Below are 53,900 nucleotides of genomic sequence, written 5' to 3'. Positions count from 1 at the left end.
ATCTATTCTATTTATTCTTTTGTATATTAAAGTATAGTAATAATAATAGTTCTATCAATAACTTGTTACTAACTTAAAATTCAGTAAAAATTGGCGTTGTTCAACTTGTGGATAAATATGTGAGTAACTTTCGTATATTATTGATTTTCTGTTATGATTTATGTGTATAAGTAAGGTGTTTAGAGTGTTAGTAATTTTCTTTTATGGAAAATACTTTACCATCATGCATTGTTACACAACTATGTATATGTTGTTGAAAAAGTTGTTGATCAATTGTTGGTATTTTATATCAACAAATAATTCACAAATTAATTTGACATTATTCACATGCTTATTAAACATTTAATAACAGTTTTCTTGATAAATCTAATCTGAAAACGTTTTTGCCATTACAGGGAATAAATTGAGTAAAAAAAGAACCTTAGTAGAAAAAATAGCATATAGAATTTTTCTCTTCCTTTTCAAAAAAGCTTCTGTGTTGAAAAAGTGTGCGACTGAGGCATTAATGAAAGATCTGCCAGACCTTAATATATTTAATGGTCTATTAAAATTCCGCGATTGTGGTATAATGGATATAATGACTCCACGTACAGAGATATGCGCAGTAGACATTGAGTCAAGCGAGCGTGAAATAATAAAGAAGATAAAAAACACTTGCCACACTAAAATACCAATTTATAAAAATAACTTTGATAACGTAATAGGCTTTTTTTATGTAAAAGATGTTATTTTTAATAGGGATAAAAATTTTAATCTGAAACATATTATACAAAGCGTAATATTTGTTCCACCCTCGATGAAGACAACTAATCTTTTTGTTAGGATGAACTCTTCTAAATCATGCTTAGCTATCGTATTGGATGAATATGGTGGAACTGATGGTTTAATTTCAATGACTGATCTTATAGAGGAACTAGTACCAAACATTGATAGTGAAAACGAAATAAATTCAGAATATACCATTACTGAATTGTCTCAAAATAAGTTTGAAGTATCAGCAAGGGCTCTTATAAAAGATATAGAAGAGGATCTAAAAATAGAATTACGTGACCCTGAAGAAGACTATGTTACACTTGGTGGTTTGATTCTTTCGATTGCTGGTAAAGTACCTTCTGTAGATGAAGTCATTAAATATAAAAATGGTATGAAGTTTATCATCAAAGATGCAAATGAGCGCTACATTAATAAAATAGTACTAGACTTAAGTGATTACAAAAATTAGATTTGGTACCCCTTGTCGGGGAATGCCTTGACACGAAGAAAAAGTTGTAATAACCAAATATGCAACTCAAGTTATAGTTAAACCTATTTCCAGCAAATTATTTTCGCAAGTATAATGCATTTCAGTGTTATAGTACTCTAATAATAAAGAGGTCATATAGATATTAATATCTTTTGTATTTAAATTAGTGTCATTTTTTTTGATTAATTTGTCTACTAATGATTTGCTTATTGGTTTGTGTTCATTTAGAATTTTTATAGTTAATAGCATTTTATCTTCTGTTTGACTCAGTAAAACAGATACTAGTTCAACTTCCGCCACTGCACTGGCTATAGTTAGCACCATATTAGAAATTATCTTATTTATCTTTTCAATTAAACCTTCCTTATTTTTTGCAGAGTATGCGTCTATTTTCCACGTAAGCTTTACTTTTTTTTTAATAAATAATTTTCGATATTAGATTTGGTCTTATCAAAGCTATAATTATCCATTGAAGAAGAATATGCCTGCTTCATAACTTTATGTTTATATATTAAATCATCGGAGCTTTCTTTAAGAAACAACAACGCTTCCTTCTGCGCATCAGCATCATTCTTATCTATTACTTCAAGCTCTTCTACGCCAAACGTTATTCCATTCATAGAGTTAGCAAAGTCATGAAGCAGCCGTCCTGATAGCAGTTCCGTTATTAACAGTATGTTTTTGGTATTTTCGTTCATTGGATAATTATAAATGATTTAAGTTACCCTATATTGGTAAGTATATAATAGTCAATTAAGAGAAAGTTTCGTTGCACTTTTTATATCAAGGCATTAATATAGTATTAACAATTTTAAAATTTATAAAAGGATTATGAATACTTATACCAGATCAGGAATAGATATTGAACTATATAATAAGTTAATAAAAGAAGTCAAGCCTATTGCTCAAGAAACTACTAGAGAAGAAGTAATCAGCGAAATAGGTTCATTTTCTGCGTTATTTGATTTTGCTGCACTAAGTAAGAAGTATGACCATCCAGTACTCGTTTCCTCAACTGATGGAGTAGGTACGAAACTGTTGATAGCTCAAGAAGTGAATAAACATGATACTATAGGTATAGATTTAGTTGCAATGTGTGTAAATGACTTACTTGCACAAGGAGCAACGCCTTTGTTTTTCCTTGATTACTTTGCAACAGGCGTTTTGACCAAAGATGTTTTATTATCTGTGGTTAAGGGCATTGCAGAGGGGTGCAAGCAAGCTAAAATAGCATTGGTTGGTGGGGAAACTGCAGAAATGCCTGGAATGTATGGTAATAATCACTATGACCTTGCAGGGTTTGTGGTTGGTGTAGTTGATCGAAAGCAAATTCTTCCAAACTGTAGTATGATGAAAGCAGGTGATTATATAGTTGGCTTAGAGTCAAGTGGAATTCACTCAAATGGGTTTTCTTTAGTGCGCCATGTTTTCAAAAGCTTAGGTATAAATTATAACGATACATCTCTATGGAATAATAAATCTTGGAGTGAAATACTACTTGAACCAACAAAAATATATGTTGATTCTTTGCTGCCTATCATGTCACAAGTAAAAGGTATTGCGCACATCACGGGTGGTGGTTTGGTAGACAATATTCCGCGAATTCTTCCAAAAAACTTATTTGCAAACATAGACATTAATTCCTGGAAATGGCCAGATATATTTTTATGGCTAACAAAGGAGGGTAAAATAGAGAAGAAAGAAATGCTAAAAACATTTAATTGTGGTATTGGTATGGTATTGATCGTAAGTTCTGAGAATATGCAAAACGTGAAAAATCATTTCCAAAAACGTGGAGAAAAAATTGAAATTATTGGAAAACTTGATGAGGCATGTAACCCTCCACTTGATAGAGTAGTATTTAGTTAACCTAACTTTACTGACAGTCTTTTTGCAACTTCTAGGTATGCTTCCTTTAAATCTCCTAAATTCAAACGAAAGACATCTTTGTCTAGCTTTTTATAAGTATTTTTATCCCATAATCTGCAGTTATCAGGGCTAATTTCATCAGCTAAAACGATTTTAGTACTGTCATTTATTAATCTGCCAAATTCTAACTTGAGATCAACTAAATATATACTTGCATTTGAAAATAGGTGAACTAATATTTCGTTGATTTTTAAAGTTGTAGTTTTAACTTCATCCATTTCTTTGCTAGATAGCCAATCAAAATACAGTATGTGATTTTCACTTACCATTGGGTCGGCTAGGTCATCATTTTTGTAAAAAAAATCGATTATAGGAGATGCAAGCCTCTCACCTTCTTTGATATTAAAACGTTTGCAAAAGCTGCCAGCTGCGACATTTCTAACTACTACCTCAAGAGGTATTATCTTGAGTTTTTTGACTAGCTGTTCTCTTTCGTTTAGAGTTTTTATAAAGTGTGTGCTAATTTCTGCTTTCTCAAGCTTTTCCATGATAAAAGCACTAATATGATTATTAATTATTCCTTTACCATCGATTATTTCATATTTTTCCTTATTGAATGCTGTAATATCATCTTTAAAGTGCTGTATGACAATTGATAAGTCTTCAGTTTCAATAATGGCTTTCGCTTTACCTTCGTATATCGTTTTATTCAGTGACATGTTTAATTTAACTATATATTATATCAATTTACTATTCTTAGAGTATAGCCCCAAATAACTTAAAATAAACCTTAATGGCATTCAATGTTACAATATTAACCATATTCCCAGAAATGTTCCCGGGGTTTTTGAACTATTCTCTTGCCGGAAAAGCGTTAGAAAAAAAAATATGGAACCTTGAAGTAATAAATATTCGTTCTTTTGCGAAAGATAAACATTCAACTGTGGATGATGTTCCATATGGAGGTGGAGCGGGAATGGTTATGCGTTCTGATGTAGTTGGTGATGCAGTAGATAGTATGCTCTCTGTTCATAAAAACACTAAGTTTATTTACATGACTCCATCTGGAACTAAGTTTAATCAGAATATTGCCAGAGAATTATTAGAGTTTCCTCATATAACAATATTGTGTGGTCGATTTGAAGGTATTGACCAAAGGATAATTGATGCGTATACTCCTTATGAGTTAAGTATTGGAGATTATATACTTTCAGGAGGTGAGCCAGCTGCAATGGTGGTTCTTGATGCATGCATTAGACTTCTTCCAGGTGTAGTAAATAATACCGATAGTATTACTGAAGAAAGTTTTAATTATGGTGGTGGTGTACTTGAATATCCTCAATATACTAGACCTGAGCAGTGGAAGGGATATAAAGTACCTGAGGTTTTGTTATCTGGCAATCACAAAAAAATAAGTGATTGGAGGCAGAAGCAGTCTCATGTTATAACAAAAAAGCGTAGGCCTGAATTATTGAGTGGAGAGATAAATGACAAATTTACTTAAAAAATTTAACGAACAGCAAATGCAAGTGTTAGCTAAAGAAATACCAGAATTTCGTCCTGGCGATGATTTGAAGGTCACTTTTAAAGTAGTTGACGGTACAAGTGAACGTATACAGATATTTGAAGGTGTATGTATATCAAAAAGGAACCGCGGGTTACATTCTTCTTTTGCAGTCAGAAAAGTGAGCCATGGAGAAAGTATAGTGTCTCAGTTTTTTGTTTATTCTCCTGCACTGGTTTCAGTGCAAGTGACAAGAAAAGGAAAGGTTCGTAGAGCAAAACTGTATTATCTGTGCAAACTATTTGGAAAAGCTGCAAGGATCAAAGAGCGTACTACTTATGTTAAAAAGAAATCTAAGTAGATACAATAGGGAGTGATGTCAATTGTGTCATCTCAGAACTCTCTCTTGTCATCCCAGTGCGTGACACACAACTGTACGAACATTGTGTTTGCCTCCCGCTGTGGTGTCATCCCAGTGCTCCGACACTGGGATCCAGCATTCATTATTCTCCTTTTGGTTTGTGCTTTCATGGAAAATGTAAAAATTATTTGCAGGCAAAGCCTGCTGGATCCCAGTGTCAGCTACTTGCATGACAAAAAAGGGGAAAGTTTTTTCAAATCCTCGTGTAAAGAAAAGTAAATGAGTATAAAGAAAAAATTCCTTAAATTACTTCAGTCAAGGCGTGTACATGCTTGTATAAAAAGGAAAAATAAAAAGAACAGAGCGCTACGCTTTTGTTCTTTCACGGCATTAGTTATCTCACTTGGCTGTCCTGTGTGTATATTGTTGAGTATATTAGTTAACTCTTACAGTGCCTTAACAGTAACGAAAATTTTATTGCCAGTTAAAATAAATGCTGATCTTACTTTGGCGAGTAATCCTAGTGATTTGCGATATAAGTCCATTGGCTTACTCAACGATTCTTTACGTAAGGTGTTTAAAGGAACTGATTTTAAAGACAGTGACGAAATTTTAAGTCGTAATTCTTACAAAGAACTAGAAAAATTTTTTCGTAAGAAAGTGAAAGGTAGTGGTGAATATGAGATCTGGTTTACCGCGTCAAGTATAATTAATTCAATAAATAAAGATAAACATTTGAATGATCATTATGCTAAATTACTTGATTGGCTAAAAGAAAAAGGGAGAGTGAAAAAATTTTTTAATAAGTCTTTATTCCTTAAATCTGACTCTCGTGAACCTGAGAATGCAGGGATTTTAGGTGCATTTATCGGCTCATTGATGACAATTATAGTGTGCCTAGCATTAGCATTACCAATAGGAATTATGTCGGGCATCTGTCTTTACGAATTTATGCCTAAAAATAGGCTCATGACCAATATTGTAGAAATTAGCATAAATAATCTTGCTGCAGTGCCTTCAATAATATTTGGTGTAGTAGCCTTAACTCTCTATCTTGGCATATTTGGGCTACCACGCTCTTCACCACTTGTTGGTGGAATGACTCTTTCATTTATGATGTTACCTAATATTATAATTGCAACAAAAAATGCCTTTGCGAATGTTCCTATTACGATAAAAGATGCAGCGTTTGCGCTCGGTGCACCTCACATCAAGGTGATATTAGATCACTCTTTGCCGATTGCATTACCAAGAATAATACATGGTACTGTGCTTGCAATTGCAAGGATTTTAGGTGAATCTTCCCCTTTACTTATGATAGGTATGGTAGCATTTATTGCTGATACACCTATGTCCTTCTTCGATCCGGCAACTGTTCTACCTGTGCAAATATACATATGGTCAAGCAGTCCTGAAATTGCATTTGTTGAACTTGCTGCTATCGCAATTATAGCTTTATTATTGGTGTTATTTGCGTTAAATTTAGTAGCAAATTTTGTAAAAAGGAAATTCGAATTTTTTAATTTTTAGCAATTCATGAAAATCACAGTCCTATCTGGTTATGGCTTAAATTGCGAAAAAGAAACTGCATTTGCATTTATGGAATGCAGCAGAAAACTTGGTATTGGTAATATTGAAGTAAAAATCGTTCACATTAACGATATCATAGATAATCCAGGTGAACTGAAATTAAGCAATATACTTGCAATTCCAGGGGGTTTTTCCTATGGTGATGACACTGGTGCTGGTAATGCGTTTGCTTTACGTATTAAAAACAACTTGTTGGATGAGTTTCAAGAGTTTTTATCTCAGGACAAGCTGATTATAGGAATATGTAATGGTTGTCAGATATTAGTAAAATTAATTCCAGAGTTCTCTAATCTAGCTTTAATCCATAATGATATAGGCAATTACCAATGCCGCTGGATTAGAGTGAGAGTTAATCCGCAGAGTAATTCTGTTTGGCTACGGGGTCTGAGTGAACTATATCTCCCTATTGCTCATGGGGAAGGCAAATTTTTTATGGATCAAGATATTTTGAACCAATTGATTGAGAGCAATTCCACCGCATTACGTTACATTGATAAAAATGGCAACTATGCTAACCTACAATTTCCTTACAATCCGAATGGATCTACATACGACCTAGCAGCTTTATCAGATAAAAGTGGAAGAGTGCTAGCTTTAATGCCCCATCCAGAAAGGGGAATATTTTTTACTCAGCAAGATAATTGGCCCCTTGAAAAAGAAAAGAGCAAGCGTTTAGGTGTTGCTGTGCCAAAATATGGCGATGGAATGCTTATATTTGAAAATGCACTGAAGTATTTTTGTTAAAATTTATTGATAGGGATTTATGGTCGAAATTATCCCCTGATATTGCAAAAAACTTGCTTGACAAGCCTTGCCAGTCCCCTTATCATGAAACTGAAGCTATTTATTTATCTTCTCTGTACAGATTAAATGACAAAAAAACTCACGTATCTGGCGTCCCATGTTTAATTTTTTGCACTATGTGCATCTTATGTCTTTATAAAATTCTAGGTTTTTACCTAATATAAGCTGAAATGCGCTTATAAAGCATTTAAAATATCAAAAAACGCCAACTTAAAAAATGGATAGTGAATAATTAGCTACCCTAGGGTTTCTTTTGCCTTTTTTTTATTTGGTAAATTTCTTAATATTTATAGCTAAACGACAAACGTCATCCCGCTGCTTGTTAGCGGGATCTAGAGATACCGCAACGTCTCACCTATAGCCTTCAGTGCTCCTTTTTTTGTCATCCCAGCGTCACGCGTTGGTTTCAACATTATATCATGAACTTTCTAAAATTCATTGAACTGTGTTTTCAAACGGTAGTGCCGGGGTGTGAGTATAATGATTATCAGTATATAAAAGTCATAGCAGACAGACTTGAAGCGGCAAATGTTGGCAAAATGAGGCAAATAATATTCAATATGCCTCCGCGTTCAATGAAGTCCCTGTGCGCTAGTGTTGCGTGGCCCGCATGGATACTGGGAAATCAGCCAACTGCAAGAATAATAGTTGCAAGCTACTCTCGGCTGCTTAGCGAAAAGCACTCGCTCGATACAAGATGCATAATGCAGTCTAGTTGGTATAGAGAGCTGTTTCCAGAGGTAGAACTATCCAAAGATCAGAATACCAAATACAAATTTCAAACAGTGCAGAGAGGATACAGAATCGCAACGTCAGTTGGAGGGACGTTAACAGGTGAAGGTGGTGATTTCATCATCGTGGATGATCCACTGAGTCCCGCCCAAGCTTTGAGTGAAACGTTTAGAAAGCGTGCTACAAATTGGTTTGACCAGACTTTAGTAGCCAGGCTCAACAATAGAAAAAAAGGAGTAATTGTTCTTGTGATGCATAGGCTACATCAAGAAGATTTAACCGGGCACCTTCTCTCCAAACCGAAAAACATATGGAACCATACTTGTTTACCGATGATATCTGAAAATAAGGAGATTATCTATTCAATCAAAAAGCCAGCGCCTCCTTTTCTTGTTCCTGTCACCCGAGTAACTACAAATGAGTACAAAAGCTGGATTACAGCATCAAGTGCTAGAATGACACCACCCGTAATATTATACTCAAGAGAAGAAGGTCAGTTGCTATATCCCCTCGATGGAGGAAAAGAAGAAGTTGAGATGATAAAGGTTGAACTTGGAAGTTACGCTTTTGCTGCACAATATCAACAAAACCCTCTGCCACTTTCAAGTGGTATAATTAAACGAGAGTGGCTGAAGCGCTATAGAAATTTTTCTGATAGTCTCTCATATGTCACTCAGAGCTGGGACACTGCAGTTTCAACAAGCAGCATGAGCAACTTTAGCGTCTGCACCACCTGGACAAAAGTGGGCAATAAATTCTATTTACTCGATGTATATCGCGCAAAGCTTGAGTATCCAAAGCTTAAAGAGCAAGTTCTGTCACTAGCTGCAAGATGGACACCGCACGCAATTTTAATCGAAGCAAAAACAAGTGGTCAGCAATTGGTGCAAGAGCTAAAGACAAACAGTGATTTACCAATTATCGAAATAGTACCACATGATGACAAACTCACTCGATTTTATCAAATTGTTCCGATTATAGAGTCTGGCAAGGTTTTTCTGCCGCACCAAGCAGTATGGCTGAACGATTTTGAGTATGAGATTTTAATGTTTCCTGAAACTCGACACGATGATCAAGTGGATAGTACCGTGCAATATTTGCAGTGGGTGAGAGATAGTAGCTCTAGGGTCGCAGCTTTACGGGCATTGTGATTTAAGCCTACCAGATCCAAGTAGTCAGCTACTTGCATGACACCCTGACAACCGTCATCCCGCTACGTGTTAGCGGGATCTAGAGATACCGCGAATGAATCGCGGTATGACGGTTCGTGGTGGTATGACAGTTCGTGGCGGTATGACGGTTCGCGGTGGCATGACGATAACTTCGTCATTCCGCTATGTGTTAGCGGCTAAGAGATACCGCGGCGGTATGACGGTCTGCGGCGGAATGACGGTTAAGCAATTCGTCATCCCGCTACATGTTAGCGGGATCTCTTGTTAGCGGATGAGATACCGCGAATGAATCGCGGTATGACGGTTAAGTACGTGTTAGCGGCTAAGAGATACTGCGGCGGTATGACGTAGAGCTCGCGTTAGCTATAAGATTAGCTAAATTCTGCACGTCCATAAAAAACAAACCTTCTTTTTCGTCTTGAACGCTAATAATAGCGTGAGTGTTAAAAGGTAAAGGATCATTTGTATGTCCATGGCCTACCCCTTTCATAGTAAATACAGGAAAGTTAACACTTTTTGCAAACCTTTCTTTTACAACTTCAACAAGGTTATCGTTATAGCAGTTAACGAAATCCCCAAAGATTACTGCATGTACTCCATCAAAGATGTGAGCTTGTTTTAGGTGATCTAAACTGCGCTCTATTGCGTATGGGTAGATTCTTATGTCCTCTAAAAATAGAATTTTACCTTTCGCATTTATTTGCCAAACAGTTCCTATACTGTTTTCAACTAAAGTCATATTACCACCGATGATTTTAGACTCTAATCTGCCATCTTTTAGTCTAATGCCATTATTTATCGTCTTTAGGTTATCAAATCTGATAGAATCCCGCTTGTTAAGAATTAACTCTTTCAATTTTTCAACAGAGCTTTCAGAAACGGAGTTATTTACTATCATTTCCAACATGGTGCCGTGAAGAGTTTGCCAATCATATTTAGCTTGTAGATGGATGTGCAAGGCAGTTATATCGCTATAGCCTATGAGGATCTTTTTGTTTTGAGCAATCCTTTCTTTTTTATCATTGGGTAACTTTTCTAGATAGGGAATTAACCGAGAAGCCCCTTCTCCTCCTCTGATACACCAGATTATTTTACTATCACCGGTTAGTGCACTAATCAAATCATTTGCTCTGAATTCATCAGAGTTGGAATAAAATGGATTATCATTACTATATATTTTCTCCGAAATATGGGGATTAAAATCCAAAGCTTCTACATATTCTTTTATAGTAGTCAGATCTAATTCTTTTCCCTTCGAAGAAGGAGCAATAATATCAACTTGGTCGATTGCATGAATACCTGTGTTAGCACATAAAGTGAGAATGAAATATAAAAGGTAAACAATCATTAAAATATCTTATAAAACTCTTTTTTTAGTATATCATCCAATTCAGAGAGTGGAACTTTCACTCCTAGTTCTTCCATTGACGTGACGCCATAACCTTGCAATCCACAAGGAATAATACCCTTATAGTGAGAGAGGTCTGGAAAGACGTTAAGCGCTATGCCATGATAAGTTACCCATTTTCTTAAACGGATACCAAAAGCTGCAATTTTTTTTTCTACTCCGTTATGGTTTACCCAAATGCCTATTCTATCTTCTCTAAACTCTCCAAGTATATTAAATTGCTTTAAAACATTTATGATCCACTTACTTAGATCTCTAATATATAGCTTTATATCGCATTTGTTTCTTTTTTTAAGGTTTAACATTAAATATATAATGCGCTGTCCTGGACCATGATATGTGTGTTTACCACCCCTTCCTGTTTTATATATGGGAAATAGTTTTTCAACAATATCATCAGCTGTTGCACTGATTCCTGCAGTGTAAAGTGGAGGGTGCTGGAGTAGCCATACTAATTCGTCTGCTGAATTATTGTGAATTTGTTGAATTTTCTCTTCCATAGATTTTACGGCACAGTTATAATCAATAAGCTGATTAGATATTAGCCATTCTGTCATGTTCAATTTCTTTTTTTTTAGTATAGCAGTTCGTTTTTTCCTGTTATTCCAGTGTGTGACACTGAGCGCAGCCTTTCTTATTCCTAATATACTTAATACTAACTTCTGTGCTATTTCTCCTTAACAAACATAGTACATGACAAATGTTTAATTATTTGTCAACACAGGTCCTCTTTACGTATAGGCAACTTTTTTTATTGAAAAATTCAGAAAAATGTTGTATAATTATTAGTAGATTTTAGGTAAAATATATGGCAAACTCAAAATTTAGCATAACTTTCAACAACGAAATTTCAGAGTGTCTTGCTGGACTGGCTAAAATAAGAAATAAGTCCATTAAAGAACTAACAGAGAAGCTAATACAAGAAGCAATTGAAAATGAGGAAGATAAAATACTAATTGAGCGTGCTGCTAAACGTAATGTTTCAGGTGTAAAGAAAATTAGAAGTGAGGATGTAGACTGGAATACAATATTATCTTCATAGAAAGCGTTCTTGAGAAAGACCTTCCAGCTCTTCCAAAAACAATAAGATTAAGGATCATAAATGCGATAAATAAGCGCCTTACAGTTGATCCCATTAACCTTGGTGAGCCATTATATTACAGATTTAAAGGACAAAGAAGATTAAGGGTAGGTGATTATCGCGTTATCTATTCCGTAAATATTATAAAATATGAAGTGGTTATCACAGAGATAGGACACAGAAAAGATATTTATAAGTAAGTACATCATATAAATATTAAATATATTTTTACTCCTTCCTGATTCATTTTCTACCTTAGGTGGCTTCGCTCAGCTCAAAAAAAAAGCTCATTCTTTTTGCTACCCCTTATTGTGCCTGCCATTTAACTACTGTGTAGAGATTGCTCTCAAACATAATGTTCGTACGTTAGTATATCCTTCCTGTGACACCAATTGATATAATTCTACCACAAATTCAATTTTTTAGGAGGCATATATGAATCTCAATATTTTTCAAAGAAAAAAAAGCGCAGTATTTACTAAATATTCTGCTTTGCAGCTAATGATGGAGCCAAGTTGGAGTAAGCGTGATTATGTAAGTTTTGCTGAGGAAGGTTACATAAAAAATGTTATTGCCTTTCGAGCAATTAATATGATTGCAAGTGCTGCATCTTCGGTACCTTTTACTCTCTGCCAGCTTACTGAACAGGGAAAATCGCAATTAAAAGCCCATCCATTACTGAAATTACTTTATTCTCCTAATCCAATGACATCAAAATCGGAATTTATTGAGGGGATTGTAACTTATCGGTTAGTTAACGGCAATTCTTATATATTGATGATTGAGTCACAGAATAGTAGAAAACCACCAACAGAGCTTTATCTTCTGCGCCCAGATAGGGTTGAAATTGTTCCAGGGAGAAATAACGTTCCTTATATCTATCGTTATACCATAAATAACAACAGTTATGACTTTAAAGTTGATAAACTAACTGGATGTTCAGCAGTGTTGGACTTAAAGACCTTTAATCCTTTGAATGATTGGTATGGGTTATCACCAATTGAGGCAGCTGCATATAGCATAGATCAACATAATCAGGCGAGTGCTTGGAATCAAGCGATGTTGCAAAATGGGGCAAGACCAAGTGGTGCAATAGTTGTAAAATCAGCAAAAGATGGAAGTGGTGGAAGTTTAAGTCAAGAGCAGTACCAACGCTTAAAGGTGCAGATAAATGATCATTATTCAGGTTCTATAAACGCTGGGAGACCGATATTGCTTGAAGGAGGCTTGGAGTGGAAGGAGATGAGTCTTTCGCCGAGGGATATGGATTTCATTGAGTCCAAACACAGTTCAGCTCGTGATATTGCCCTGGCTTTTGGCGTTCCGCCGCAGTTGCTTGGCATACCAGGTGATAACACTTATAGTAATTTAGTCGAAGCACGCTTATCCCTCTGGGAGCAGACGGTTTTACCAACCATACGCGTCAAGTTAAGAGATTGTGAGCAAATTTAGAGAGGTTAAAGTGGATACTCTAGCCCTTCTACGTTTGTCTTTTAATGAAAATCGCGACCAAGTTATAGTGAGTTTTTTAAGAAATGCTTTTAAACTATTAATTTTGGTTAATACTAAAAATAACTCTCTAACCCGCCTTTTTAGCTCAATAAATGCCTTTGTTAAGCTAAGTTCTGTATTCTTTTTCACTTCTGTGCAACCAACTATGCCGTGAAATATAAGAATTGCGCACAATTTAGCATATAGTTCACATAATACTCTGCATGGCTTTCCTTTTAGCTTATCAAGCCTGATATGGCTTTTATACAATTTAAATAATAACTCAATTTGCCACCTTACTCTGTAAATCGTTAATACTTGCTCAGCACTAATTTTATTTTCTGGAACATTAGTTATAAATATTGACCAGTTCAACAATTTTTGATTTCTTTTAGAGGATCTGCGATCTTGCTAATCTATTAGCTTTCCTTCTTCTGCCCATAGACTGTTCTTCAGTTAGTTTCTGACATATAATTCTTACTCTAATTTTTGCTTCTTTTCCTAACAATACCTCGTTTTCTAAAAATAACTTATCCTCTCAACATTCTAATAACTCCATTTTTTGATTTGTTTCTACATCATATATGTTGGTATCGACGACTTATGAAATAAGCTCCTATTTCATTGATTTGTTTAAAAGAACTTGGCACAAAATAACCGAGATCAGATATTAGCAAATCATTGCTTAATATATTACTTAAATGTTTCCTATATCCCTGGTCTGATCTTACCCCCTCCGTTAAATTAAGTTGGTCTATTATCTGATTCATGTAGTCGAAAACTAATTGTAACTTTATTCCAGACTTAGTATTGCTTTCATAGCCACTGTAGCTAGTACCATAACCTTTATACATCTCTTCCATACTGTTAGGTAGAGTAATATAGCTACTGTCCAATAATTTAACACTATTAAATTGCTGTAAGATTTTGCAATCAACTTGCAAGATATTTTTAAAGAGAATCACAGATTCATTATACATCCTTTTCATAAATTCCACTGCTTCTTCAGTAAATCTAAAATCCAAACCTTGTTTTGTTATATCTATCGAGTCCTCGTTTAGTAATTGACACATTGTTTCTACGCTACAATTATCAACTCCTATATTACCCAAGACCATGGCTTTTACGAATGATGAACCTTTTAGCTTTCTCTTTCTTTTTATAAACCTTGTTGTAATTGAGATTTTCTCTGCTTTTTCATTAAAAAATTCTTTGAGCTTTTTTGATAAGCAAGTTATTTTATTCATTGGTTCTCTCACTAAAAGTATATCTGGGAGAACTTATACCTTATTATTCTATCTCTTTCATACTTTTATTTCCTTAACTTGACGCGTATGCTTGCTAATACAGGCTTTAAAGCATAAATTCTCTCCTTGAGTCGTTGAAGAAAACTTAAACTTTCATTTTCTTCATCATTTTGCTTTTCTTTCACTTTGATGCGTGTAGTTATACCCTACACAAAGTATAATGTTTTAAAAATAAAAACCTGCACCATAAAATATTGAGATTTAGAATATTAACTTATAAAGTCTTTTCGGCAGTTTTAGCGAGGGTTTATTAGCAAGGATGTTGGAGGTTAGCAATGACTATATCTGAAGGTGTAATACAGCGTATAAGGCATAATGATAAGAACGCGATAGGGGGATGATTTTTTGGTCAAGGTGGCTGTGCACCATCCAGCTAAGTTTGATAGCTTAGAAGTAACAAAATTTTTAGTAAATAATAAAGGTGTAAGTTTTAACGCTAAAACTAATGACGAAAACAAGCCTATTCATATTGCAGCTGATTTTTGAAATATCGATATTGTAAAATTTTCTCTTAATAAGGGAGTAGAAGTTGGTACAAAAGGTAAAAACAATTGGACTCCTTTGCATTATGCTACCAATAAAGGATATCTAGGAATTGTAAAGCTTCTAATAGAAAAGCAACAACAAGAATCATTTATTAATAATTCTAATATTAATAATTCTAAAACTACAGATCAGTCTACTATGCTGCCAAGGAAGGCCATTTACCATCTGTAGAATTTCTCATAGAATATAATGCACCCCATAAACTAGACCAAAAAAAATGGTTGATCCGAGTAGGAAAGTAAAGGGGTAAAAGTATGGCAACAAAAAAATATGAACCAGAGTTAAAAGCAAAGATAGCTTTGGAAGCAATAAAAAATCAAAGAAGCACAGCTGAGATATGTAGTGAATATAAAATACCATCAACAAATCTATATGATTGGCGTGATAGAGTATTGGCAAGGTTAAAAGACCTATTTGTTGAAGAAAGTGAAAGTGCGAGAAAACAAAGAATCTTAGCGCAAGAAATAGAAAGTTTACATAAAGTAATAGGAGAATTGACAGTGGAAAATAGTTATTTGAAAAAAAAATTACTGAAATAAGCAAAAAAGATAGAGTAAGATTTATAGAAAAAGATTCTGATCTGTCAATTAGGAAACAGGCTGATTTACTGGGGATTTGCAGATCTAGCCTATATTATAGGCCTATAATTAATAACGAAAGTGAAATTTGATTCAAGAAGTATATTTGGCTTCTGATTGCCGTTATGGATATCGTAAAATTACTGCTGAGATCATAGCGAGTGGAGTAGTAGTCAATCACAAAAAAATCTTAAGAATTATGAAAAAAATGAAGATTAGTGGGCTGTATTGTAGAAAAAGATGTAATACAAGTATTAAAGAAAAAAAGCATAAAATATATCCTTATTTACTCAAAGATTTGATTATTTGTAGAGTTAATCAGGTATGGGCTACTGATATAACATATATTATGGTAGAAGGTAAGTTTGTCTATTTTGTGGCAATAATGGACTTGTATAGTCGCTATATTATTGCTCATTCATTATCACCATTCCTCGATGCTGGATTTTGCCTTTATACTCTCAAAGAAGCTCTAAAACAAGGTAAACCTGAGATTTTTAATAGTGATCAAGGGGTGCAGTTTACTAGCTACAACTTTATTATGGAATTAGAGCGTGCTAATATTAAAATCAGTATGGACCATAAAGGACGTTGCTTCGACAATATATTTGTTGAGCGCTTATGGAGAACTTTAAAGCAAGAAGCTATATATTATTATAGACCAAATAGTATCAGAGATTTGAATCTTATAATAAACGATTTTGTTGCTTGGTATAACTATAGAAGGCGACATCAGACTCTACATTATAAAGTTCCTGCTGATCTCTATTATCATAAACAGTAAATGAATATATTCATAAATACTTTAAATATGTGTCGACGTATTTATCAACATATTCATTTTAAAAATCGGATCACTTTGAAAAAAATGGTCTAGACAAATGGGTGCATTATAATGTATAACAATGTTACAAAAAATAATATCATAGAATTCAGTAGGATAATTCCTAGAAAACCCCTACATACTAAAAAAAGCAAAATGCTGTTAAAATGAGCTTAAGAATAAATAGCAAACATCTAACATAACAATTCTATTTGTAAATCAGGTGAGGCTTATCCTATAGAAAGCTTTCGAACTACGCAAGCGTATCTTTTGCCTTTAGTATTTCTTTATTGTTTAAGATAACTGTCTGAGCTCCTCTGCCTTAGCATTATATCTCCACTTTCTGCAAGTTATTCCATTAAGTAGTAAAAATATTAGACTTGCCGCAAAACTAAGAAAAAAAGACCAAAGATAGAGCAGATTGAACTTACAGTAAAAATAGAACAAAAAAACTCCAACAATAAATTATACAAACTTCATCAGGTTAACTTTAACTTAAGAAAACATAAATCAAATTTTCTTGCTCAAAGACCTTGCTTTTTCTCCAACCTTACTCAAACGTACTCTAGCTTAATGCATAATTTTACCCATAAACAACCTTATCTTTGGTACTTTTATTAGTTACAAGTCATCTAGAAAACCCAGATGCTCTACGAAGCCCACCAATCAATATCAGATCCTGCTCTTGTCCTACAGCATTTAATATAGCGTATAACAAAACCATCGCATCTCCCCCAGTAATACGCTTGCATCCTCCACAAAATTCGTATTCACTTAACTGTCGATTTGCCTCCACCCTTTTTCGTTCAACTTGTTCTGCGGTGTTAGCATACTTCAACTCTATTCCAATTGGATGAGTATCATCATTTTCCGCAGATTTTGATAATACTAGGTCTATTTTCCTTCCTCTCTGTAGCTGGAACTCAATAATTACCTTGGCAGGATTATCGCAACTTTGAAATATCCCACGCAACAAAGCCTGAAATTTAGCTTCATTGTTCACGAGTAGACGGGTTCCACTTAATAACGGAGACAACAGACGAGAAATCTCATTAAATAAAACTTCATACCTAGCCCTGTACTCACCATTAACATTACCATCATTACCAAAATTAGGCTCAGCACTCATCAACTGATCTGCAAGTTGATGTAAGTTCCTAACATTACCCATTTGTTCTGAAAACCTTCCCTCGAAATAACCTTCACTATGAGAACGTGAGTAAGCACGTAGTGATTCGAATTTCTTTGCAGAAGCCACTTCCAGATGACCCTGGACATCTACTTCACAAAGTACTTGACGCACCTTAGCATCATCTTTGGCTTGAGGCAGTAACGACAGGTTCAATGCCTTATCTGGTAAAGTCTGCCACTTTAAACGACGAAAAATGTGAAGCACAACAAAACCAATATTTGATAAAAATAGAGCTAAAGTTAACGCATGGCTTACAATATCTGCTGCATCTCCCCTACCACCTGTACGTTTCATTTTCTTTCCCTGAGAGTGGTTAAATAGATACTTGGTAACCCTTACCTCCCGCCCATCATTTGTTTCTAAGTCCCTCCTTGTAGATAAAACATTTCCAAAAACAAACGATGAAGTACAGGAAAAAGTGTTACAATGAGGCGATTGAGTGAACTCTGATGCTATGGGTTGTAAAAAACGTTTTACATTTCCCCTAACTCCATTTCCATGAGGATGTAGTAAACCCGGTATTAAGGAAAGACCACCTTCTGAAAAGGCCTGCACAGAAGTTCGGAGACCAGCATCTCCACGTAATTGAAAATTTAACGCTACACAAACAGCACTTGGTGATGAGGTATGAATAGGCAAAGACGAAACAGAACAACTTTTAGCATAATCTTTAGCTTGCTCTAATCCTTCCTCATCACCAACCTTCAACTCAATTATAATTGGAACCGAATCATTTGCCTGATCAACACCACGAACAAGCAAAACAACATCTGCATAACCTTTTCCTATAAGTAGCTCTGGGTAGAAATCAGCCACAGCTCGGTATCTAAAATTTACTAAAAACCCACACAGAAAACCGTGGTAATCAGACTCTGCACGAAACACTAAGCTATCTTCATGTTCATCATGGATATCAATAACATATTCCAAAATTCTTTTAACATTAGTACGCACTTCTCCTGTATCATCATTTGCCAACTCACTCATCAGGTCTAACAATTCACCTTGTTCTCTGATTGGGTTAATTTCATGAAAAATTGGAGCTCCAGGTTCATCACGTTGAGGAAATCTATCTATTTCATGAATAAACCTACATTCTTCTCCAAACCGAAATATTTTATACTCTTCCCAATCCAGATCCTCATCTTCCTGTAATTCTTGTGGAAGATTCTCTTCTACCTGCTGCTTCTCTTCTGCACTAAACCTTGACCCAGGGCTGTTCTCATTATCAGCAACAGTATAACACCTGACTATTCTTCTATTGTCTTTATTAGTGAGAACAGCAACTTTTAGATTTCCATAATTGTCAAAACGAAAATAGACTCTTTCATCTTCAACTAATATACCTGCATCATGTGCAGTAGAAAACATACCAAAAAAGAATGTAGGAAAAAAGCCAGGCTTATTAGCCGAATGCAAAAAAGATGGACAGTTGTTTAAAAAACCTACAAATTGTCTACTAAACTCATCACAACCTCCATTTAATAAAGCCCTAACTAATTCACGATCTTCATTATTACCATGCATAAATACTCCTATTTGTTAACAACTGCAGCAGGCGAAATACTAACACTAGTACCCACTAACATAGATTGAGGACCTTCAGAACTAGCAGAGGATAAACTCAAGCTTTTCGCCGATTTGCACAACTCTTCTATTAAATTAGAGGAGCTAGTTGCACCTATTATCTTAGAATCCCTTGTTTTGTCTAAACTATTTGCTATCCTCTCTTTTAATGATTTAAAGCTTTTGTCTGAACAACAATCTTTAGCAAACTTTAAAATACTCAAGACCAAATCAACTTTTTCACCATCGCCAGCACTTTGAGTATCCTTGCTGTTCTCCTGATCTACAATCAAATTTGAAATTGCATTTTCCATTGCAACAAAAGCAATCCTATCTTTAAAAGGATCGACAACATTTATTTTATTTTGGTTAAATACACTAGATTCCCAAAGACTGCTAATAGCTGACCTTGCTTCATTCCTGTTATCCAAGTCATAATCTTTAGAAACTACAACAAATGAAAGCGATGAGAGAAGATGTGCATATCCTCTAGGTGAAAGCATTTTCTCTACTTCAGATCTTGAACATCCCTCGCTCAAGTACTGGATAACATACTTAGTTGTGCAAAGAAAACCGTGCTCTACTAAGTAACTAAGAGGACGGTAGATCACACCCCTATCTTTCTTATTCGGTAGCCCAAGTAGTGACTTATGATCTACTTTTGCGCTTATGACTTTACCTAGAAGGGAACTTAAGGTAGAAGCAAGTTTATAGCTAGATTGCAATGGAGATAATTTTGCAATAGCAGAAACTAGCAATTTTTCTCTCTCTTCTTTCACTAATTTTTCTTCAGAACACAGACGATTATAGAAGTGTTCCACTCCCTTACTCCACTTGAAATCTACAGCCTTATTAAATCCATCTTCTGCTTCTATATTTTCTCTAAGGTTACCTGATTCTTGATCAATCCAGAAATTGAAAACAGGATCACGTCTTCCCATGGAACTTAACAATTCAACTCTTGCAAGCTTATCACTGCAAGCTAAATTCCTATCTTCCTCACATGCACCTTTATGAGATAAGTCAGATCTAAAAGACTCTAACGCCTTGTCAAATAATTGCTTAATTTCACTCTCTACACACTCAATACATGCTATTTTATATATAGCAAATGGATTCAACACACCTGATTTAGCTAATTCTCCTACCAATTTAGCAACATCTAGTGTCGCACCTGACCAACAAGATTCATCACGAAACGCATTACATAAGAGGTCCGATTGCTCAACGGTTAGACCCTCTACTGTTACAGGGTGAGCCTTGACCCATTCCTCAATAGCTGAAGTTCTATCACCTTTAACAACATCCTTCAGCTTACTTATTACTTTGCTAGAGATAATCTCTTTATTTTTTTTAGGATCAGAACTGAGACGAGATCTTTTGCTTGGGCCTGCATTACCCTTCAAATCTTCCGTTCCACGTTTAGTTTTACTTTTTGGCATCTAATTACCTCAAAATCAAATATTCAATGAAGGTATTATACAAGCATTAGAATAATATATAAATCGAAAAATTAGTGTGCACCTAAATTTAAGCAGTAATTATAGACCTGCTGCAAAAGAGGAGATATTAAAGAGAGATGTAGCAAGAGGGAATGAGCTTAAATTATCAAATCAACGTTATTCTACTTTACCTCACTAGCATTTTCCTTACCTTGAGCCTTACTATTACTCACAAATATAAACGTTCGTTACATAGCTCTTAATATGTCTAAAGAGACGAAATTTCCCGAATTATTTATAATGAACCCTTACGATCACATTCTGGGGACGTACATCAGAAAACTTTTATATTATTAGTTTTGTAGTAAAATTATATGAGTACATCGTATCTATTAAATCAGAAGCTTTATGGATTACAGATTGAGAGCTTATTTGTTTGGGGTTATCTGGTTTATACTTAGCTTACTTAGTAGTGTAGCTAATGATACTATATCAAAATATCTAAGTTTACATCTTCAGAGTTTTGAAATAATTTTTTTCCGCTTTCTGTTTACCACTATTACCCTTGTACCTTTTATGTTTTACTATGGAATAGAAACTTTTAAAACAAGTCAAATATCTACTCAAATAACCAGGGGTGGGTTGTTGTTTTGTGGAATGACCTTATGGACTTACGGGTTGACTGTTTTCCCCATAGTAACTGCAACGATTATAAGTTTTTCTATACCATTATTTGTTATACTTCTTGCAATTCCTTTTCTGGAAGAAAATATAATTTGGCAAAGATGGGTAGTAGCTGTCATTGGTTTTATTGGTATTGCTATTACTACTAAAGCTTATAGTGAGGATTTTAATCCTAAAATTCTTATTTTTATTGTATCTGCATTGATCTTTGCTATATTGGATATACTTAATAAGAAACTTGTAATAAAAGAGTCAGTAATAAGTATGTTATTTTATTCAGCTCTAACGACAACTATTTTTTCTACTCCACCTTTGTTATTTTATTGGCATATGCCTTCCTTGTTGGAGTTAGTATTACTGCTGATTTTAGGAATAAGTTCAAACCTAATTCTGTTCTTCATGTTAAAAGCTTTTGCTCTTACTGATGCTACTGCACTTGCACCGTATAGATACATAGAGCTAATAATTTCTGCAATAGTAACATACGTTATATTTAATGAATTACCTGATAAAAGTGCTTTATATGGTACTTTGATATTAATACCATCAACCTTATTTATAGCTTATTCGGAAGGTAAGGCAATTAAGAAAAATAATGTAACAACAAAAGTTTATAATTGTTAATGGTATTTATTTTAGATGCTAAGCTATATTTTTAAGGTGATAATAAAATGCACATAACTATTATAGGAGTAGGGTATGTAGGATTAGTATCTGGTACAATGTTATCTGAGCAGGGCCATAAAGTTGATTGCATTGACATAAATACTGAGAAGATTGAACTTTTGAAATCAGGGAAAATTCCTCTATATGAACCTGAATTAGCAGATTATTTAGAGAATAATATAAAGTCACAAAGGATAAGATTTTTTGATTCGTATTCTCAAATAAATCCCAATACAGAAGTAGTATTTGTAACTGTAGATACTCCATCAGACTCTCTAGGAAATGCAAATTTACAGAATGTATATAATGCAGTAAGTGAAGTTTCTGAGAGAGTTAATCAAGATTGCTTAATAGTGATAAAGTCAACTGTTTCTCCTGGTACTGCAGAAAATATACATAATTATTTATCTAATAAGGGCTATAACTTTGATTTGGGAGTTAATCCAGAGTTTCTCAAGCAAGGCTCTGCAGTATCAGATTTTTTATACCCAGATAGGATAATAATAGGAGTAAAAACTAAGCTAGCTAGGGCAAAACTAGAAGTTATATATAGATCATTTATAGATAAGAATATTCCGTTAATAGTCACTGATACAGTTACTGCTGAAATGATTAAATATGCTTCTAATGCTTTTCTAGCAACAAAGGTTGCTTTTATCAATGAGATGGCAGGTTTATGTGAGCTATTAGGAGCAGACATTGACCTTTTAGCTAACAGTATGGGAATGGACCATAGAATAGGTAAGGAATTTCTCAAAGCTGGTCCAGGATTTGGAGGATCATGTTTTCCTAAAGATTTGTCAGCTTTAATAAGGCTTGCTGAAGATCACAATGTCAAGCTACAAATTTTAAATTCAGTTAAGGAATCTAACTATAATCATATAACAAACATTGCTAAAAAGGTAGAATATGTATTAAATGGAGTCCAAAATAAAAAAATAGCAATATGGGGGCTAACTTTTAAGTCTGGTACTGATGATGTAAGAAATAGCCCAGCTATAGATATTGCACAATTGTTAGTAAATAACAAGGCTAAAATTACTGCATATGACCCAATGGGGATGGATAATGCTAGGCAAGTTCTAAAGGATATAGAATACGCGGACAATGCTATAGGGGCTGCAAGGGACGCGGAAGCCTTGTTATTGTTAACGGAGTGGAAAGAATTTAAAAATCAAGATTTTGCAAGTTTAAAGAGTATTATGGCTGCACCTAATGTTTTTGATTTCCGTAATTTATTAGATAGCGAGCTATTACTAAGATATGGTTACCATGTTTATTCCTTGGGTAAAAAATCTATCTACAAAGTTTAACTGTTGAGAAATGTTTTCTACACCGCTTTACTTAGTTTTTTAAGATCTTTGCTTGATAGTATGGAAAAGCAAACGAGTGCAACAACAGAGCAAATGGAAAAAAATGAAAACATAATACTGTTACCAAAGTGCTTAACAAGTACTCCTAAGAGCACGCATGAAAATATTGAACTTGCAATATACCCAAATAATCCTGTTAAGCTTACAATTGCACATACATTATTTTGTGGAGCAATTTCTACAGCTATAACACCTGTCAGTACTTGTACTCCAAATATAAAAAATCCTGATAAGATTGCACCAAGATTCATGAGAATTATATTTTGACCAAAGTTCATTGCAATAAAAGTGAGTGCTATACCCAACATGTAAAGTAATGCCAGCAAGCTTCTATTTTGAAAGAAGTACATATCACTAATTCTTCCTGTGATTAAAGTTCCAAGGATTCCACCTAAATCATATACACCTGTTATTAGTGAGGATTGTACAAGAGAAATTTGTAATTTATCCCTTAAAATTATAGGAAACCAAAAGAAGATTCCCATTTTTATAATATAAGCACAAAAAGTAGCACAACATAGAAACCATATGGAACTTGTTACCTTGATACCTATTTGAGATTTCTGCACCTTATAATAGGTAGTAAAGTTGGCACTTTCTTTGTAATATGCCTTTAATATTATATAAATTCCAAAAAGTAAGCATAAGAAACCAGAGTACAAAAATGCACTTTTTGCATCATATATTTTAATTATACTTGGTAATACAATTAAAGTAATACAAGAACCAAGTTGCTGAGATGCGCTCATAACTCCCCATGATGATGCAATTGAAGAGATGCTAGAGTTTGTAACCATAAACTTGGTAATAGCTGGCCAACCTAACCCTTGTGTCCAAGCTAATAATATTAATGTTAACAGTAATAAAGTTAGATTATTATATGATAAAGTTATACCAATGGTTAATAATCCAGTTGCAATATTGCATAGCCCAAACATAAATAATGGATTATTTTTGGAGTCCATTATTATTCCATTAACAAATTTTGATACTCCATAAAAAAAAGAAAAGCAGGCAAAAAAATAGCTTAATTTTACATGGTCAGTATCTATTAACAGTGGTAGAGCAATTGGTATACTTTGTTTTGATAAATAAAGCAGCATATATCCACAGAAGAATAGTAAATATTGAAAGAAGACAAAGTTCACACCTATTCCCAAATAGCTCTATGCAGATGCTAGCATAATACTATATTGGTATAATATTGTTTGACAAGAAGTTTGCAAACAATTAGTGCAAAAAATTACTTACTTAGTATCTTTCTTATAGCAGATACAGTAGTATTAATATCTTCATAGCTTATATCTCTATGTGTTATAGCTCTGATTTTACCTCTTATGTTAGCCATTCTAATTCCATAATTTGTCATTAGTACGTTTATTAATTCTTGAGTAGATATACAATTAGTACGTAATGAAAAATACGCTATATTAGTTTTGTATAGGTCGATATCAATTATAACTTGATCTATGGAGTCTAGGCCTTCTATAAGGTGCTGCATCTTTTTATGATCTTCCTCTAAACAATTTACATTATTACGTAGAGCATATAAACATGCAGCTGAAATAATGCCAGCTTGGTGCATACCTCCGCCAATTTGAAACTTATAGTACCAAGCTTTTTCAATAAACTCTTCACTTCCAAGCAATATTGCGCCCATTGGAGCACCTAATCCTTTACTAAAATCAATGAATACCGAATCAAAATAACTTGCATACTCCTTTGGAGATATTTTAGTATGAGCACAAGCGTTGAACAGTCTTGCTCCATCTAAATGAGTGAATACGTCATTCTCTTTGCAGAGACTTGAGATCTCTTGAATATATTCTAAAGGCCACACAGCTCCACCACCAAAATTTGTCGTTTGTTCGATAGAAACAAGCCCAACTCTCGGAATATTTCTTAAACTAGGACGAGTAATAAACTCAACAATTTGTTCTCCAGTAAATATTCCTCTCGTACCTTTGATGGGCAAAGGAGTGGCATGTGCCTGGGCTGCGATCAAGCCAGATTGTACTATGAGCGGATGTGAAGTTTCATCAAGCAGCAAGTAATCACCAGGTCTTTGAATGTGTACTTTATAAGCAATTACATTGGACATCGTTCCTGAAATCAAAAAGATTCCTGCAGGTTTACCTAATATTTTACATGCGGTTGCCACTAATTCGTTCACAGTTGGATCTTCACATGCAGCTTCGTTTCCAACTTTTGCTTTAGCCATCGCTTCCCTCATTTTAGCTGAAGGGTCAGTGTTTGAATCGCTAAAGAAATCTATTTTTATTCTCATATTAAATTTAACACAACCTCCTTTATAATTTCAGCAGCTTTCATGATATCTGTTTCCTTTATGCCAAGGTGAGTAACTGCTCTTATATGAGACTCGAGCCAAGGAAAAAGCAATAAACCATAGGCTTGGCATTTACTCAAAAAAAACTCATTAGTCACATTTAGTTCTTTTATACTAAAGCTTACTATGTTAGTTTCTGGATAAGGTAGTACCAGTTTTATGTGTGGAATTTCTTTAATCTTATCTGCAAGTAATTTAGCGAGCTTATTATCTTCTTTAAGCCTAGAGATATTATTCTGTAGTACGTATTTTGCTGCATTAGCACAATACCCTATCTGATGATAACCACTACCTAGCCAAACCTGTAGCTTTTTAGCCCTTTCAATTATCTCTCTTTTACCCATAAGCATTGAACCAAAAGGAGCGCCAAGTCCTTTAGTAAAAGAAAAGCTCATTGTATCCACATATTTAGCATAATCTGCTAAAGCAATATTTGTTTCGATATGAGCATTAAATATTCTTGCACCGTCTAAATGAAGATTTATATTGTGAGCTTTTAAAAAGTGATATAACTCGACTTGTTTTTCAAAAGGATAAATTTTACCATTAAACCCATTTATACTATTTTCTATAGAAACAAGACTCACCTGAGCAAAAATTTTATATCTCGGCTTAGAATTAATAGCATATTCTACTTCAGCAACATCTAAGATTCCGCTGTTATTTCTAATACAATTAAATACGATATTATTTACTTTTGCATTGCCTGCACTATCGAAAAAATTAATGTGATAATTATAATGAGTTATTAGTTCATCACCAGGACTTGTTTGACTGGCAATGGCTAATCTATTTGCAAGCATACCGCTGGTTACAAATAATGCTTCTTCTACTTTGAATAATTGTTTGCAATATTCTGATAAGTCATTACAGCTTTTGTCTTCACCATAAGCAAAATCTCCAACAGTTGCATTACTTATTGCATGTATAACGTTGGAGCTCTGCAGAGTTGTAGTGTCACTTCTCAGATCAATAATTTTTTCCATCTTATTTCTTGCCATTCAAACAACCAATTTGAGCATTCCAAAGTTCTTTATAAAGACCGTGCTTAGAAACTAGTTCAACGTGTTTACCATCTTGGACAATTTTTCCTTTGTTAAATACTAGAATTCGGTCCATATGTAAAAGTGTAGAAATACGGTGTGCTATAGTAATCGTAGTTTTATTTTTCATCAATTTGAATAAACTCATTTGAATTGTTTTTTCTGTTATAGAATCTAACTGACTAGTTGGTTCATCGAGAAATAATATTGGAGCGTTTTTTAAAAATGCCCTTGCTATTATTATTCTTTGTCTTTCTCCTCCAGATAGCTTGATGCCTTTTTCTCCGACTGTAGTTTCATATTGATCTGGTAGCGCCATAATGAAATCGTGAATACCAGCCAGTTTTGCAGCTCTCATTATTTCTTCTATAGTAGATTGAAGTTTACCATATATGATGTTTGCTAAAATAGTATCATGAAATAACAATGGGTCTTGAGGTATTACAGATATTTGTTGCCTCAAAGAACTCTGTGTAACTTCTGATACTATTTGATTATCAATCTGTATATTACCTTTTTTAACATCAAATAGCCTTAGGATTAAGTTTATAAAAGTAGATTTACCACCTCCAGAATAACCAACTAGGCCTACCTTTTCGCAAGGATTAATGGTAACTGAGAAATCTTGAAATAATGACTCCTGACCTTCATAAGAAAAAGAAACATTATTAAACGTTATTCTTCCACTTAATAAATTTAATTCTTTAGCATTTTCCTTATCTTGAATTTCTGGTACAGTATTCAAGATTGGCAATGCATCTGAAACTTTGCCGAAATGAGTAGAAAATTGGGTAAGATTCCTAGTTAGATGGTTAAGAAACTCTATAATCGATATATTAATTCCAAGTACAAGAGCAATATCTCCTATTGCGACCTTGTTCAATTGATAATCATGAATTAAAAAATACAAGTTTACTGCTTGGAGTATATCGAATGAATAGCCATATATAAACCAAAGACAAAAGTATGCCCATTGTAATTTTCTCTCTGCAATAGTTCTTTTCTTGCATATTTGAAAAAATTTGTGTCTCTCATGTGCTTGCTGAGAAAATAACCTTACTGATATAACATTTAAAATACTATCTGCTATACTAGCTATTACTTGTGAATTTTGTTTAGAGTAATTATCAGCTAGTTCAGTAAGTACACGAAAGCTGAAAATCGAGACTAAAATAAAAATGCTTACCCAAGTGAATGTAGCGATTGCAAATTTTATGTTTACTAATGATAAGGTATAAATAGCTAAGACTAATGCTATGCTGTAACCGAAAAAACAATCTATAAGCAATCTTATTAACTCTATCACACTATCCATTAAGTTACTGACCTTATGTACTAAGCTTCCAGATAAATTGTTCTGATAATAGGAATGGTCTTGCTGGAGTAGCCTACAAAAAGATATATCAGCTATTTTTTGACGCATTAAGGTAAACATTCGAATGTCAACAAAATAGCCATAGAATCTAAAAGCAGTAGTGATAAGTAATGCCATACCAAGATAAGCGCTTACAGGTAATAAAAGATTTTCAATTACATTACCTTCCTGATATTTTACAGCTGTATCTAGAATATTTTTTACTAAATACTTTCTAAAAGACAAATCAACAGCTACCACCAGAGCAACTAAAGACATTATAAGTACATTAAGTTTGAATTTAGATACTATATTCAAGATGAACATCAATACACATTTGAAGCTATCAACTCTACTTCTGTTCATTTATAATGCTAGCTCCACTACGTTGACTTTTTTATTGAGAAATACAAGTAGTGAAAACCATAAATTTTTGTATATTTTTCCTGAGATGTCTCCAGCATCATGTAGTGCTGACGCTTGATTCAGAATAAGTAGCTTATATAAATCTCGCTTAGCCTTAGTAGTGTCGATCTCAGAAATATTTGTAGTTGTATCTGTAATAAAGACTAACCAGCTCTTAATAAGTTCTTTCATGTTTTTTGCTTTTATACTTTCTTGGTAGCCAAATAATGACAAGCATTCTCTCAGTATAGATTCTGTTAACTCACCACAATTGAGTATACCAAAAACTGAAGGCTGAGGTTTTGGCACATAGGGAAGGTCTTGATCTTTTACAATCCACCTTGTTACATAAGCAAATCTATCTTTAGCATCTGTATTCTTATCACTACCATGCCATAACCGTGAATCAAAAACTATCGCATCTCCTGCTGAAATAGGTAATGACTTAATTTTGTAATTTTCCCGATTATTTGAGTACTGATCAAAAAAATATGGGTACCAAAAATCAACTAAAGGCTGTATTTCCCATTTATGACTGTTTTCTATAATTTGCAGTGCACCTGAAGTTTCACTTACATTATTCAAAGCTAACCAAACAGAAAAGTGGTAAGGATCATTGAAACTATAGGAGATGTCTTGATGGAAGGGAACTGCATCTATTAAATCAGCAGTTTTACATATAACATTTGATTTTTTCTGCAGTATCTGACACTGAAGTGACTTTTCAAGGTAATTTTTAATAATTTTATCTAATGCTTGAGATATAATTCTAGTTACTTGAGATAACATGCCCCATCTGCCGGTACAGTTTAAGTAGTCAGAAGTTGAAACACTTAGTTCTTGGGATAGCTCTGATATCTTATTTGTTATATCACTTAAAGACTGAGTTATTAGCTCTAAAGGAACCAGATTTTTGATAATAAAAAAACCATTTTTTTGTAATGTTTCCATATGATTAACACCTGACATCAATAACTGATAAGTAATCTGTTAAAGGTATAACAGCAAAAATTTTGAATCCTTTTACTTGTTTTAGTATTTTTTCCCAATCGCTTAATGTTCTTAGTTTACCTCCTGTTTCAACCATTACATTAATATCTACAGAGCCTCCAGCTGGAGAGCGGTAATCTAAAATAGTTTCTATCAATAAAATACGAGATATTCCTTTGACCAATTTTAAATAAGATAATACTTTATCATCATCATAATGCTGCAGAAAGCGGCAAAAGACACCTAATTCATAATTTGTAGCTGATAGTTCTTCCTGAGTTATAAGTTTGACTTTTAAATTTTCTACTAACTGTCTTGGCACTTTATGTTCGTTATATAGGCCTATAGAACCTTTATTGTGTATATCAGAATAAGCAAGAAATAAAGAGTGTACACCAAATAGCAATATATTCTTAGCACCATCTATATTAATCCTAGAATTAAACTCTTTAGTATCAAACCTAGAATATCCTAGCAATGCTTGGTAAAATGCTATTTTCTTATCTTCTGATGCTTCTCTTTCCTTAAAAGATTCAAATGAAGAGATAGACTTCTGTTTTAGTATATCGGCCATCTTTAACCAATTCTTTTCAGCGGCAACTCTTGCCCACATCGTTGCTGCTTTTGGCAAAAATGGTATTTCCTTAAAACACTTACCTTTTGATGATAGTTGCCATAAGTCCTTGTCCTTATCGTAATCAATAAACCCTATTTCCCACAACGCCCTTAACAGCCTTTCTAGATTTGGTACGATAATGTTTAACTTTTTAGATAAAATTGGCATAGTTGCAGGTAAAATATTTAACAAATCAAGTTCAATAGCAACGCTTGTTAGGTAAGTTTTCCAAAAGGCTGAAAGTTCTGCAGAAATCCTATGCACTTGAGATTCTTTACCTAAATCAAAAATACTAAACTTTACATTTTCGGTAATATCGATTTGTCCTAACACGCCTTCAAAAGTTTCAACTTTTGCCATCCCATTATAAAATGCTTCTACCATTTTAAATCTCTGCTGGTAAACAGGATTGCCATTAATATCTATATGAAACCAACCATGTTGATCTTCTGCAATAGAATACCCTTTATGGAAAACATTAAGTTTTTTATACCATTTATTATGTACTAACTTTCCATGATGATTAATATGTGTAGCTTTGCCATCCTTATAGACTACAGCGATACCATCCTTAAAATCTCCAACATAATCATATTCCTCCTGATAAATCCTGTTGCCATTTAAATTAATATGAAAACATTTATCATGTCTTCTAACTACACAAATATTTTCCTGATAATTTCCAATCCATTGATACGACTGTTTGTATACTCTACATCCAGATGGATCAATATGGTAACACCCTGTATCATCTTCTACGGCCGCTCTATTGAAGTAGAATCCAAAAGTTTTTAGAAATCTATTATGATAAACTGCTTCTCCTCTTACATTGATATGATAAGCACCTGTCTGATCATAAACCGGTGCAAGACCGGGCTCATGAAATTTACCAGCCTTTATAAACCTATTTTCATACAAAGGATTTCCTAGTAATTCGTGAAAGCTCTCACATGGTGAAATTTTAATAGATTTAAGATTATCTTTGATTAATTGATCAAAGGTTTTCTCATGTTGCATGTTTTGCATAATTTATAATTTAAATAATTCTTTTGTAAGCTTAGGTACTCACTACTCTGCCATATTTCCTCGAGTTTAACCTCATTAACATTACCAAAATTTCCTAATGTCTTACGGAGTTCATCTGGGGCACAGCAAGGACTAAACTTTCCTTCATTGTTTATCCATGCTTCTTTACCTAAAAATGGGCATTGACCACCTGGAGCCAAATCCTTAATACCTTCTTGAGAAAGGATTGTGAAATTTTCTAATTTTATCTTTTTACCATTTGGCAATAGCATATTATCTCTAAGTTCGTATAACCTTCTCACCTCCGTGTTCCATCTACTAATTGCTAACTCATCTCTTCTCATAGATAGATCCTTAATTTCCTCAAAATGTGCCCAAAGATGATGTCCTTTGACTCTATCTATGCCGTTCTTTATGGCCATCTTAACTATGTCATAGAGTTCATGTAAATTACTTTCCAAAAATGTTAATTGTAAAGTAACGGTACACCTTTCACCTGTATCGCTAAAGTATTTATCTCTAACTTCAAGGAAAGTTTTTAAATTTTCTGTCACTACTTCCCATTTTGAACCTTTCATGATTCTTTCATGAGTTTCTTTAGTTGCCCCATTCCAGGAAATCTTAACATCAGATAAAATTGGTACCAATAGTTCAGCCCATTTTCTAGCTCCTTTAATAGGAAAAGAACCATTAGTTGTTAAGTTAAGCTTCAAACCAAACTCATGGCACAAATTGATTATTTCATCAAAGCTTTTGTACATTAAAGGCTCACCCATAGTAGAAGGAATGATTTCCTTTAAAGGTGTGCCAGCTGCTTCCTTAATTACTTTTCTGATAGTTTCTATCGACAATATCTTAGGTTTTATTCCTTTAGCTTTCTTTTCTTCTTTAACTTTGCTGTATGGTGAAAAACATTCACACATTATACAAGCAAAATTGCAGTAATCTGGATTAGTATCAAAAGTAATTCTCCAAGGACCGGGTTTCACAGCTACTGATTTGCCTTTCTTTTCAATAGCATTACGGTAAATCTTGTTAAGTTTCTCAGTATGCTCACTTATAGAAGGTATATTTCCATTTTCAGTATAAGGATAGCCTTTTTGGGTAAGTTTATTGTATAACTCCTGATTTGTAGATAGGACTTGCATTTTTTCTGACAAACTACTTGCATCTCTGTGCTTAAATAATAGTCCATCTCTTACATATTCTGCCATACCACCATAATCGGCTGTTATAACTGGTATTCTAAGTTGCTGTGCTTCATGTATTACTAATGGTGAATTTTCACCCCAAATTGAAGGAACGACTATTGCATCAACTTTATTAAATACGTCAGTAACTATATTCTTATTATCATAACTTCCCATCCACTCTATTCTTTCTTTAACAACAGGTGAAAACTGATCGGCAATCGCTTTTAAAGCTTTAGTTTCTTCTCTTGCTGCTCCCCAAATTCTAAGTTTTGCTTTAGATGATAAGTGAGAAAAAGCTTTCAATAATAGATTAACACCTTTTTCGGGAGTATGAGTACCAATATAACCGAAAATAAACTCTTTTTCTTGTGCTCTATTTCTATTCTTAAGACGATTGAGATCAAAACCATAATCAAGATAAGAAATTTTGTTTATCGGAACATAAAAATCCTGAGTAAATTTATCCATCAAGAATTTCGATGGGGAAATAAAGTAATCTATATAGTCTATTATTTTCCTTGTGTGCTTCATTCTAGTTGCAACCCATTGTTCCCAATAATTTATGTCTAAATTCAGGAATTTTTCATCTCCTGTAAAATATCCTTTGTAACATTGGGTTGCACATTTTTGATCCTTTTGTCCATCACAAAGCCGTAACAAATCTTCAGAATTGCGTTGAATAAACCTTCCTCTTGGACACATTAACCAAAAGTCATGTAGCGTAAAAATTGTAGGTATATTTTCTTTAAAAGCAATTTCTGGTAAAGTAATTGATAGATGATTAAGATGACCAAAATGTATAAGATCTGGCTGAAAGTTATCTATTACTCTTTTAAATTGTATATCTACTTCTTCATTGATAAATTTGTAACGATATTTAGCTATGGGTATATTAATTAAATGCAGTAAGATTCGAGAATCACTACGATCTAGTACTGTAGTGTAATAAAAATCAGGTAAAAAGCTATTTTCATACCTAGTAAATACTTGTACCTCATTGTTATTTGCTAGTTCATGAGCAAGAGTTTGGCTATAAACCTCTGAACCAGCACTATAATAAGGAGGGTAACCATGAATAACTTTTAATATTTTCATATATTACCATATCTATATTGTTAGGATATTCTTGTGTATTGTTTTGTAGACTTTTTATAAATTTACTTAATCCTACTTCTAATGAATGTTTTGGAGACCAACCAAGTAGCTCTTTAGCTCTAGTAAAATCACCATAGAACTTAGTTACGTCAAAATTTCTTGGAGGATAAAAATCAATTCTAGAATCACTTTTCGTGACTTTTAATATTGTTTTTGCTAAGTTTTCTAAAGTACATGGGCTATTAGTAGTAAGATGAATAGCAGGAAGAGAAGATTTTTCACTTTGTAAATATTTAACAGTTAAGCATATACCCTCTATAACATCATCCAAGTAGGTAAAATCAAAAACGCATTCTTTACCTTCTATTTTAATTGGATCACCTCTTAATGCATTAATACAGAGTGCGGGAATTACTCTACTGTTATGATCTAGTAAACCACCATATACATTTGAAAAGCGTAATATTGCTACATTAAAATCTTTTAAACTTGTTATTTGCTTCTCAATAAATGCTTTACCTTTGGCATAATTATTTATTGGATCGATACTAGCAGATTCTGTAACCGGCAGTTCCTTCTGCTCTCCATAGACTTCCCTACTACTTGCATATATAAACCATGGCTTATTTGAAAGTGACTTACATAACCCTAAAAACTCCATTGTACCATCAACATTAATTTTTTTACATAGTTCAGGATAAAGTTCACCATGTATAACTCGAGAAATTGCAGCCAGGTGAATAATTCCTGTACACTTAGCAAGTAGTGGTACTACATCTTCTGAAAAAAAACTGAGTGGATTGTTACGAAACCTAATATCGCAGCTTATTACTTCATGTCCCTGGTTTTCTAACTTTTTCACCAAGGTTGAACCTATCAAACCTGCAGCACCTGTTATTAATATCCCCATGTATACCCTCTCACTACAACTAGGAAAATTTGTCGTACCAATTATCTTACAAGTAAGAATTAAAGGGTATTATAAAACCAGTATAAAACAAATGTCAACTTAAATTAATGAATAAAAAAATGTAGTTATGAAATAAAAGTTGGCTGCCTTCTTTCTTGAAAATAGTGTTCGGCTTTAATCAAATCCTCTTTATTATTTACTCCCATTGCTTCTCTTTCATCAGTAACTACATAACCTACACTCAAGTTATTGGTTGCTGCAATGGGTACTATATCATTAAGACAATATTCATTGGTCGAATTATTAAATTTTATTTCTTTTACTAAGGTAGAGAGATCTTTAGCATATGAAGCTATTATTCCAGAGTTTGCAAGAAGCATTTTATCTCCATTTTTTAGGATTTTTTGAACATTGCCGTAATTATCAATTACTAATCTTCCATATTGTTCATCTTGACTATTGAATCCAAGAAGAACTAAATTATTATACTTTAAACAATCAGTCATTTTCATAACTGTATCACTAGATATAAAAGGAGTGTCTCCATACTGTATTAAAACTATGTCTTGATCAGATAACTCCTCCAGATTTTCTAGAGCAATTTTAACTGCAGTGCCAGTACCTGTAATATCTTCTTGAATTATTAGTTTTATATTGTATTGATCGATTATACTTTTTAGGGTATCAAAGTTTTCTAAATCTTTTAGAAGGGAGTTGTTAACAACAATTGATAAGCTTTTTAGACTCAGCGATTTTGCATTAGAAATTATATGTTCTAAAAGAGTAAGATTTCCCACTTGGTGCAACGCTTTTGAATATTCAGAATTCATTCTACTGCTCTTTCCTGCTGCTAATATTATCAAAATGTTACTCATACATGACTTAGGGATTGATTAGATAGTAAGTTAATTTATAATTAATAAGATGTAAAGCCCACTATAATTTTCTAAATGATCTAGATCTTGGCACCCTCATTAGAGTTTCATTTAAGAGAGCTATAACTTTAAACTCTTTACTCGATTTTCTACGCTGACATCTTGTAAACTCTGATCTGGACTTTTTAATATTTCTAATAATCTACTTGCAAGGTTTGAGTGTTTATTGATTACTGCAACCTGGACTAATGACTTGCCTTGATCATCACGAGCATTTGTTACAGCTACGCGCTCATCGGGTTTTATTGCTCTCAGCTTACTGATAATTTCAACATTACCATTTTTTGCATTTTTAAATAGCTCTTCTACTAATTTCAATAGGTTAGTAATATTTTGGTCTCGAGAAAGATCAAGTGGTGCTTTACCTTCTTTATTCTTGATGTTATAAATTGCACCATGTTTTAATAAAGATTTTACAACTTCCAAGGAGCCACCTTTAGCCGCAACATGAAGTGATGTAGTACCACCAGAAGTTGTTCTAGCATTAATAAAGTCATTTAATTTATCACGACTTACATATTGTAATAAAACTTCAACAACTTCTCTGTAACCTTTGGAAGAAGCTATATGTAATGGCGTATTGCCCTTGTTAGTAATTTGAGCAACTTCAGCTCCATTTTTTAATAAGGTACTTACAACAACATCTATGTTGCCGTTGTTAACAGCATGGTGTAATGGTGTTCTTCCATCGGTATCTTTGAAGTTAACAATTACCCCTCTTTTGATGCAATTCTCAACCGCTAAAGGATTGTCATTTTCTATGGCCTCAAGTAACTTTTCAGAAAAAGCAGACTGTAACCTCTGATTGATTGACTCTAAAAACCTTTTTACAGGAATGTCAATATTAAGTTCAACCATTTCTATGAACGATCTTACATCTTTCTTTAACTCACTATGCAATAACTTATAATATTTTGTACCTTGCCCTTTGGAAACGAAGCATTCAGCCTTCCCACCGTAAGCTTCATCTGTATACCCTGACGTTATGTGTTTTGGATCAAATTCTAGTGCTACTAGCATATCATTTACTGACTGTATGCTTTTATTATTTATCGAACCAGGTACACAATCTTTGTATACCTCAACTAAGCGATATGCATTTCCTAGGTAATAAGAACCTTCCTTAAGAGTTTTCCAAGGAGAAGTATTCTTTTCTGAACTATATGGTTGCGACATGCTACGCAACATAGGAAGGTAAAGCTCAGAAAAACGGATATGCACCTCTGTAGCACTTTTAAGCTTCTCAAGTTGATCCAACTCACATTCAGGGCTAAACTGTGATTGAACTTGATCTGGCTCCTTCAGCATTTTTAACAATTTAGTTGCAATATTCTTATGTTTATTGGCTATAGCAACTTGCAATAATGTATTCCCTTGATTATTACGAGCATTTGTTATAGCTAAGAACTCATCAGGTTTTACTGCTCTTAGCTTGCTGATAGATTCAACATTACCATTTTTTATATCTCTAAACAATTCTTCGATCAATTTCAGTAAGTTAGTAACTCTTTGGTCCTTAGAAAGATCAATAGGTATTTTACCTTCTTTGTTCTCAATTTTATAAATTGCACCATGTTTTAATAAAGATTTTACAACTTCCAAGGAGCCACCTTTAGCTGCAACATGAAGTGATGTAGTACCACTAGAAGTAGTTTTAGCATTAACAAAGTCATTTAATTTATCACGACTGATATGTTGTAACAGAACCTCAACAATTTCTTTGTAACATTTGGAAGTAGCAGTGTGTAATGGTGTATTACCTTTATTAGTAACTTGACTAACGTTAGCTCCATTTGTTAGTAAGATGTTTACAATATCTATGTGTCCATTGCTAACAGCGTAATGCAACGGTGTTCTTCCATCAATATCTTTATCGTTGGCATCAGCTCCATCTTTTAACAGACGCTGAACAGTTCGTATATCACCTTTACTAGCAGCAATGTTGATATCTTTCTGCAGATGCTGGAGAACCTCTGATGCTTCGCTACCCTCAAGCTTAAATCTAAAATTAATCATCTCTATCTTTTTTAAAATATCTAAAACACTCGGATGACTTGGTCCAAAAACAGCTTTTCTTTGATCTAAACTTTCTCTGTAGACTTTAAGTGCGCTGATCCATTTCCCTTGAGCAAAAAGTACATTTGCTATGTTGTATTGAGTATTCAAGGTTTCTGGGTGATTTTGTTGTAAAGCTTTTTTCTGGATATTTAAAACCTCTTGAAAAGCTTTCAAGGCTTCATGATATTTATTTTGATTGAAGAGTACCCCAGCAATGTTATGTAACGTTCTCAAGGTATCAGCATGATTAATACCTAAAATTATTTTCTTCTTTTCAAAAACCTCTTTATAGATTTTTAAGGACTCTTCGTATTTACCTTGGTTAGCTAGTACCATTGCTATATTATTTTTGGCACTCACAGTGGCTAGATCATGTGTACCTAGTGTTTCTTTCCTCTTTTCAAAAACTGCCCTATTGATATTTAACGCTTCTTCATATTTTCCCTGTTTATCTAATACTAATGCCATGTGAAACTGAGTATTTAAGGTATCTGAATGATTTGACCCTAGTATTTCCTTTTGTCTCTGATAGACTTCTTGATAAATATTAAAAGCTTCTTCATCTTTCCCCTGTCTATGCAGCACTAAAGCGATTGTACTTCTTGTACTTAAAGTATCCTTATCGTTTAAACCCAGCATTTCTTTTTGTTTCTGAAAAATCTCTTTAAGCATATTTAAAGCTTCTTGGTAAATTCCTTGCTTATATAGCACTTTGGCTATATATGTCTGAATATCTAAAGTACCAGGATTGTCTGGTCCTAGTATTTCTTTTCTTCTTTCAAATGCGCTTCTGAAAATACTTAAGGCTTTTTGGTAATTGCCTTGATTCAAGAGCACTAAAGCTGTATCAATCTGAGCGGATACGTCACTTTGCGATATCTGCTTCAACTGCTCGACTTTTGAAAAGTTACTATGTACTGCAGCAACTACTAACGTTTTGTTCTCTCTATTACGAGCACTCATCACTGCTTTTACTGTATCAATATCCTTTATCTTATTTAGGTCATTAATAACTTGAGCATTACCATCTTTAACCTTTTTAAATGATTCACTGACTAGTTTAAATAAGCTAGTTATACTTTTATCCACAGTAAAATCTGATGGTGTTTTCCCACTGTCAGAGACAGCATTGTATACTGCACCATTAGACAATAGGGCCTTTACAACTTTTAAGTGAGAGAACTTAGCAGCATAATGCAGAGGAGTAAACCCCTTGTTACCAACCACATTAGGATTAGCTTTATTTTGTAATAGAATATTGACAACTCCATCATAGCCCTTCCATGCAGCATAATATAATGGTGTTACACTATCAGCATTTTTGGCATTAACAAACGCTCCTGCTTTAATGTAATTCTCAACCTCTGAAGAGCTATTACGTTTTACAGCCTCAAATAATTTCTCAGTTGATGCTAATAGATTGATAACGTCTTTATCGTTAGTCATTTCTAATGGTCTTCTACAAAGCTTGTCAACAGCGTTATAAACTGCACCATTTTTTAATAAAACTTCAATAACGTCTTTATAACCAAAATTAGCAGCAATATGCATAGGAGTTAAGCCATTAGTATCTTTAGCATTAACGTCAGCACCTTGTGCTATCAAATACTTTACAACTTCTAACCGACCTTTCATTGCAGCATAGTGTAGTAATGTCTGGTTAGCTGTACCAAGCTCATTAATACTCAACCCCTTGCTAAGGAAAAACTCTACGGTATCTTTATAACCTTCTCTAGCTGCAATGTGTATAGGCTTTGATCCAGAGGCATTTTTAGCATTAATATTAGACCCTTCATCTACTAGACATTTTACCATTTCCAAGTTACTTTCCTGTGAAGCAATGTGCAGTATAGTCCAATCATCATTGCCTTTAGCATTCATATCTACTTTTTTATACTGCAGTAACATTTTAACCACTCGCAAATGACCATGTGCAACTGCTAATTCTAAAGGTGTTCTGCTCTTATTATCCTTAACATTAACTTTTGCTCGATTACTTAATAGGACTTCAACAACATTAACATGGCCGTGTCCTGCAGCTATATGTAGTGGAGTACCTTCAACATTTACAAAGTTAACATTAGCCTTGTTTGCTATCAAAACTTCAGCAACTTCTTCATGGCCTTCTTGTGCCGCAAGATATAATGGTGTTATACTATTAATAGTCATAGCATCAACATTGGCTCCCCTTTCTATCAGAGCATTTACTATCCCCTTATGTCCTCTTTTAGCAGCCAAATGTAATAGTGTAGCATCTTCAGGACCTTTTATATCAATATGGGCCTTGTTTTTTAGCAAAATCTCTACAATATCCCTATAACCAGCGAGTACTGCTAATGATAAAGGTTCACCACCTTCTGCATTAACACTAGCTCCATTTTCTACAAGAACTTCAACGATCTCCTTATGATTATGCTTAATAGCAGAAAGCAATGGTGTTAGGTTGTTACTCTTAACATTAACACTGGCTCTATTTGCTACCAAAATTCCAACGATTTCCTTATGACCTCCTTCCACAGCTACATGTAATGGTGTACTACCTGCAATACCTTCTGTGTTAACTTTAGCTTTATTTTTTATTAAAAGATTCACAATATCTTTGTGACCTCCCACAATAGCTGCATGTAAAGGTGTAAGACCATAATTAGCACTAGTATTGACTTCAGCTTTACTTTTGATTAGAAAAGCAATAGCGTCTTTATGTCCACTTAGAGCAGCTACATGCAATGGAGTTATGCCATCATTAGTTCTAGCATCAACTTCAGCTTTATTTTTTATTAGAAGATCAATAATATCTTTGCTACCATTCATCGCAGCTGCATGTAATGGTGTACTACCCTTAATGTCTTGAGCTCTAACTTCAGCTTTATTTCTTATTAGGAGTTCAATAATATCTTTGTGACCTTTCAGAGCAGCTACATGTAATGGTGTTAGATTATTATTGGCTTTATCATTGATTTCTACTCCATTTTTTATTAAAAGCTCAGCAACTGCCTTAAGACCACTCTCTGCTGCATAGTGTAATGGCGTAGCATTATTTTTATCTTTAGCGCGAATGTTAACCCCATGCTCGAGAAGAGCAACAACTATCTTCAAGTGGCCACTCTGCACTGCAAAATGTAGTGGGGTTATACCTTCCACAGTGGCAATACTAGCATTTGCCTTATTTGTCAGTAAAGCCTTAACAATTTTCTCATGTCCATCTTTTGCTGCGTAGTGCAAAGGTGTGTTATTATAGGTTTTGTCAACAACATTAACATTAGCTCCATGCTTCAATAAAATATTAGCTATCTTTTCATGACCGTTTTCTATTGCATAGTGTAATGGTGTACAACCATCTATAACTCTGGAGTTAACATCGGCTCCTTTGAGAATTAAAGCATTCACTACTTCTAGGTGGCCATTTAGTGCTGCTGTATGTAATGGTATTCCCTCCTTATCGTTTCTTGCATTAACATTTGCCTCATTTTTCAGTAAAAAATTAACTAGCCCTAGATAACCACTTTCTGCAGCTATATGTAGTGAAGTAAAGCCACCCATAGTTTCGTTGATGTCAACATTCGCTTCTTTTTCCAGCATAATCTTAGCAACATCAATATGATTGTTTTTTATTGCATAGTGTAAAGGTGAAAAACCAGCTATATCTTTGGTATTAGTATTAGCATTATTTTTTAGTAGAATTTCAACAGCATCTTTGTGACCATTTTTAGCTGCAATATGTAGTGATGTTTTGCCACTATTATCTAGATCATCAACATATACACCTGTTTTTCCTATAAAAAATTCCACAATATTTTTCCTTCCATATGCAGCAGCAATATGTAGTGGGCTTTGACCATTAATATCTTTAACATTAACGTCTAAATTTTGATTAAGAACAAATTTTATAATTTCAAGACTAGGTCCCTTAGCAGCAAAATGTAATGTAGTCCATGAGTTAATACTTCTAGCATTGATGTCTGCTCCTTTTTTGAGATAACTCTTTAAGTCTTCAAGATTTCCTTCTTCCAACGCAGCAAACATTTTTTCCTGATTAGTAATAGTGATAAGGTTTTGATCGTATTTATCTTTCAGCTTGGAAGGATCATCTCTTACCGACTTGCCAATTTTCTTCTTACTTTTTATTACATTTTCTGAAATAAGTTTTTTAGCGTTCAAGATAACTGCTATTGAGGGATCAGATAACAATACATCAACTAAGGTATTATCGTGTGCTAAATGATTACGCAAACATTTTCCAGTTAATAAAGGAGTGTTATCATCTAAAAAAAGTAGATTGTTTTCTAGATGCTTCTCTGATCTACCTAAAATTGACATTATATCCAGAACAAGCATTTCTACTACTGCTTGCAACTTTTTATTCCTCTTGTAGGAAGGAAGCTTTTCAGTTAACTTGCCACTTAATGCGTTATTCCTCAAAATACTTTTCAGTTCAGATAACTTCAGTTCAAGCTGGTTATTGTATTTTTCTTCTGTTATGTTGTAAGCCTTCCTTTGTTTATGTATAGGAATAAACGAACCTTTCTCATTCAACTTGTTTCTTAATTTCTCAATCCATTTAAGGTCACCTGTTCCAAGTTCAGCAATGTAAAAAATCTCACAAGTTAATCTATTTACTTTATCAAGGTTGTCATCCTGTATTCTTGACCTAACACTATGAGAAATTTTCATTGATAGTTCGGCTATTTCTTTAAGATTGTGAGACTCTATTTGGGAAGGAATATTCTCTAGTGTTTTATTAGCAAAGAATTTTATTCCTCTAATAACATTATGGTCAATCTTATTGTCATTCAAACCAACATCTAAGCTCTTTAATGATATAAACGCCGTAACATAATCAGTTCTGATATTTTTTGATTTAGTTTTTGCAAAATTGATTATGTTATCAATTTTATTAAACAGCTCCTTTTCATAATTCGTCTTTTCAGTTATATTATTGCTTAATTCTTTTATGAGTTTTTCAAGCTTATCATGTTCCATCACTTTAAAACTCTCTGTAATCATTTCATCTAATTCAACGTTACTAAATATTCCAGCAACTTCTTTTATCTCGTCTAAGTTTTCACTTCTGGTAATTTTCTTTAGCAATATTATGACTATTTTAATCTTGTTATTGTAAAGAATATCAGTAATTACATTATCGATTCTTTTAGTATCATTTTGAACACCAATAAAAAAGTTAACATCTGTATTTTCCTCAATCTCTGTTCTTTTAGAGAGCGAGTAAGCATGTGATAGTGAGTTACGTAAATCTATAATGACTTCTCTTGTGTTCTTTGGTAATGATAGTAGAAGAAGCTCGCTTGTAGTGCTAGATAACTTGGGAGATTCTAGAGTGTTTTTTAAATATTCACCAATAACCTGTAAAACCCTTGTAATAATTAACTGTCCTTCCCTTTCTTTAGGATTAGCTGATAATGCCAACTTTATATAATCACTTATTTTTTCTAAAGAATGAATATCCCTAATTTGTTGATAATTGCTATACAACTCTCCAAATTGAGGATAATTGCTAACGATCTCTGCAACAACCCTCTCACGTTTTAACTTCGGGAGATCAGCAAATTTACCAATGTCCACACCTTCTATAATATCTTTTTCTTCTTTAAGTTTCTTTGCAAAATTTTCCAAGTGGTCTAGTATTTTACTTTTATTCAATGTGGCATTATAGAATAGATTCATTTCCTGTCGTTTTATGTGAGAAGAAACAAAACTGATCAAACAAAATTCCATTTCTTCCCAAGGTAGTCTATCGTAGGTTGATTTCAACTGCCGCTTTAATATATGAATATTTTGTGCAATAAATTTTGCTATGAATAAAAACTTTTCATCTACTTTTTCTGTGTTTGAATACTCTGCCTTTAACAGGCTAATATTTTGAAGTACTAACTCAATCCGCTCTCTTATGTTATTAAGATAACTCTTCACATTCTGATCTTGTCCAGAAGCACTAGAGAAAAAACGGAGGTTTATCAATTTATTTTCAACAAAAATTTCTATCTCTTCTGATAATAATACGTTCTTTAGCTTTAATTCCTCATAAGCTCGTGAAAGAATTTCATCTAATTCCCTGAAATGAACAGCAAAATAATTACCTGGCCATTTATTAATGAGTGTATCAAGAAGTTCAACATTACCTGAACGTATAGCATAATAAAACGCATTATGGCATGTTTCATCCTCATCATCTGGTAATATAGTAGTTTCTCTGATGCCAACAGATAAATTACTGAGAATTTTACTATTATTGCCAAGTAGGTATTCTAAAATCTTTACCTTATTGTGTTTACAAGCTAAGATAACTAAGTTAGTACTCTTAACAGGATTGTTAGCATTATCATAATAGTCTCTCAAAGTTACTTGATCTTCTGCATCACTTATGTAATCAATAAAATTGCTTAATTTTTTTAAGCTGTCGACATTACCATCTGATATTGCCTCTTCGAGTTCAGTTAAAACCAGGAGATAAAGTTCTTCAGCTTTTGCTTTTCTGCGGTAGAGCTTTTTATATTCTCTAATAAACTCCTCTTTTGATGTGTAAGAACGTGATAAAAACTGTTTATCTTCTTGATAAAAACTGGTTTGTTGTTTAGGTACATGCATAAACCCTCTCTGAGATATATTTACACCAGTATTAGAATAGCAAAGTTTACTTAATATGGCAAAAATTAAAATAGCATCTTTTGTTAATAAAATATTTTTGAGAGAATATCTACTAATCCTGCAATTTCAGGACGAAAAGCCTTCACAACATTTGATTTTGGGTGTGGGAAATGTGTTGGTTGTTTAAATTTTTAGTAACACCTACTAATAATAACCCGTTTGAAAACAACAAAGAGAAATGATGATCAACTTACATAAAAAAGCACTAAGTTTAGTGTTTTGGCATTATAGCAATCTCTTATGTATCACCTCTCTGGAACCATACGACTAATTGTTGTTCATAAAAAACTCTAGTACTGACAAAAAATGTATTTATTCTAATCTTGCACGTTTGGTATCATTACTTATAGAAGTTTCATAAAGTCTTGTACCAGGCTCTACGAGATTATTTAAGGAACTTAAAGATTGAAAAGTACGTTTATTGGAATCATCAAACGCTACTATAAAGTTTAACAAGTTATCATTAGATAGATATTCAGTTATATTATATGTAGAATCATGATCCAGAATAATTTTCTTTTCTTTGGCATCTTGATCTGCCACATCTAATTTAGTATAAAATTGTATCTTACTTAACTTATTTAACAAATCTGCTCTTTCTAAAAAAGGTTTTACCTTATCTAATATGATATCATTATATATAGGATAGCGTATGGAATAATCAATTTTTGCTAGTCTTACAGATAATTGATTATTATATAGTACATGTATGTTGAAGTTATTTGTAACAAATTCATATAGTGGAAGGCTATCTTTTATTTCATCTGTTTTCATTTGAAGAATTTCACAAACACAGTCATCTAGATAACTTGATAATTTACTGTAATTACTGAATCCTTTATAAGGAGATAAGTCAATAATTTTTCCGTAATCCTTATTGAAGTTCCTTACTAAAGTAAATTTAATCAACAATTTAGCGCATGCTAGATCACTTACAGCGTTATCTAAAGATGTGGAACAATTATCATAAAGCCGTCGTTCACGATTTCTTATATTAATATCAGCTCCATATTCTAATAGTTCTTTAACTACTTCCAGATTTTTACCACTTTTTTTTACAGCATGGTTCAGTGCAGTATTGCCTTTACGGTTTGTTGCATTTACATCAGCACCATGTTTCAGAAGTTCTCTAACTAATTCTAATTCCTTCCCCAGTGTTATAGCAGAATGTAGTGGAGTTTCACTATACATGTTTCTTGAATTGACTTCGGTACCACCTAACAAAAGCTCTTTAGTAATTTCTACACTACTAGTAGTATGAAGTAACGTATCTCTATTCCTTTCTACTCTAAGGTTAGCATTAGCACCTGCAGACAAAAGAGCTTTAACTTTTTCTAAGTTTCGTTCATAGACTGCTTTTTCTAATTCTTTGTTAATATTATTATTTAGCATATTTTTAAAATCCTCCTAAATTTCACTATTTTGTAACAAAATTTTTGTATATTTTCTAGATCTTGGCACCCTCATTAGAGTTTCATTTAAGAGAGCTATAACTTTAAACTCTTTACTCGATTTTCTACGCTGACATCTTGTAAACTCTGATCTGGACTTTTTAATATTTCTAATAATCTACTTGCAAGGTTTGAGTGTTTATTGATTACTGCAACCTGGACTAATGACTTGCCTTGATCATCACGAGCATTTGTTACAGCTACGCGCTCATCGGGTTTTATTGCTCTCAGCTTACTGATAATTTCAACATTACCATTTTTTGCATTTTCAAATAGCTCTTCTACTAATTTCAATAGGTTAGTAATATTCTGGTCTCGAGAAAGATCAAGTGGTGTTTTACCTTCTTTATTCTTGATGTTATAAATTGCACCATGTTTCAACAAAGATTTTACAGCTTCGAAAAAGCTATTTTCAGTAGCAACATGCAACGATGTAGTGCCTTTAACTATTGTTTTAGCATTAATAAAATCACTCAATTTATTGTGGCTTACACGTTGTAACAAAGCTTCAATAATTTCTTTATGACCTTTGGAAGCAGCAGTGTGTAATGGTGTATTACCCTTGTTAGTAACTTGAGTAGCATCAGCTCCATTTGCTAGCAAGATATTTACAACTTTTATGTGCCCATTATTAACAGCATAATGTAATGGCGTTCTTCCATCCACGTTCTTCGAATCAATGATTGCTCCATCTCTAATGGAACTCTCAATTCCTAAATAATTATTATCTTCTATAGCCTTAAATAACTTCTCAACCAATTTTAGTAATTTTATTACTTCTGGGTTTCCTCTTCTTTCCGCAAAGTGTAATGGTAAAACATATCTACCTCCTTCAGCTCTAGCATTAAAGTATGCTCCGCTCATAAGTAGAGACCTAACTATATCTAAATTACCAATTTGTGCCCCTAAGTGTAAAGGCGTAGCATTTTTATCCATTTTTGCATTAACATCCGCTCCATTTATAATAAGAGTTTTAACTACCTTAGGATGACCATATTGAGCTGCAAGATGTAGGGCTGTGCCTTTATTTTGATTTTCTTTTACATTTACATCAGCACCATGTTTCAATAGAACGGTTGCTATCTGATCATAACCTTTTTCTGCTGCAAAATGTAAAGGAGTCCAATTTGTGTGATCTAAAGCATTAATATCTGCTTCCTTTTCTAAGAGCAATTCAACCACCTCTAAATGATCATGGTCTACTGCAAAGTGTAGAGGTGTAGTACTTTTAACTGTTTTAGCATTAATGTCTGCTCCTTTATCAAGCAAAGATTTAGCAACTTCTAAATTACCATCATATGCTGCACAATGTAGAGGAGTCCAACTTCTGTTATCTAGAGCATTAATATCTGCTCCATTTTCAATCAAGAAATTCATTATTTCCAAGCGATTATGTTCTGCTGCCAAATGTAGAGCTCTTCTACCATCATCCATCTTTGCATTTATATTTGCTCCTTTTGCAATTAAGCTCTCTACTATTTTTAAAGAAAAACCATTATATGCTGCATTATGTAAAGGAGTCCAATTCTGATCATCCACGGTGTTAATGTTTGCTCCATTTTTAATTAAAAAATCACTCACCTCGAAATGACTTTGCTGAATTGCTAGATGCAAAGGTGTAAAACCTTCGTTTTTTTTAGCATTAACATTGGCTTTTTTCTCTATTAGTAGCTTCACTACTTCTAAGTGACCATTCTGAGATCCTATATGTAAAGCTGTGGAATTATCGTGGTCCTTAGCATTAACATCAATTCCCCTTACGAGAAGAAGAGACTTAACTACTCCAAAGTGATTACGTTCTGCTGCTAAATGTAGAGGTGTAAGATTCTCATAATCCTTAGCATTAACATTAGATTTTGCTTTTAGTAAAATGTCTACTAACTCTAAAAAGCCATTTTGAGACGCTAAATGTAGAGGTGTAATCTTATCATCTGTTTTTGCATTAACGTTTGCTCCCGCTTCAAGCAGAACTTTAACTATATCTAACCTACCAGTTTGTGTTCCCAGATGTAAGGGTGTAATGTTTGCATCAACTTTATGATTACCTATGCCTGAAGATCCAGCGTTAATATTAGACCCTTGTGAAATAAGAGCTTTAACTACTTCGAGGTTAACATTTTGTACTGCAGAATGCAAAGGTCTTGCTCGATCATTATTTACAGCATTAACATCTAATCCCTTTTCAATAAAAACATTTACTATATCTAGATGACCATTCTCTGCTGCTAGGTGTAAAGGTGTATTAAGTTTATCTGTTTTAGTACTAAGATCTGCTCCATTTGCAATCAAGGTGTTGACTATATCTAAATATCCTTGCTGGGATGCAAAACTTAAAGGTGTAAAGCCTAGAATGGTCTTATGGTTTACATCTGCTCCATGAGCAATAAGAAAGTTAACCATCTCTAAGCGATTTTTTGCAATTGAAAAGTACAGTGGCGTAAAGCCATCGTACTTAATCTCTGAATTAATATCTAAACCTTCTCCTAATAAAGTGTTGACTAAATCCAACTGACCATTTCCTGCTGCTAAATGTAGTGGTGTAAGACTAAGATGTTTCTGAGTTTCATAATTTTCGTTTAAAAACTCTACAAAAAATTGTAGCTGATCCAGATTATTAGATATTCTATTAGTAAACATAAAGGCCTCGCATGAAGAATTTATGTAAAATATAGTATCTACAAGTTTTTAAGCAAGATAAATCTTCTTCTTAAAAAAGATACTGTGATCCAATCTGTGTGCTTATAACTTTTTTATTTGATCATGAGTGATCAGCTGTCTCAGCTGCAATAGAGACACCTGCCTTAAGTAGTTACATCAATTTTCTCTGTTTTTGCCCCTTTTTTTCTGATGAAGATGTCTTCATTCTTCTCAGTAGCCAACATTCTTTTTAAAGTATAATCGTTACGTGCACCAAAGCATTAATAATTATACACAATTGTGAAGAAATATTCAATCTTTTTATTGTTTTGAATGTGTTGATGAAAAAAACGTCTGTCAGAGATCATCTGAGAATTGCATTTTAGGCTTTAGATGTAGAAGGGGTCTTATCGTCTTTTTATAAATACTCTAAAAATAGGCTTAAATCGCCAAGAGATGGATATCATGAATTTAGTAGCGTAAAAACATCAAAGATACTTCATATCATAAAGTTTAATATCAACATTTGGTGCAACATTCCTGATTTACAAAGCAGAGTCAATAAAGGTTGCAAATAATCTACTTATGTTGGACGTTTCTGTTAATGCTATTTCTAAAATAACAGATTTATCTATTGAGGAACTTGAAAATCATGCTTTCAAAACTTAACCTGAATTAAAAGCAACATTAGTTTACTGATTTCTACACAATATATTAAAATACCAACAAAGGTGATTACATAATTATAGCACTTCTCGCAATAGTCCGAATAGGATAAGATATGTGCTTATGGCTATGGTAGAGCAGTAGCATATTATGATCTGTTCGGATTATTGTAAAAAGAGCTATAATTATCTGCATTACTGGATGAAATTCTTGTGCTTCTGTATTCAATATATAATATTAAAAAAATATTTTAGTAAATTTATTAAAGTAGATACTAGAAACTCGCTTATTTTGTTTTTCTAGCTCAGTTATAGTTTTCGATTTTGCTTGCAGAATTTGTCTATCACTTTCTGGTTATCCTCTATCATTTTACTTGCCTCTTGCTGAAGAAATTTGATATTTCTGAGTGTAATATTGTCCATCTCAGTCGATGCTACTTTCAATTGCGATTGTATTCTTATGTATTTATCATCTATTACTTGTTCTAGTTGATAATCAACGCAATCCAATCCAGAAGCGAACATCACATTCAGTAGTGGCTTGATCCACCCTATTTTGCCAAATTTCCTTGAGTTAGCATACTTTATACTTCTATCTGTTCCACCAGTGCCTATTGATAGCAGTATAATCTCATCATTTGGAAATAATCTCTTGCCACTTGCATATGCACAAGCTGCTGGATTATTAGCAAACACTCCGCCATCTATCAACACTCTCTCTGTTTGGCTAATTTTCAGACGTTTTGGTGTAAAGTACGTTGGAGCAGCTGTTGTAGCTCTGAGTGCATCTTTCAACTTAATGTTTTCTTCTTTCCAACTTTTAAAGAAAAATTCACAACTATTGTGAATGTCATAACTGGTGAGTAGTAGATTACTTGCAACATCGGCCATAGTACTTTCACCAAAGTATTTGTTGAGAATAAATTCCATATTTCTATACGAGTACTGAGAACCACTCAGCCAAGAAGCAATTGATTTTCTCCAAAATGATGATTGAAAGATATATGCTCCATACTCTTGATAAAGTTCAACCAAATCATTGGCAGAGTATTGAAGTTTATTGCTTTTACAAAGTCCAGCAACAATAATCCCACCGGTTGAGGTGCCTGCCATTAAATCAAAAATCTGGGAAATTGGCTTTTTTGTCCTAGATTCAATTTCTGCTAGAATAATGGCAGGAATTATTCCTCTGATTCCACCTCCATCAACAGATAAAATATACTTTGCCACTTTTTTATTTTTGTCTCTGCTCAAGTTCATTAACTTCCTCAGCAAGGTTTTTGACCCTTTCTTCAAGGCGATAGATGATTTCTGTAGTCCTTTGATTTTGCTCTATAAATTTATCATGCATATGCACTCTTAAGTCGAGCTTAGCTAGCCACCAGATCAATGCTATTGTTTGTATCACCATAGTAGCAATTACTGCTACAGGGATCTTTCCTGTGTTTGTCATCTTTTTTAAAGGAAAAGTTGTATATATACATATACAAGATTCATCAAAAATACGTCCAAAAAATCTTTTCTAAAATAAAGTTAATTAGTTGCACTAAACAAGCGATGTAAATAATATAATCAACATGAAATCTAGCCTTTTTTGGAAATTGTTAACAAGTTCAATAATACCGATAATATGCGTTATTGTTCTGTATCAGCACTTTAGTACAGACCAATTATCAAAAGATGTGCCAATAAAAAGTAAGGCAAGTGGCAATGATCTGGAAACATTATCTACTGCAGCTGAAAAATGTAATTTAGATACTGTAAGATCCTTAATAAAAAATGTAGTAGATATCAATGCTACTCATCATTTTGGTGCAACATCATTACACTATGCTACAAGCGGAGGCTGTTTAGAAGTCGTAAAATTTCTAATTGAAGAAGGCATTGATGTAAATACTACTGATGCTTTTAGCTGGACAGCTCTGCACTATGCTGTACGAAAAGGACATCTGGAAATTGCTAAATTTCTACTGAAAAATGGAGCAAATCCTTCTGCTAAAAACAAAGATAAAAAAACTCCTTTAGATCTTGCTGTAGAGGAATTAAACAATAATAAAGAAGATATCTATGAGGAAATTATCAATTTACTTTCCAACTATCAATTATTCCCGTAACAATAGTACGATAGCCAAGGTTATCAATTACATGCTCAGCCCTATTTATTATCCATTTACCATAAACTCCTTTGCGAAATCCAGAAAGATTAATCTTTGCTTCAGCAAATAATTCAGGATTTCCTGGCATTGTGACATTGAGTGTTGCTGCATTACTCATCAGCTGATTCAACTTCGCAGATGCTGCACTTTGTGCCAAATCACTACTTGCATAAATATCTCGCAAAATATAGCTTGGTTCTTGATCACCTACTTTTTCCGTTATTGTCTCTGCTTTTTCATAATCATACCAGTAAGCAATAACCGAGCCATATTGATTACGCTCATTAAATTTTACTTTCCAATTTGTAATATCTCTAGGTGTTAAAGTAATAGTGCTTAAAGTTTTTCCGGTAACTGATTTTGCTTTTCCTTTTGAAACAAACAGTAAATATCCTCCTGCAGGTTTTGCTATTGCTCCATAAATTTGAGCAAGCCTGGTTAAAAAATGCATATCGCTCTCTGCAGTTTGATCAATATGTGATATCATGATATTTACAAACTCTGCAGCAACTTTAGCTTGATAGCCATGTTTGTCTGCAATCTTTTTTACCAAATCATTTAAGGTGATTTGATGCCACTCATTAAACACTTGTTCCTTTAATGACTCTTTTAGATCCGCTGCATGACTTTTAATCTTTAGTGATTGTGGCGGGCCTTGTAGCGTAATTTCATTTACTATATAATCTCCCATTGGCACAATGCCAGTTTCCTTATACCCGAGTAAAATATTTAGCTTTGCCCCAGTTCTAGGAATCTCAAATAATGAATCACGGTCATCAAGATGAATTACAGCAGTATCACTTATTACTCCTGCTTCATCAGTAATATGCATTGATACCAATCGACTTTTCACCAATTCAGTGATGGAAATGCCCTCTACTGAAATACTAAAGTCTGGTGTCATTTTAATCCCATAGTTTTACTACTTGCTTTTGTGTCTCTTTTTGAATAACAGGAAGTTTAATGATTAATCCTGCAGGAAGACTTTTATACTCTGCAAGTCCAGGATTAGCTCTTAACACAATCTCAACTGCTTCTGAGCTGAATCCATAGTAGTTCCAGCAGATTAAATCTAACATATCATTTTCCTTAGTTTTGTAGTACATCATTGTCAGCTGCAGTAAAGTCAGTAGTGTTATTTTGTGATGATAAATTGCTATAATGTTTTAAACTTAAATGAAACTCAATCTTTCTTGGTTCACCATTTGGAAAAAAATATTTCTGCGTTTCTTCTATTTTCACAATAACAAAATGGCCTAAAATGTTACCTTGGCCATCAATAAGTAAAAGAGGTTTTGATGAATTTCGCATATTATTTATTTGCTTCAGCCCTCCTGAATAGATTACTCCTGCAAGCTCAACAATGTCCTCTCCAGGACCAATACTTTGAAGCAATGGCTTTTCCCCAATACGCTCAAGTGCAGGCCAGCGATATTCACTTCTGCGTGTAAAGCCTTGCTCAATTAATGAAAATCTATATGGACCAAGAGATAACATAATTTAATTTATATCGTAAAGTGCGCCACTAAATTGCTCTCTAATTCGCTCCATTACTTCATCAGCAATGCTACGTGTATCTTGCCCAGGGGTTGAATGAATATTAATACTGAAGTGATTATTTTGAGTTTTATTCTCTACAGCTTTACTGTGTGCCGCAATGGGGTACTTAAGAGAATCACTTATAACGTTATTTACAGACTTAACTTCTAGTTTAGACTCATTTCTTTTATTCCACAGATTACTGATTGTTCTAAAGGGCTGAGTAATATTATTCCAAAATTTTCCTACCCAATCAGAAAAAGACTTCCATACAATTTTCACTGATTCCCAGATAGTAACAAAAAAGTTCTTTACCACTTGCCATTTGGTAATTATCAAAGTTGCAGCAACAGCAAGACCGCCAATAACGAGTCCCATAGGATTACTCATTAAAGCAATTGTCAATGCTTTAAATCCAACAATAATTGCTGGAAAAACTGCAGAAAGACCTATTTTTACTAAAGTAATAACAGATCCAAACATTTTCCAAGTAGACAAAAAAGCGAATAAGGAACCTTTTACAAAAGTCCAAGCATAGCCAAGAGATATAGCTGCTATTTTAATGCTAATCAACGCTGTAGTAGTACTCATGATTACTGTAGTCAATACTGGATATTCCTTGGCATAAAGTGCTACTTGTGTAGTTGCTGACCTCAGAAGATTAACAGTAAAATTTAAAGGTGGTAATAATACAGAACCAAGATTCATTCCTACTTCTGCTATTGAATTCTTAAGTAGCTGAAGATTATTTGCTGTAGTATTTGCTCTATTTTCAAACTCTCTTTGCATTGAGCCCTTATATTCCCCGTTTATTAATCGTAAAGATTTTTTGTACTCGTCAAGACTACCAATGAGTAGTGCTATATCGTCTTGATATTCAAGACCAAAGAGATCAAAAAGAACGCTAGAACGTTCTTGCTTACCTAGTTTTGCAATTGTTTCTAAAAACTTAACTAATGTGCCTTGTGCATTCTTGCCAATTGCTTTTTCAAATTCCTTAGCATTTATTTTTAGCTGCTGAAAAGCTTTTTGAAAATTGCCACCTTGCTTACTTGCTGTTTGCAACTTACTGAGCATCGCATTAATTGCTGTACCTGCTTTTTCGGGGGTCTTACCAAGACTAATGAAGCTACTTGCTAAAGCTCCCGCTTCTACTGCAGTTAAGCCAAATTGCCTTGCTGTACCACCGATTCTGTTTAATGCAGGAACAATGTCTTTAGCTTTTGCTGCAGTGTTATCAGAGATATGGTTTATTGCATCACCAATGCCTTTCATTTCACCAATTTCAATTTGATAAATATTAGAAAGTTTAGCAATAGCGTCTCCTGCTTCTTCTGCTGACATATCAAATGCAGTTGCCATTTTGGCCACAGTGTCTGTAAAAG

At 33.6% G+C, this 53,900-nt stretch carries 41 protein-coding genes and 2 pseudogenes (1 of these 43 cut by a window edge); 16 read left to right on the top strand and 27 right to left on the bottom strand.

Translation table 11 applies throughout. The features are described 5' to 3' along the window. The first annotated feature begins 403 nt into the window (after positions 1-403). Positions 404-1,222, top strand: coding sequence for a transporter associated domain-containing protein (locus AAGD87_RS07715; protein WP_264339692.1), 819 nt, complete (start codon positions 404-406; stop codon positions 1,220-1,222). A 66-nt stretch (positions 1,223-1,288) separates the two neighbouring features. Here AAGD87_RS07715 and AAGD87_RS07710 read toward each other — a convergent pair whose 3' ends face one another. Both AAGD87_RS07710 and AAGD87_RS07705 read right to left on the bottom strand, forming a co-directional pair. Continuing rightward, positions 1,289-1,567, bottom strand: coding sequence for a hypothetical protein (locus tag AAGD87_RS07710; protein ID WP_006280047.1), 279 nt, complete (start codon positions 1,565-1,567; stop codon positions 1,289-1,291). Between the two features lie 80 nt (positions 1,568-1,647). Then, positions 1,648-1,941 carry a hypothetical protein gene (locus AAGD87_RS07705; RefSeq protein WP_006280049.1) on the bottom strand — a complete coding sequence of 98 codons (294 nt, stop codon included), beginning with the start codon at positions 1,939-1,941 and terminating at the stop codon, positions 1,648-1,650. A 133-nt stretch (positions 1,942-2,074) separates the two neighbouring features. On the opposite strand from AAGD87_RS07705, the gene purM reads away from it, so the two are divergent. Then, complete coding sequence (gene purM / locus AAGD87_RS07700; protein WP_007549277.1) at positions 2,075-3,112, top strand: phosphoribosylformylglycinamidine cyclo-ligase; 1,038 nt, start codon at positions 2,075-2,077, stop codon at positions 3,110-3,112. Here purM and purC read toward each other — a convergent pair. After that, positions 3,109-3,831 (bottom strand): phosphoribosylaminoimidazolesuccinocarboxamide synthase, encoded by a 723-nt coding sequence (gene purC / locus AAGD87_RS07695; RefSeq protein ID WP_155969369.1) that lies wholly within the window; start codon positions 3,829-3,831, stop codon positions 3,109-3,111. The genes purM and purC overlap by 4 nt on opposite strands. Before the next feature lie 74 nt (positions 3,832-3,905). Here purC and trmD point away from each other — a divergent pair, with 74 nt between their 5' ends. From trmD to terL, 5 genes are all read left to right on the top strand, one after another. Next, the gene (gene trmD, locus AAGD87_RS07690) at positions 3,906-4,616 is read left to right on the top strand and encodes a tRNA (guanosine(37)-N1)-methyltransferase TrmD (RefSeq protein ID WP_007549279.1); all 711 of its coding nucleotides are present in this window, start codon (positions 3,906-3,908) and stop codon (positions 4,614-4,616) included. Then, positions 4,600-4,977 carry a 50S ribosomal protein L19 gene (gene rplS / locus AAGD87_RS07685; RefSeq protein WP_006279489.1) on the top strand — a complete coding sequence of 126 codons (378 nt, stop codon included), beginning with the start codon at positions 4,600-4,602 and terminating at the stop codon, positions 4,975-4,977. Before trmD ends, rplS begins: the two co-directional genes overlap by 17 nt. Positions 4,978-5,256: 279 nt before the next feature. Then, positions 5,257-6,507: a phosphate ABC transporter permease PstA gene (gene pstA / locus AAGD87_RS07680; RefSeq protein ID WP_341817612.1), complete on the top strand. Its 1,251-nt coding sequence runs from the start codon at positions 5,257-5,259 to the stop codon at positions 6,505-6,507. A gap of 6 nt (positions 6,508-6,513) precedes the next feature. Continuing rightward, the gene (locus AAGD87_RS07675; protein ID WP_044471287.1) at positions 6,514-7,311 is read left to right on the top strand and encodes a phosphoribosylformylglycinamidine synthase subunit PurQ; all 798 of its coding nucleotides are present in this window, start codon (positions 6,514-6,516) and stop codon (positions 7,309-7,311) included. Between the two features lie 479 nt (positions 7,312-7,790). Beyond that, positions 7,791-9,254, top strand: a complete 1,464-nt coding sequence (terL, locus tag AAGD87_RS07670; protein WP_341817611.1) for a phage terminase large subunit — start codon at positions 7,791-7,793, stop codon at positions 9,252-9,254. A gap of 343 nt (positions 9,255-9,597) precedes the next feature. Here terL and AAGD87_RS07665 read toward each other — a convergent pair whose 3' ends face one another. Together AAGD87_RS07665 and lipB are read right to left on the bottom strand one after the other, a co-directional pair. Beyond that, the gene (locus tag AAGD87_RS07665; RefSeq protein WP_341817610.1) at positions 9,598-10,623 is read right to left on the bottom strand and encodes an LD-carboxypeptidase; all 1,026 of its coding nucleotides are present in this window, start codon (positions 10,621-10,623) and stop codon (positions 9,598-9,600) included. Further along, positions 10,623-11,240, bottom strand: coding sequence for a lipoyl(octanoyl) transferase LipB (gene lipB, locus AAGD87_RS07660; RefSeq protein ID WP_010081985.1), 618 nt, complete (start codon positions 11,238-11,240; stop codon positions 10,623-10,625). Before lipB ends, AAGD87_RS07665 begins: the two co-directional genes overlap by 1 nt. A gap of 251 nt (positions 11,241-11,491) precedes the next feature. Here lipB and AAGD87_RS07655 point away from each other — a divergent pair, with 251 nt between their 5' ends. The 3 genes from AAGD87_RS07655 to AAGD87_RS07645 all read left to right on the top strand — a co-directional run bounded on the left by AAGD87_RS07655 (position 11,492) and on the right by AAGD87_RS07645 (position 13,216). After that, complete coding sequence (locus AAGD87_RS07655; RefSeq protein ID WP_010081986.1) at positions 11,492-11,725, top strand: DUF6290 family protein; 234 nt, start codon at positions 11,492-11,494, stop codon at positions 11,723-11,725. Continuing rightward, the gene (locus AAGD87_RS07650) at positions 11,701-11,964 is read left to right on the top strand and encodes a type II toxin-antitoxin system RelE family toxin (protein ID WP_080717643.1); all 264 of its coding nucleotides are present in this window, start codon (positions 11,701-11,703) and stop codon (positions 11,962-11,964) included. Before AAGD87_RS07655 ends, AAGD87_RS07650 begins: the two co-directional genes overlap by 25 nt. Before the next feature lie 235 nt (positions 11,965-12,199). Further along, a complete protein-coding gene (locus AAGD87_RS07645) occupies positions 12,200-13,216 on the top strand; it encodes a phage portal protein (RefSeq protein ID WP_341817609.1) in 1,017 nt (338 codons plus the stop codon). Here the strand turns inward: AAGD87_RS07645 and AAGD87_RS07640 are convergent. Next, positions 13,193-14,502, bottom strand: a pseudogene (locus tag AAGD87_RS07640) (IS4 family transposase). The gene AAGD87_RS07645 and the pseudogene AAGD87_RS07640 sit on opposite strands and share 24 nt — an antisense overlap. A gap of 414 nt (positions 14,503-14,916) precedes the next feature. Between AAGD87_RS07640 and AAGD87_RS07635 the strand changes: the two are divergent. The 3 genes and pseudogenes from AAGD87_RS07635 (at position 14,917) to AAGD87_RS07630 (ending at position 16,470) form a co-directional block, all read left to right on the top strand. Then, positions 14,917-15,048: an ankyrin repeat domain-containing protein gene (locus AAGD87_RS07635; RefSeq protein WP_007551899.1), complete on the top strand. Its 132-nt coding sequence runs from the start codon at positions 14,917-14,919 to the stop codon at positions 15,046-15,048. A gap of 3 nt (positions 15,049-15,051) precedes the next feature. After that, entirely contained in the window at positions 15,052-15,279 is a 228-nt protein-coding gene (locus AAGD87_RS07935; protein WP_082246108.1) for an ankyrin repeat domain-containing protein, read from the top strand. A gap of 83 nt (positions 15,280-15,362) precedes the next feature. After that, positions 15,363-16,470, top strand: a pseudogene (locus AAGD87_RS07630) (IS3 family transposase). Between the two features lie 667 nt (positions 16,471-17,137). Here the strand turns inward: AAGD87_RS07630 and AAGD87_RS07625 are convergent. Together AAGD87_RS07625 and AAGD87_RS07620 are read right to left on the bottom strand one after the other, a co-directional pair. Beyond that, positions 17,138-19,228 (bottom strand): hypothetical protein, encoded by a 2,091-nt coding sequence (locus AAGD87_RS07625; RefSeq protein WP_341817608.1) that lies wholly within the window; start codon positions 19,226-19,228, stop codon positions 17,138-17,140. An 8-nt stretch (positions 19,229-19,236) separates the two neighbouring features. Beyond that, a complete protein-coding gene (locus AAGD87_RS07620; RefSeq protein WP_208571652.1) occupies positions 19,237-20,709 on the bottom strand; it encodes a hypothetical protein in 1,473 nt (490 codons plus the stop codon). A 408-nt stretch (positions 20,710-21,117) separates the two neighbouring features. Between AAGD87_RS07620 and AAGD87_RS07615 the strand changes: the two genes are divergently transcribed. Together AAGD87_RS07615 and AAGD87_RS07610 are read left to right on the top strand one after the other, a co-directional pair. After that, a complete protein-coding gene (locus tag AAGD87_RS07615) occupies positions 21,118-22,017 on the top strand; it encodes a DMT family transporter (RefSeq protein ID WP_141457073.1) in 900 nt (299 codons plus the stop codon). A 47-nt stretch (positions 22,018-22,064) separates the two neighbouring features. Continuing rightward, the gene (locus tag AAGD87_RS07610) at positions 22,065-23,372 is read left to right on the top strand and encodes a UDP-glucose/GDP-mannose dehydrogenase family protein (protein ID WP_341817607.1); all 1,308 of its coding nucleotides are present in this window, start codon (positions 22,065-22,067) and stop codon (positions 23,370-23,372) included. 17 nt (positions 23,373-23,389) lie between these two features. Here AAGD87_RS07610 and AAGD87_RS07605 read toward each other — a convergent pair whose 3' ends face one another. The 15 genes from AAGD87_RS07605 to AAGD87_RS07535 form a co-directional block, all read right to left on the bottom strand. Then, positions 23,390-24,580, bottom strand: a complete 1,191-nt coding sequence (locus AAGD87_RS07605) for an MFS transporter (protein WP_341817606.1) — start codon at positions 24,578-24,580, stop codon at positions 23,390-23,392. A 95-nt stretch (positions 24,581-24,675) separates the two neighbouring features. Beyond that, positions 24,676-25,719: a threonine aldolase family protein gene (locus AAGD87_RS07600; RefSeq protein ID WP_341817605.1), complete on the bottom strand. Its 1,044-nt coding sequence runs from the start codon at positions 25,717-25,719 to the stop codon at positions 24,676-24,678. Further along, the gene (locus AAGD87_RS07595) at positions 25,716-26,765 is read right to left on the bottom strand and encodes a GntG family PLP-dependent aldolase (RefSeq protein ID WP_341817808.1); all 1,050 of its coding nucleotides are present in this window, start codon (positions 26,763-26,765) and stop codon (positions 25,716-25,718) included. The genes AAGD87_RS07600 and AAGD87_RS07595 overlap by 4 nt, the downstream gene beginning before the upstream one ends. 1 nt (position 26,766) lies before the next feature. Further along, complete coding sequence (locus tag AAGD87_RS07590) at positions 26,767-28,542, bottom strand: ABC transporter ATP-binding protein (protein ID WP_341817604.1); 1,776 nt, start codon at positions 28,540-28,542, stop codon at positions 26,767-26,769. Then, on the bottom strand, positions 28,543-29,532 hold the full coding sequence (locus tag AAGD87_RS07585; protein WP_341817807.1) for a phytanoyl-CoA dioxygenase family protein: 990 nt from the start codon (positions 29,530-29,532) through the stop codon (positions 28,543-28,545). 4 nt (positions 29,533-29,536) lie between these two features. After that, positions 29,537-31,213, bottom strand: coding sequence for a WG repeat-containing protein (locus AAGD87_RS07580; RefSeq protein WP_341817603.1), 1,677 nt, complete (start codon positions 31,211-31,213; stop codon positions 29,537-29,539). Next, entirely contained in the window at positions 31,174-33,501 is a 2,328-nt protein-coding gene (locus AAGD87_RS07575) for a glycosyltransferase (RefSeq protein ID WP_208571668.1), read from the bottom strand. The genes AAGD87_RS07580 and AAGD87_RS07575 overlap by 40 nt, the downstream gene beginning before the upstream one ends. Then, positions 33,458-34,411: an NAD(P)-dependent oxidoreductase gene (locus AAGD87_RS07570; RefSeq protein ID WP_341817602.1), complete on the bottom strand. Its 954-nt coding sequence runs from the start codon at positions 34,409-34,411 to the stop codon at positions 33,458-33,460. The genes AAGD87_RS07575 and AAGD87_RS07570 overlap by 44 nt, the downstream gene beginning before the upstream one ends. A 125-nt stretch (positions 34,412-34,536) precedes the next feature. Next, positions 34,537-35,286: an NTP transferase domain-containing protein gene (locus AAGD87_RS07565; RefSeq protein WP_341817601.1), complete on the bottom strand. Its 750-nt coding sequence runs from the start codon at positions 35,284-35,286 to the stop codon at positions 34,537-34,539. Between the two features lie 120 nt (positions 35,287-35,406). After that, a complete protein-coding gene (locus AAGD87_RS07560) occupies positions 35,407-44,007 on the bottom strand; it encodes an ankyrin repeat domain-containing protein (protein WP_341817600.1) in 8,601 nt (2,866 codons plus the stop codon). 372 nt (positions 44,008-44,379) lie between these two features. Next, positions 44,380-45,459, bottom strand: coding sequence for an ankyrin repeat domain-containing protein (locus AAGD87_RS07555; RefSeq protein ID WP_341817599.1), 1,080 nt, complete (start codon positions 45,457-45,459; stop codon positions 44,380-44,382). Positions 45,460-45,554: 95 nt separating this feature from the next. Continuing rightward, on the bottom strand, positions 45,555-48,155 hold the full coding sequence (locus AAGD87_RS07550; protein WP_341817598.1) for an ankyrin repeat domain-containing protein: 2,601 nt from the start codon (positions 48,153-48,155) through the stop codon (positions 45,555-45,557). Between the two features lie 735 nt (positions 48,156-48,890). Continuing rightward, positions 48,891-49,049: a hypothetical protein gene (locus AAGD87_RS07545; RefSeq protein WP_341817597.1), complete on the bottom strand. Its 159-nt coding sequence runs from the start codon at positions 49,047-49,049 to the stop codon at positions 48,891-48,893. An 80-nt stretch (positions 49,050-49,129) separates the two neighbouring features. After that, positions 49,130-50,050: a patatin-like phospholipase family protein gene (locus AAGD87_RS07540; RefSeq protein WP_191110951.1), complete on the bottom strand. Its 921-nt coding sequence runs from the start codon at positions 50,048-50,050 to the stop codon at positions 49,130-49,132. A gap of 4 nt (positions 50,051-50,054) precedes the next feature. Further along, the gene (locus tag AAGD87_RS07535; protein ID WP_012673232.1) at positions 50,055-50,273 is read right to left on the bottom strand and encodes a hypothetical protein; all 219 of its coding nucleotides are present in this window, start codon (positions 50,271-50,273) and stop codon (positions 50,055-50,057) included. A 124-nt stretch (positions 50,274-50,397) separates the two neighbouring features. On the opposite strand from AAGD87_RS07535, the gene AAGD87_RS07530 reads away from it, so the two are divergent. Continuing rightward, a complete protein-coding gene (locus AAGD87_RS07530) occupies positions 50,398-50,934 on the top strand; it encodes an ankyrin repeat domain-containing protein (protein ID WP_208571646.1) in 537 nt (178 codons plus the stop codon). Here the strand turns inward: AAGD87_RS07530 and AAGD87_RS07525 are convergent. The 4 genes in view from AAGD87_RS07525 to AAGD87_RS07510 are tightly spaced (at most 10 nt apart) and all read right to left on the bottom strand, a layout consistent with a single transcriptional unit that may run on beyond the window. Further along, positions 50,900-51,880, bottom strand: coding sequence for a phage late control D family protein (locus tag AAGD87_RS07525; protein ID WP_208571645.1), 981 nt, complete (start codon positions 51,878-51,880; stop codon positions 50,900-50,902). The two genes, AAGD87_RS07530 and AAGD87_RS07525, sit on opposite strands and share 35 nt — an antisense overlap. A gap of 1 nt (position 51,881) precedes the next feature. Then, on the bottom strand, positions 51,882-52,055 hold the full coding sequence (locus tag AAGD87_RS07520) for a tail protein X (protein WP_244226844.1): 174 nt from the start codon (positions 52,053-52,055) through the stop codon (positions 51,882-51,884). A gap of 10 nt (positions 52,056-52,065) precedes the next feature. Further along, a complete protein-coding gene (locus tag AAGD87_RS07515; protein WP_208571643.1) occupies positions 52,066-52,473 on the bottom strand; it encodes a phage tail protein in 408 nt (135 codons plus the stop codon). A gap of 3 nt (positions 52,474-52,476) precedes the next feature. Next, positions 52,477-53,900: the 3' portion of a phage tail tape measure protein gene (locus AAGD87_RS07510; RefSeq protein WP_226079606.1), read on the bottom strand. It continues 748 nt past the right edge of the window; the window shows 1,424 of its 2,172 coding nt (coding positions 749-2,172); the start codon falls outside the window, past its right edge; its stop codon occupies positions 52,477-52,479.

Origin of the sequence: Wolbachia endosymbiont (group A) of Pherbina coryleti, assembly GCF_964026875.1 — a bacterium.
GTDB lineage: Bacteria > Pseudomonadota > Alphaproteobacteria > Rickettsiales > Anaplasmataceae > Wolbachia > Wolbachia pipientis.
Note: the sequence above shows the minus strand (reverse complement) of the source record. Positions and strands in the feature narration are given on the sequence as shown.

Coding starts and splice junctions, on each gene's coding strand:
- AAGD87_RS07710 (WP_006280047.1), bottom strand. CDS start 1,567: ATGGTGCTAACTATAGCCAGTGCAGTGGCGGAAGTTGAACTAGTATCT.
- AAGD87_RS07705 (WP_006280049.1), bottom strand. CDS start 1,941: ATGAACGAAAATACCAAAAACATACTGTTAATAACGGAACTGCTATCA.
- purM (WP_007549277.1), top strand. CDS start 2,075: ATGAATACTTATACCAGATCAGGAATAGATATTGAACTATATAATAAG.
- purC (WP_155969369.1), bottom strand. CDS start 3,831: ATGTCACTGAATAAAACGATATACGAAGGTAAAGCGAAAGCCATTATT.
- trmD (WP_007549279.1), top strand. CDS start 3,906: ATGGCATTCAATGTTACAATATTAACCATATTCCCAGAAATGTTCCCG.
- rplS (WP_006279489.1), top strand. CDS start 4,600: ATGACAAATTTACTTAAAAAATTTAACGAACAGCAAATGCAAGTGTTA.
- pstA (WP_341817612.1), top strand. CDS start 5,257: ATGAGTATAAAGAAAAAATTCCTTAAATTACTTCAGTCAAGGCGTGTA.
- AAGD87_RS07675 (WP_044471287.1), top strand. CDS start 6,514: ATGAAAATCACAGTCCTATCTGGTTATGGCTTAAATTGCGAAAAAGAA.
- terL (WP_341817611.1), top strand. CDS start 7,791: ATGAACTTTCTAAAATTCATTGAACTGTGTTTTCAAACGGTAGTGCCG.
- AAGD87_RS07665 (WP_341817610.1), bottom strand. CDS start 10,623: ATGATTGTTTACCTTTTATATTTCATTCTCACTTTATGTGCTAACACA.
- lipB (WP_010081985.1), bottom strand. CDS start 11,240: ATGACAGAATGGCTAATATCTAATCAGCTTATTGATTATAACTGTGCC.
- AAGD87_RS07655 (WP_010081986.1), top strand. CDS start 11,492: ATGGCAAACTCAAAATTTAGCATAACTTTCAACAACGAAATTTCAGAG.
- AAGD87_RS07645 (WP_341817609.1), top strand. CDS start 12,200: ATGAATCTCAATATTTTTCAAAGAAAAAAAAGCGCAGTATTTACTAAA.
- AAGD87_RS07625 (WP_341817608.1), bottom strand. CDS start 19,228: ATGCATGGTAATAATGAAGATCGTGAATTAGTTAGGGCTTTATTAAAT.
- AAGD87_RS07620 (WP_208571652.1), bottom strand. CDS start 20,709: ATGCCAAAAAGTAAAACTAAACGTGGAACGGAAGATTTGAAGGGTAAT.
- AAGD87_RS07615 (WP_141457073.1), top strand. CDS start 21,118: ATGGATTACAGATTGAGAGCTTATTTGTTTGGGGTTATCTGGTTTATA.
- AAGD87_RS07610 (WP_341817607.1), top strand. CDS start 22,065: ATGCACATAACTATTATAGGAGTAGGGTATGTAGGATTAGTATCTGGT.
- AAGD87_RS07600 (WP_341817605.1), bottom strand. CDS start 25,719: ATGAGAATAAAAATAGATTTCTTTAGCGATTCAAACACTGACCCTTCA.
- AAGD87_RS07595 (WP_341817808.1), bottom strand. CDS start 26,765: ATGGAAAAAATTATTGATCTGAGAAGTGACACTACAACTCTGCAGAGC.
- AAGD87_RS07590 (WP_341817604.1), bottom strand. CDS start 28,542: ATGAACAGAAGTAGAGTTGATAGCTTCAAATGTGTATTGATGTTCATC.
- AAGD87_RS07585 (WP_341817807.1), bottom strand. CDS start 29,532: ATGGAAACATTACAAAAAAATGGTTTTTTTATTATCAAAAATCTGGTT.
- AAGD87_RS07580 (WP_341817603.1), bottom strand. CDS start 31,213: ATGCAAAACATGCAACATGAGAAAACCTTTGATCAATTAATCAAAGAT.
- AAGD87_RS07575 (WP_208571668.1), bottom strand. CDS start 33,501: ATGAAAATATTAAAAGTTATTCATGGTTACCCTCCTTATTATAGTGCT.
- AAGD87_RS07570 (WP_341817602.1), bottom strand. CDS start 34,411: ATGGGGATATTAATAACAGGTGCTGCAGGTTTGATAGGTTCAACCTTG.
- AAGD87_RS07565 (WP_341817601.1), bottom strand. CDS start 35,286: ATGAGTAACATTTTGATAATATTAGCAGCAGGAAAGAGCAGTAGAATG.
- AAGD87_RS07560 (WP_341817600.1), bottom strand. CDS start 44,007: ATGCATGTACCTAAACAACAAACCAGTTTTTATCAAGAAGATAAACAG.
- AAGD87_RS07555 (WP_341817599.1), bottom strand. CDS start 45,459: ATGCTAAATAATAATATTAACAAAGAATTAGAAAAAGCAGTCTATGAA.
- AAGD87_RS07550 (WP_341817598.1), bottom strand. CDS start 48,155: ATGTTTACTAATAGAATATCTAATAATCTGGATCAGCTACAATTTTTT.
- AAGD87_RS07535 (WP_012673232.1), bottom strand. CDS start 50,273: ATGACAAACACAGGAAAGATCCCTGTAGCAGTAATTGCTACTATGGTG.
- AAGD87_RS07530 (WP_208571646.1), top strand. CDS start 50,398: ATGAAATCTAGCCTTTTTTGGAAATTGTTAACAAGTTCAATAATACCG.
- AAGD87_RS07525 (WP_208571645.1), bottom strand. CDS start 51,880: ATGACACCAGACTTTAGTATTTCAGTAGAGGGCATTTCCATCACTGAA.
- AAGD87_RS07520 (WP_244226844.1), bottom strand. CDS start 52,055: ATGTTAGATTTAATCTGCTGGAACTACTATGGATTCAGCTCAGAAGCA.
- AAGD87_RS07515 (WP_208571643.1), bottom strand. CDS start 52,473: ATGTTATCTCTTGGTCCATATAGATTTTCATTAATTGAGCAAGGCTTT.